Below are 51,325 nucleotides of genomic sequence, written 5' to 3' on the forward strand. Positions count from 1 at the left end.
GCGCCCGCCCGCTCGGCGAGAAGGCGGCCATCGTGGCGGCGGTGCGGGAGCACGTGTGGCCGCTGATCGAGGGCGGCGACGTACGTCCCGTCATCGACCGGGAGCTCCCGATGAGCCGGGCGGCGGAGGCCCACCGGGTGCTGGAGGAGAGCGGGCACGTCGGCAAGGTGCTGCTGGTGAGGGAGTAGGGGCTCGCGCCCCCGCGGTCGGCGCACCCGCCCCGGACGTCTCACGGCCGGCGCAGACGCAGTCCGACGACGGCGAGGCCCAGGCCGAGACCGATGAGGATCAGACCGCTGCCGAGGGGCAGCGCCCGCCCGGCGGGCTTGCCGACGGCCTTCTGGGCGGCCTGCTCGGTGGCCTCCGCGGTCGCGTCCCCGGCGGTCCCCTCGTCGGGCAGCGCGGTGTTCCGGGACGGCCGGGGCGGGTGCGCCGACCGCGGGGGCGCGGACCCGTCGGGATCCGTCTCGCCGGAGCCGCCGTCGACGTCGGCCTCGGCGGCCGCGGTGGTGCCGTCGGCTCGTCCGGGCCGCTCCCGTCCCTCCCCCGCGCGGCTGCCGGCCCGGGACGTCTCCGTGGCCGGTGACCGCCCGGCGGACGTCGGAGGGGCGGGCTGGACGGCTCCGGCCGTCAGGAAGACGGCCGCCAGGGCCAGGGCGGGCAGCTTGCGGGCCGCGCACGGCGGCCGCGGCCGCCGCGGCGGGCAGAACTCGGCGTTCACGCCGGTGCCCCTCTCCGGGACGACGGGACCGTTGGTGTTTCCAGCGGAGTCACACCAGACTCACACGCCACTGCGCACCTCGCACTCCGGGACCGTACGGCCCGCCCCGGAACCGGCCCCGGCGACGCTTGGCGAACAAACCGCGCATACGCGGTGGATCAGACCGCGCGTACGCGGTGGATCAGACCGCGCGTACGCGGTGGATCACCCACCGGCGGGGGCACCAGGGTGATGAGGTGCACACGTGCGAGAGAATGGCGGCATGGAGATGCCGAGGAACGAACGGTCGTCCGAGAACCCCCAGATCCTGGTCGTCGGCCAGGACGGTATGGCACTCGGCGGCGGTGGTGGCGGAGACGACGAATCCCGTGAGATCCCGGTGACGGAGCAGGTGGAGCAGCCCGCGAAGGTCATGCGCATCGGAAGCATGATCAAGCAGCTGCTGGAGGAGGTGCGCGTGGCGCCTCTCGACGAGGCGAGCCGCGCCCGGCTGAAGGAGATACACGCCAGCTCGGTCAAGGAGCTGGAGGACGGTCTCGCTCCCGAGCTGGTCGAGGAACTGGAGCGGCTCTCCCTGCCCTTCACGGACGAGGCGGTGCCCAGCGACGCGGAACTGCGTATCGCGCAGGCCCAGCTGGTGGGCTGGCTGGAAGGACTGTTCCACGGCATCCAGACCACGCTGTTCGCCCAGCAGATGGCTGCCCGGGCCCAGCTGGAGCAGATGCGCCGCGCCCTTCCGCCGGGTGTCGGCGGCGAGGGCCACGAGGAGCCGCACGCGGGAGGCCGTTCGGGCGGACCGTACCTGTGAGGTCCGCCGCGGCGGCACGGCCGTACTGACGGCACGCGATCGACGCGAGAGGGGGCCGGCGCCGGGAGGGCGCCGGCCCCCTCGGTCCCTCCCGGCTCAGGACGGCGGCATCCCCGTGGACACGTCCAGCACGATCTCGGGCATGTCGTCGGGGTCGGCGTCCGTGCCGGAGGAGGGCGACTGGTCCACGACCGTTCCCTCGCCCCAGGTGTTCTCGTCGACGAGCCTGGTCTCGAACTCCCAGCCGGCGGCCCGCAGGCAGTTCCGCACCGAGTCGATGTTCTTGAACTCGAAGCTCGGGATCTGGATCATGCCGGGATCGGCGTACGACTCCCTCGGCTCCGTGCACGCGGTCGTCTCGATGGTCCTCGTCGGGTCCGGGCCCTTGTACCCGGGCACGCCGGACGCCGAGGCCGACGCGTCGGCGCCCGAACCTCCCGTACCCCCTGTCTCGTCGCCGCCTCTGTTCAGCGCGACGGCGGTGATCAGACTCCCGATCGCGACGAGCGAGACGACGACCGCGCCGATGACCACGGCCCGGTTGGCCTTGCCGCCGTCGGCCGCGCCCGCGCCCGCGGCCGGTGCCGGGGCGTGCGGGGTGTGCGGACCGGCGGCGTACGGCGGCGGGGTCGGCGCGCCGTGCTGAGGCGAGTGCCGGGCTCCGTAGGCGTCGGTCCGCTGGGGCGGCTGGTAGCCACCGGGCTGCGGATAGCCGTACGGAGCCGGGGCCGGGCCGGGGAAGGGAGCGGGCGTCGAGGCCGGGGCCGGGTTCGCGAAGGGCGGCGGAGTGCCCGGGCCGTGCGGGCCCGGCTGGTGCCCGGGCGGGTACGGGGTCCGCACGGGTCCGGGCGGTCCCGCCGCCGACCCGTCCACGGGTGGGAAGACGGCGGCGCCCACGCCCGTGCCGCTCGGCGCCGGGACGCCCGGGACGATGTTCGGCGCGGCACCCGGCAGCGACGACGCCACCCGCAGGCACTCGTCCCGCATCGCCCGGGCGCCCGGGAAACGCTCGTTCGGGTTCTTCTTCAGCGCGCGGGCGATCAGCGCGTCCACCGCCGGCGGCAGGGACCGGTTGATCGAGGAGGGGACCGGGGGCTGCTCCTGGACGTGGGCGTACGCGATCGCCAGCGGTGAGTCCGCGTCGAACGGGAGCCGTCCGGTGAGCAGCTGGAACAGCATGACGCCGACCGAGTACAGGTCGGAGCGCGCGTCCACACCGCGGCCCAGCGCCTGCTCGGGCGACAGGTACTGGGGGGTGCCGACGACCATGCCGGTCTGCGTCATGGACGTGACGCCGGACTGCACGGCGCGGGCGATGCCGAAGTCCATGACCTTGACCACGCCGCGCCTGGTCACCATCACGTTGCCCGGTTTGATGTCGCGGTGGACCAGCCCCGTCTCGTGGCTGATCTCCAGCGCGGCCAGCACGTCGGCGGTGATGCGCAGCGCCTTGTCGGCCGGCATCGCGCCGTGGCCGCGGACGTCCGCGGCGAGCACCGAGCCGAGCGGCTCACCCTCGACGTACTCCATGACGATGTACGGCGTCGGTGTGCCCTCGCCCGCGGCGGACCCGCCGGACGGCGGGTCCTCTCCGGTGTCGAAGACCGAGACGATGTTCGCGTGCGTGAGCTTCGCCACGGCCTGCGCCTCGCGGCGGAACCGCTCGCGGAACGCCTGCTCGCGTCCGAGCTCGGTGTGCAGTGTCTTGATCGCGACCTGTCGGTCGAGCACCGAGTCGTGGGCCAGGTGTACCGAGGCCATGCCGCCCTCGCCGAGCAGGGCGAGCAGCCGGTAGCGGCCGCCGGCGAGCGCACGCCCTGCGTAGTGGCCCTGTGCGCCGTCCTGGCTCATGTGCTGGTGTCCCCCATCGACGCGGGCGAAGACTGCTGCTGTGGCTCCCGCGGCCGGCGATTCCGGTGTTTCCTCGTGTGATTCTCGGCCAAGTCTGCCCCAGGGCACGGACACGTCAAGCGGGGTGCCCGTTCCGTGACCGTACGCGCGGGGAACGTCGCACAAGCGTTATGGCGGCCGTGCGGCCGGCCCACGGGATTTGCGCGGGCGGGGCCGTCGGGGTTGGATTGCCGGTCCCTTCCACATCCCGTCCCGGCTCCAAGTCGGACCGGTGCGTCACGTGGAGGCTGTAGCGTGGCCCGACGAAGACCGTAACAACCACCGCGCGGACCGCGGGCAGAAACGACGGCGAGGACTGATGGCACAGCAGCAGCGCGCTCAGGGCCCGTCCGACCCCGAGGCGGCTGGCGGCGGTATGTCAGACGCGCCGGAGATGTGGGGTAACGGCGGGCTTGTCGGAGACGGCCGGTACCGGCTGACAGGCAGACTCGGCCGGGGCGGCATGGCCGAGGTGTTCGCGGCCGAGGACGTACGTCTCGGCCGCACGGTCGCGGTCAAGCTGCTGCGGTCCGACCTGGCCGAGGACCCGGTCTCCAAGGCGCGCTTCACGCGCGAGGCCCAGTCGGTGGCCGGCCTGAACCACCACGCGATCGTCGCGGTGTACGACTCCGGCGAGGACGTCGTGAACGGCACCCCGGTGCCGTACATCGTGATGGAGCTCGTCGAGGGCCGCACCATCCGCGACCTGCTGCTCAACGCCGAGGCACCCGGGCCCGAGCAGGCGCTGATCATCGTCTCGGGCGTCCTGGAGGCGCTCGCCTACTCGCACCAGCACGGCATCGTGCACCGCGACATCAAGCCGGCGAACGTGATCATCACCACTACGGGCGCCGTGAAGGTGATGGACTTCGGCATCGCGCGCGCCCTGCACGGGGCGTCCACGACGATGACGCAGACCGGCATGGTCATGGGCACCCCCCAGTACCTCTCCCCGGAGCAGGCGCTCGGCAAGGCCGTCGACCACCGCTCCGACCTGTACGCCACCGGCTGCCTGCTCTACGAACTCCTCGCGCTCCGCCCGCCGTTCGTCGGCGAGACCCCGCTGTCGGTGGTCTACCAGCACGTGCAGGACATCCCGGTGCCCCCGTCCGAGGTCTCCGACGGCGCCCCGCCGGAGCTCGACGGCCTCGCCATGCGCGCCCTCGCCAAGGAGCCGGACGACCGGTTCCAGACGGCCGAGGAGATGCGCGGCATGGTCCAGTACGGCCTGCAGATGCTGTACGACCAGGGCGGCCACACCGGTACCTGGAACACCGGCCCGGTGGGCACGCACGACGGCCGGCACACCCCGTCCGGGGGCTTCGCCCCCACGACCGCACTGCCGCACGCCGGTGAGGCCGGGACGACGCAGATCCCGCAGCCGATCCTGCCGCAGAACGGCCGCGACGACGGCGGCTTCGAGGGGCGCGGCAACGGGGGCGGCGGCCGCGGCAGGCTGTGGATCCTCGCGGTGCTCGCGGTCGTCGCCATCGCGGCGGGCGTCGCGCTGGCGGTGCAGCAGAGCCAGGACGGCGGGGGCGGCACCCCGGACACGACGAAGTCGCCGAGCGCCACCCAGTCGACCACGGAGAAGGAGTCGCCCAGTGAGTCGCCCAGCGACGAGGTGACCGAGGAGGACACCGGGGGCGGCTACGACACGGGCACCGGCGGCGACACGGAGTACAACCCCCCGTACAACCCGGAGCCGAGCTACCAGCCGTCGTACCCGACGTCCCAGCAGCCGCCGGCCCAGCCGTCGGACACGGTGACGGAGACCGAGGGGTCCACGGGCGACGAGGAGACCTCGACCGGCGGCGAGCAGTCGCCCCCGGCGGACGGCGGCAGCGGGAACACGCCCCCGGCGAACGACGTCGGCGGTACGTCGGAGGGCGGCACCGGAGGCGGCGAACAGGACGGCGGCGTCGGCGGCCTCTGATCGGCACCCTCGCGGAACACTCCGCACACTCCCCACGCGCGCGTGCGGCCCGAACGGGCTCCACGCGCGCGTGGCGTTCGGGGCCGCACCGCCTCACCCGCCTCACCCGGAGAACGCCTCGCACACCGCGTCGTACTCGCGTGTCCACCACACCACCAGCGCGGAGGACGCGGGGAACTGCCAGTCGGCGCGGGTGTCCCCGCGCTCGTAGTGCCAGCGCAGCATCCAGAAGTCGTTGAGCCGCTCCCACCACACGCGGTGCACGGCGGCCGCGAGTTCGGAGGGCGTGGCGCGGGCGGTACGGCGGTACGCGCGCGCATAGGCCCGCACCTTGGGCAGGTTGAGGGTGCCCAGCGGGCGCAGGAAGAAGATCACCGCGGCCCGCACCGCCTCCTCCGCGCGGGGCTGCACGCCGAGCCGGTCCCAGTCGACGATCGCCGCCGGGGCCGCCCCCTTGTAGAGCACGTTGAAGGGGTGGAAGTCGCCGTGCACCCAGCCCACGGAACCGCCCCGCGGGGGCCTGTGGTCCGCGTACTGTTCGAGGAGTCCGCGCCGCTCCAGGAGGCGGCGGCGGGCGAGCTCGTCGAACGTGTCGGCCGGCCGGTGGCGGCGTACCCGGCCGAGCAGGTCGTCGATGAGCGCCAGGGTGTCGGCCGGGTCGGCACTCGGGGCGGGCGCGGCCGCTGCCCTGCCCTGCTGGGGATGCGGGGGCATCACCCGCTCCAGGCTCGCGTGCACCACTCCCAGGAGCGCTCCCAGCCGTCCGCACTGCTCGGTGGTGAGCTGGCCGCCGTGGCGGTGCCGTCCCTCGACCCACGGGTGCAGGGCGTACGCGTGGCCGCCGATGACGGCGACGGTGCGGCCGTCGCGGCCGGCCAGCGGCGGGGCCACCGGGACGCCCAGGTCCGCCAGCCGCTGGGTCGCCCGGTGCTGGCGGGCGATGGCCGCCGGATCGGCGGTCTCGGGGTCGAAGTGGTGCTTGAGGAAGTAGCGGCCGTGCGTGGTGGCGAGCCGGTAGCCGCGGTTGAGCAGCCCCTGGTCGACGGGGACACAGGTCAGCGCGGACCCGGCGGCGTACCGGCGCAGCAGGTCGCGCAGCGGGGGCGTGTGAAGCTCGGGAGGTGGTACAGACGAGCGCAGCACGCGCCAGATGTTAGGGCACGTCCCGGTGTCGCTGAGCTCGCGCTTGTCACAGACAGTCGTCTTCGGTCACTTCACGTGCGGGAGCTGGCGGTCCCCGCCGTGGGCCACCCGTCCGGGGCATGTGCGGTGACGAACTGCGGCTCGACCTGCAGGTACACAGGCTCGAAGGCCGGCCCGGGCTCCGCGGCCGCGCCTCCGAGACACCGCGTCACCCTCGTCCGGCCTGCCTGCGTGCCACGTACGCGGCGGCCTGTGCGCGCCTCTGCATGCCGAGCTTGGCCAGCAGTCCCGACACGTAGTTCTTGACGGTCTTCTCGGCGAGGTGCAGCCGCTCCCCGATCGCCCGGTTCGTGAGCCCCTCACCGATCAGTTCGAGGATCCTGCGCTCCTGCTCGGTGAGCGTCGCCATCGGGTCGTCGCCGTCCCCGCGTTCCTCCGGCGGCCCTTCCGGCACGCGCGCGCGGGACACCGGGCCGAGCAGGAGGTCCCCGGCGGCGACCCGCCGGACCGCGGCGAGCAGTTCTTCACCACGGAGGTCCTTCAGGACGTACCCGGACGCGCCCGCCGCGACCGCGCCGGACAGCGCCTCGTCGTCGGCGTACGAGGTCAGCATCAGGCACTTGACGTCCCCGTCGCGCGCGCGGGTCCGCCGGCACACCTCGACGCCGCTGCCGTCCGGGAGCCGGACGTCCAGGATCGCGACGTCCGGGCGGACGGCCGGAATCCGCTCCAGCGCGTCGGCCGCCGTGCCCGCTTCGCCGACCACCTCGATGTCGGGCTCGTCCGCGAACAGCTGGTGCAGCCCACGGCGGACGATCTCGTGATCATCCAGGATGAACACGGTGATTCTTCCGGTTGCGGGCACGGAGCCAGTCTCACACAGGAGGCACGCTGCCGCGTCCCGTCCCCGGGCGTCGTGAATAGGCCACTCGAACCCTTCCCGTGCTCCGTGTGGCCGGGATAACGTGCCGGTGTTCCGGCCCCCTGCGAGGCTGTGACCAGTGCTGTGACCAGCAACAGTGCCCGGCAGGCGCGGGTTACTTGGACATCCGAGTACGCGAATACTTGGAAATCCAAGGAAATGCGCAGGTCAGGGAGGGTTTCACAGGAATGTGGAGCACTGGGTAACGTGCTTTGTTGCAGGGCGCTCGCCGGGGCACCTGTCACGCCTGTTCCCGGCCGAGGGCGCCCACCCCGTGCCCGGGTTGCGGGAGCAGGCGAGCCGCTTCCCCAGGCTCCGAAAGAGCAGGGGGGACTCCCAGCCCACCCGGCGACCCCGGGGGCCGGACCGACGGAGGAGCACACGTGACCGTGGAGAGCACTGCCGCGCGCAAGCCGCGACGCAGCGCGGGAGGCAAGGCCGGTACCACCGGCAGCAAGCGCAGCACCACCGGCACCAAGAGCACCACCCGTGCCGCTGCCGGCACGGCGCGGGGCACCGAGCCCGAACTCGTCCAATTGCTGACCCCCGAGGGCAAGAGGGTCAGGAACGCCGAGTACGACCCGTACGTCGCGGACATCGGCGACGAGGAGCTGCGCGGGCTGTACCGGGACATGGTGCTGACCCGTCGTTTCGACGCCGAGGCGACCGCTCTCCAGCGCCAGGGGGAGCTGGGCCTGTGGCCCTCGCTGCTGGGCCAGGAGGCCGCCCAGATCGGTTCCGGGCGGGCCACCCGCGAGGACGACTACGTCTTCCCGACCTACCGCGAGCACGGCATGGCCTGGTGCCGCGGGGTCGACCCGACCAACCTGCTCGGCATGTTCCGCGGCGTGAACAACGGCGGCTGGGACCCGAACGGGAACAACTTCCACCTCTACACGATCGTCATCGGCTCCCAGGCGCTGCACGCGACGGGCTACGCGATGGGCGTGGCCAAGGACGGCGCGGACGCGGCGGTGATCGCCTGCTTCGGCGACGGCGCCTCCAGCCAGGGCGACGTGGCCGAGGCGTTCAACTTCGCCGCGGTCTACAACGCGCCGGTGGTGTTCTTCTGCCAGAACAACCAGTGGGCGATCTCCGAGCCCACCGAGAAGCAGACCCGGGTGCCGCTCTACCAGCGCGCGCAGGGCTACGGCTTCCCGGGCGTCCGCGTCGACGGCAACGACGTGCTGGCCTGCCTCGCGGTCACCAAGTGGGCCCTGGAGCGGGCCCGCCGGGGCGAGGGCCCGACCCTGGTGGAGGCGTACACGTACCGCATGGGCGCCCACACCACCTCCGACGACCCGACCCGCTACCGGCTGGACGACGAGCGGGTGGCCTGGGAGGCCAAGGACCCGATCGCCCGCCTGCGCAGCCACCTGGAGTCCCGAACGGACACGATCGAGGGGTTCTTCGCGGAACTCGAGGAGGAGAGCGAGGCGTTGGGAAGGCGGGTGCGCGAAGCGGTGCGTGCCATGCCGGACCCGGACCGTTTCGCGATCTTCGAGAACGCCTACGCGGACGGTCACGCGCTCGTCGACGAGGAGCGCGCCCAGTTCGCCGCGTACCAGGCGTCGTTCGCCGACAACGCCGACGTCGAGGAGGGTGACCAGCGATGACCACGGAGAAGATGGCGCTGGCCAAGGCGATCAACGAATCGCTGCGCAAGGCCCTCGAGACCGACCCCAAGGTGCTCGTCATGGGCGAGGACGTCGGCAAGCTCGGCGGCGTGTTCCGGGTGACGGACGGTTTGCAGAAGGACTTCGGCGAGGACCGGGTGATAGACACCCCGCTCGCGGAGTCCGGCATCGTCGGCACCGCCATCGGCCTCGCCCTGCGCGGCTACCGTCCGGTGGTGGAGATCCAGTTCGACGGGTTCGTCTTCCCGGCGTACGACCAGATCGTCACCCAGCTGGCGAAGATGCACGCCCGCTCCCTGGGCAAGATCAAGCTTCCCGTCGTGGTCCGCATCCCCTACGGCGGCGGCATCGGCGCGGTGGAGCACCACTCCGAGTCCCCGGAGGCGCTGTTCGCGCACGTCGCGGGGTTGAAGGTGGTCTCGCCCTCGGACGCGAACGACGCCTACTGGATGATGCAGCAGGCCATCCAGAGCGACGACCCGGTGATCTTCTTCGAGCCGAAGCGGCGCTACTGGGACAAGGCCGAGGTCAGCTTCGAGGCGATCCCGGACCCGCTGCACGCCGCCCGCGTGGCGCGGGAGGGCACCGACTGCACGCTCGTCGCGTACGGGCCCATGGTGAAGCTGTGCCTGGAGGTCGCCGCCGCCGCGGCCGAGGAGGGCAGGTCCCTGGAGGTCCTGGACCTGCGCTCGGTCTCCCCGCTGGACTTCGACGCGATCCAGGCCTCGGTGGAGAAGACCCGCCGGCTGGTCGTGGTGCACGAGGCGCCGGTGTTCTTCGGCTCGGGCGCGGAGATCGCCGCCCGGATCACCGAGCGGTGCTTCTACCACCTGGAGGCGCCCGTCCTGCGGGTCGGCGGTTACCACGCGCCGTATCCGCCGGCCCGGCTGGAGGAGGACTACCTGCCGGACCTGGACCGGGTGCTCGACGCCGTCGACCGCTCGCTGGCGTACTGAGGGAGAGGGTCGTGACGACGATGACCGAAGCGTCCGTTCGCGAGTTCAAGATGCCGGACGTGGGCGAGGGGCTCACCGAGGCCGAGATCCTCAAGTGGTACGTACAGCCCGGGGACACGGTCACCGACGGGCAGGTCGTCTGCGAGGTCGAGACCGCGAAGGCGGCCGTCGAGCTGCCGATCCCCTACGACGGTGTCGTGACCGAGCTGCACGTTCCCGAGGGCACCACGGTCGACGTGGGCACGGCGATCATCGCGGTCGACGTGTCCGGCGGCGCACCCGCCGAGGAGGCGCCCGCGGCCGGGGCCGCCCCCGCGCCGGAGGCGGCCCCGGACGGGCCGGCCGCGCCGCAGGCCCGCGAGGCGGTCCTCGTCGGGTACGGCGTGGCCACGTCCTCGACCAGGCGCCGCCCCCGCAAGGGCGCCCGGCCCGCGGAGCCCGCCGCGACCACGCCGTTCGAGGCGGCCCCCGCGCCCCAGGGCGTGGGCGGCGAGCTGAACGGGCACGGCGGCCCGCGGCGCCCGCTGGCCAAGCCGCCGGTGCGCAAGCTGGCCAAGGACCTCGGGGTCGACCTGGCCGCGGTCACGCCGTCCGGCCCGGACGGCGTCATCACGCGCGAGGACGTGCACGCGGCGGTCGCACCCACGGCCCCGGCGGAGCCCACGGCCCCGCAGCCGGCCGCGCCGCGGACCGTCCCCGCGCAGCCCTCCCCGGCCGCGGCCCCCACGGCGCCGGCCGCCCCGGCGGCGCCCGCGGTGTCGTACGACACCGCGCGGGAGACCCGCGTCCCGGTCAAGGGGGTCCGCAAGGCGACGGCGGCGGCGATGGTCGGCTCGGCGTTCACGGCGCCGCACGTCACCGAGTTCGTGACGGTCGACGTGACCCGCACCCTGAAGCTGGTCGAGGAGCTGAAGCAGGACAAGGACATGCAGGGGCTGCGGGTGAACCCGCTGCTGCTCATCGCCAAGGCCCTGCTGGTCGCGATCAAGCGCAACCCGGAGATCAACTCCTCCTGGGACGAGGCGAACCAGGAGATCGTCCGCAAGCACTACGTGAACCTGGGCATCGCGGCGGCGACCCCCCGCGGTCTCATAGTGCCGAACATCAAGGACGCGCACGACAAGACCCTGCCGCAGCTGGCCGAGTCGCTGGGCGAGCTGGTGTCCACGGCACGCGAGGGCCGTACGTCTCCGGCGGCCATGCAGGGCGGCACGATCACCATCACGAACGTCGGCGTCTTCGGCGTCGACACGGGCACGCCGATCCTCAACCCCGGCGAGTCCGCGATCCTCGCCGTCGGTGCGATCAAGCTCCAGCCCTGGGTCCACAAGGGCAAGGTCAAGCCCCGCCAGGTCACCACGCTCGCGCTCTCCTTCGACCACCGGCTGGTCGACGGGGAGCTGGGCTCCAGGACACTGGCGGACGTGGCGGCGATCCTCGAGCAGCCCAAGCGGCTGATCACCTGGGCGTAGCCGGCCCGGCGGCACGTGCGAGGGGAGGGGCCCGCCGGAATGTCCGGCGGGCCCCTCCCGGCCGTGGTGCATCGTTCCGCCGGTGCCGTCGGCGGGCGAATCGTTCCGCTACTTCAGGGCGAAGCCGAAGTCCATCAGCTTCTTCGCGTCCGCCGTGCGGGTGGCGGCCGACGACGACGTCAGGACGGCCCCCACGACCGTCCTGCCGTTGCGGGTGGCCGCGAAGACGAGGCAGTACTTGGCCACCGTGCCGGAGCCGGTCTTCACCCCGATGGTGCCCTGGTACTCGCTGAGCAGGTTGTTGGTGTTCGACCAGTTCATGTAGCGGTAGCCGCCGCTCTTGGTCGTCACCTTCTGCTGCGTCGACTTCGTTCCCACGATCGTGCGGAAGGTGCTCGACTTCAGCGCGGTGCTCGCGAGTTTCGACAGGTCCCGCGGCGTCGAGTAGTTGGCGCCGTTGCTGATGCCGTCGAACGAGTCGAAGTTGGTGTTCGTCATGCCGAGGCTCTTGGCGGTCGTGTTCATCTTCGAGATGAACGACTGCACCCGCGCCTCCCGGGTGGAGCCGGTGCCGAACTTGTCGGCGAGCGCGTACGCCGCGTCGCAGCCCGACGGGAGCATCAGCCCGTACAGCAGCTGGCGGACGGTGACCTTGTCGCCGACGATCAACTGGGCGGAGGAGGCGCCCTTGTTGACGATGTAGTCGCTGTACGCCTTGTCGATCGTGACCTCGGCGTCGAGGTTCAGGTTCTTCTCCGACAGCACGACCTGGGCGGTCATGATTTTTGTTGTGGAGCCGGTGGCCCGCGCGGTGTCCGCGGTCTTGCTGTACAGGCTCTTGCCCGTGGCGTCGTTCATCACGAACGCGCCCGGGGCGTCGATGGTGAACTTCACGGGGGCGGCGTGCGCGGGTGCCGTGCCGAGAGCGCCCGTCGCGACCAGCGCGCCGGTGGTCATCACGACGGCGACGGCTCTGCGCGCCCGCACGCCCTGTATGCCGGAAATCAAGTCGAGTACCCCGATCACGTCGTAAGTCTGCGGAAAACAGAAAACGGAAAACAGAAAACAGTCACTTGAGCGTGGTGGAACGGTCACCCGTGGGTGGCATGGGAGGACCGCTTCTCCTGTGACATGTACGTAGCACGAATGGTTGCGTGGTTTCCGGGACGAACATCGGGTGGAGTGGTTCCTGGGCGGGACGGTCCCGGTATGTGGACGGGGGCCGACATGCGTACGTGTTGTATCTATCCTGTCGGCATGCCATCAGCACCGTCCGTGACCATCAAGCAACCACCTGCTGCCGACCGGGTGTACGCCCATGTCAAACAAGGAGTCCTGGAACGCCGCTACGAGGGCGGGACACTGCTCACCGAGGGCGAGCTCGCCGACGCGGTCGGAGTGTCCCGGACGCCGGTGCGCGAGGCGCTGCTGAGGCTGGAGGTCGAGGGCCTGATCAGGCTCTACCCGAAGAAGGGCGCCCTCGTGCTGCCGGTCTCCGCGCAGGAGATCGCGGACGTGGTGGAGACCCGCCAGCTCGTCGAGGAGCACGCGGTCCGCAAGATCGCCCCGGCCTCGCCGCAGCTGATCACGCGTCTGGAGGAACTGCTGGAGCAGCAGCGGACGCAGGCCGCGGCCGGGGACTTCGCCGCCGCGGCCGTGACCGACCGCAGCTTCCACGCCGAGATCGTCCGCAGCGGCGGCAACGAGATCCTCTCCCGCCTCTACGACCAGCTCCGCGACCGGCAGCTGCGCATGGGCGTCGCCGTGATGCACGCCCACCCCGACCGGGTCACCAAGACGCTCACCGAGCACCAGGAGATCCTGGAGGCGCTGCGGGCCGGTGACGCGGACGCCGCGGTGGACATCGTCCACCGGCACGTCAGCTGGTTCTCCAACCTCGCGCGGGGTGAGGTCCGGTGAGTTCCCCGAAGGGCTCCGCCCAGGCCGCCCGGCTGCCCGGTGACCCGCCCGGCGGCCGGCGCGCGATCGCCGTCTGGAGCGTCGGCGTCCTCGTCTACTTCGTCGCGGTCGTCTTCCGTACGTCGCTGGGGGTCGCCGGCCTCGACGCGGCCGACCGCTTCCATGTGAACGCCTCCGCGCTGTCCACCTTCTCCATCCTCCAGCTGCTGGTGTACGCGGGCATGCAGATACCCGTGGGCCTGATGGTCGACCGGCTCGGCACCAAGAAGGTGCTGACGCTGGGCGCCGCGCTCTTCACGGTCGGCCAGCTGGGCTTCGCCCTGTCGCCCACCTACGGCATGGCGCTGGCCTCGCGCGCGCTGCTGGGCTGCGGTGACGCGATGACGTTCATCAGCGTGCTGCGGCTGGGCACCCGCTGGTTCCCCGCCCGGCGCGGCCCGCTCGTCGGCCAGCTCGCGGGGCTCGCGGGCATGGCGGGCAACCTGGTGTCGACGCTGGTGATCGCGCGGCTGCTGCACGACGTGGGCTGGACGGCGGCGTTCGCGGGCAGCTCGGCCCTCGGCGCCGTGGCCCTCGTTCTCATGCTCCTCTTCCTCAAGGACCACCCCGAGGGGCACGAACCGGCGCCGGTCGCGCACCAGGGCGCGGCGTACGTGCGGCGGCAGATCGCGGCGTCCTGGCGGGAGCCGGGCACCCGGCTCGGGCTGTGGGTGCACTTCACCACGCAGTTCCCGGCGATGGTGTTCCTGCTGCTGTGGGGCCTGCCGTTCCTCGTGGAGGCCCAGGGGCTGTCCCGGGCGACGGCGGGCGAGCTGCTCACCCTGATCGTGGTGTCCAACATGGTCATCGGCCTGGTCTACGGGCAGATCATCGCCCGGCACCACGCGGCGCGGCTGCCGCTGGCGCTGGGCACGGTGCTGGCCACGGCGGCCGTCTGGGCGGCCACGCTGGCCTACCCCGCCGATCATGCGCCGATGTGGCTGCTGCTGGTGCTGTGCGTGGTCCTCGGCGCCTGCGGCCCGGCCTCGATGATCGGCTTCGACTTCGCCCGCCCCGCCAACCCGCCCGAGCGTCAGGGGACGGGCTCCGGCATCACCAACATGGGCGGTTTCGTCGCCTCGATGACGACGCTGCTGGCGGTCGGCGTCCTCCTGGACGCCACCGGCCAGAACTACGGCATCGCCTTCTCGTCCGTCTTCGTCCTCCAGACCCTCGGCCTCACCCAGATCCTGCGCCTGCGCAGGCGCGCGGCCCTGCGCGAGCGCGAGCGTCTGGTGGCGAGCCGGGTGGAGACGGTGCACGTACCGGCGTGACGGCCCGCCGGAGCGGAGGCGGGGCCGGCCGGGCGCCGCGGGAGCGGCACCGGCCGGCTACACCGTCACCGCGAACGACCGCAGGATCGCCGCGATCAGCTGGGGGTCGCCCTCGCCCTTGATGCGGTCGGCCACCGCGTCGGCGGTCACCCGGCCGCAGGCCAGCCGGACGTACGTCTCCCAGTCCAGGGCGAGGGCGGCGGCGGGACCCAGCGCGGGGCTGGTCTCCAGCGTGCCCCGCCCCTGGATGTCGACACGGACGGTGCGCAGGAACTCGATCGGGCCGTGCACGTCGAAGACGACCGCGGAGCTGCGCGGTGCCTGCGCGTCCTCCGCGACCACCTTGGGCAGCACGGAGAGCAGTTCGTCACGGACCACGTAGGCGCCCGGCGAGTCGAGGTTGCCCGGCCGGCCGAGCGCCGTGCGCAGGTCCTGCTCGTGCACCCAGACGTCGAACGCCCGGTTCCGCATGGCCTGTTCCAGGGTCAGCTCCGCGCCGAGCGGACCGCGCACCGTCGTCCCCGGGTCCCGCGACTCGTTCCGCAGCTGGCGGTTGCGGCGGATGATCGTGTACTCCAGCTCGGCGGTCATCTCCGGGCCCGTGTGGTGGCGGCGGGCGTCGACCTGCATCTCCATGTAGCGCTGGTGGTCGGTGCGCACGTGGTACAGGTCGCGCGGCAGCGTGTGGATGGGGCGCGGGTCGCCGAGCATCTCGCAGTCCATGCCGATGACATGGGAGACGATGTCCCGCACCGACCAGCCGGGGCATGGCGTCCGGCGGTTCCACTCGCCCTCCACGAGCGGTGTCACCAGTTCGGATATCGCGTCCACGGAGTGGGTCCAGGCGTCGGCGTAGGGCTGGAGGGTGGGATGCAGACTCACGGAACGGGACCCCTCGGGCGGTCGGTGCACGGGCAGGTGCAGTCGGCTGACGGGAACGGCTGACGGCGGTTTCGGTGGGGGCGGTGACGGCGCGGGCGGGTGTCGTAGTCGGGAGACCCCCAAGTTACGCCGCTGCGAGGCACCCCGGCAGTGCTTTCGTGTGACGATCGTAGGCCCGTGTGGTCGGCTCGAATGCCAGGACGGTGGTACTGTGCGCGCCGCGCTCGCTCGGGAACGGTGCATACGGGGACGTACCGGCTGATCGGCGACGACGATGGGCTGCCGTGCTCGTACGGGAACGAGCCGAAGAGGTGGGACGTCGCGGGACACGCCGGCCGCTTCACGGGCCGCACGTGGAGCAGGGGCGCCCGGCGGACACCGGACGCCCCTGCTCTTCGGCCGACGGCCCGGCGAACCGGTGCCGGCCTACCGGTAACCCGCCCGTATGTCGGCGTCCCGGTCCTCGTCGGACGAGCGGCGCGGCGCGCTCCGCACTCCCAGGTGCCCGGGACCGTCCTCCGGGTCGCGCCCGGGCTTCTCGTACGGGTCGTCGCGACAGGGGTCGTACGGATCGCGCCCGGGCGCGCCGTCCTCGTACGCGGCGCGGTCACGCGTGCCGGAACCGCCGGTCTGATCTGCCATGGAACCACTCCTCGGAGGTGTCCCCCCTGCGCGAAGAGCATCTCTCCGTCAGGGCATGAACGCATCCGGTGCGAGCTCGCACACGGTGCGTGACGAGTTGTCCACAGGCTCGGCGGCGCGTCCCGGACTAGTGGCACCCTTGAGCCATGAGCGACCTCGCACCCCGCCGCGCACGTGTCCGCGCCCCCGAGCTGATCGGCAAGGGCGGCTGGCTGAACACGGGCGGCGAGCAGTACACCCTCGCCGACCTGCGAGGACGGATCGTTGTCCTCGATTTTTGGACCTTCTGCTGCATCAACTGCCTGCACGTCCTCGACGAGCTGCGGGAGCTGGAGGAGAAGCACCGGGACACCGTGGTGATCATCGGCGTGCACTCGCCGAAGTTCGTGCACGAGGCCGAGCACCAGGCCGTCGTGGACGCCGTGGAGCGGTACCACGTCGAGCACCCGGTGCTGGACGACCCCGAGCTCGCCACCTGGAAGCAGTACGCGGTACGGGCCTGGCCCACGCTCGTCGTGATCGACCCCGAGGGGTACGTCGTCGCCCAGCACGCGGGCGAGGGCCACGCGCACGCCATCGAGAAGCTGGTCGAGGAGCTGGAGGCCGAGCACGAGGCGAAGGGCACGCTGCGGCGCGGCGACGGTCCGTACGTGGCGCCGGAGCCCGAGCCCACCGTGCTGCGCTTCCCCGGCAAGGCACTGGTGCTGCCGGGCGGAAGCTACCTGGTCAGCGACACCACCCGGCACCAGCTGGTGGAGCTGGACGCGGACGGCGAGACGGTCCTGCGGCGCATCGGCTCGGGCGCGCGCGGCTTCGCGGACGGCACGGCCGCGGCGGCGAGCTTCAACGAGCCGCAGGGCCTCGCGCTGCTGGACGACGGCGCGGTGGTCGTGGCCGACACCGTCAACCACGCGCTGCGCCGGCTCGACCTGGAGACCGGGTACGTCACCACGCTCGCCGGGACGGGCCGCCAGTGGTGGCAGGGCTCGCCGACGTCCGGCCCCGCGCGCGAGGTGGACCTGTCGTCCCCGTGGGACGTCGCGGTCTTCGGCGGACGCGTGTGGATCGCCATGGCGGGCGTCCACCAGCTGTGGACGTACGACCCGGCGGGCGACGGCGAGGGCGGCACGGTCGCCGTCGCGGCCGGGACGACGAACGAGGGGCTCGTCGACGGACCGGGCGAGCAGGCGTGGTTCGCGCAGCCGTCGGGGCTCGCGGTCTCCGCCGACGGGGAGCGGCTGTGGCTGGCCGACTCCGAGACGAGCGCCCTGCGCTGGGTGGACCGGGAGGGGGCCGTGCACACGGCCGTCGGCACCGGGCTGTTCGACTTCGGTCACCGCGACGGCGCGGCGGAACAGGCCCTGTTCCAGCACCCGTTGGGCGTGACGGCCCTGCCGGACGGCTCGGTCGCCGTCAGCGACACCTACAACCACGCGCTGCGCCGCTACGACCCGGCGACCGGCGAGGTGACCACGCTCGCCACGGATCTGCGGGAACCGTCGGACGCGGTGCTCGTCGGGGACGACATCGTGGTCGTGGAGTCCGCCCGGCACCGGCTGACCCGGCTGCGGCTCCCCGAGGAGGCCGTGAAGGTCGCCTCGGTGGCGCACCGCACCCAGCGCGCGGCCACCGACGTCGCCCCGGGCGCCTTGCGGCTGGACGTGATCTTCCAGGCTCCGGCCGGTCAGAAGCTGGACACCCGTTACGGTCCCTCGACGCGCCTGCTGGTCTCCTCGACCCCGCCGGGGCTGCTGCTGAAGGGCGAGGGCGCGGACACCGACCTGTCCCGCACGCTGGAGCTCGACCCCTCCGTCCCCGAGGGCGTGCTGCACGTCTCGGCGATGGCGGCGTCCTGCGACGACGACCCGGCGAACGAGTACCCGGCGTGCCATGTCCACCAGCAGGACTGGGGCGTCCCGGTGCGGATCACGGACGGGGGTACGGACCGGCTGCCGCTGGTGCTGGCCGGCATGGACGCCTGACCCGTCCGGCCCGGCCCCCGCGCCGGCACGTGCCGACGCGCCCGGTCCCCTCGGCCGGGCGCGCCACGGCTGTCACCGCCTCGGCTGCCGTCGCGCCGGTCAGATGCCGGTGTACCCGTCGCGGTGCTGGTGCTCCTCGGTCACCACGGGAGTCGTGGGCGGCACCACCACGCGCCTCCTCCTGGCGATGCTGCTGAACGTCGCGACACCGATCAGTCCGACGATCATGAAGATGACGCCGACCAGGTCGAGGTTGACCCCCTGCATGTCCCAGTCGGTGGCGAACGTGAGGATGGCCCCCACGGCTATCAGAATGATGCACCCGCCCAGGCCCATGAGTGCTTCCTCCCTGTCCGGTCCGGTCGTTCCGGTGAGATCCGGTCAACTCCGTGTACCCGGACGGGCTTCAGCCATGCGGTCCGTTGTGCGACGGGCGTGTGTTCAGCCTTCCAGGAAGGCGGCCAGGGCGCTCGCCAGCAGCAACGGGTCGTCGGCACCGCACAGTTCGCGGGCGCTGTGCATGGACAGGATGGCCACGCCGATGTCGACCGTCCTGATGCCGTGGCGGGCCGCCGTGATGGGACCGATGGTGGTGCCGCAGGGCATGGAGTTGTTGGAGACGAAGGACTGGAAGGGGACGCCCGCCTTCTCGCAGGCGGCGGCGAAGACCGCGCGGCCCGAACCGTCGGTGGCGTAGCGGTTGTTGACGTTGACCTTGAGGATGGGGCCGCCGTTGACGCGCGGGTGGTGCGTCGGGTCGTGCCGCTCCGCGTAGTTGGGGTGCACGGCGTGGCCGGTGTCGGAGGACAGGCAGACGGTGCCGGCGAAGGCTCTCGCCCGGTCCTCGTAGGAGCCGCCGCGCGCGAAGACCGAGCGCTCCAGGACCGATCCGAGCAGGGGGCCGTCCGCGCCCGTGTCCGACTGGGAGCCGTTCTCCTCGTGGTCGAAGGCGGCGAGCACGGGGATGTACGGCAGTGAGGCGCCCTCGCCGCCGGCGACCGCGGCCAGCGCCGCCGCGCCCGCGTGCACGGAGAGCAGGTTGTCCATGCGGGGCCCGGCGACGAGGTCCCGGTCACGGCCCAGGAGGGCGGGCGGCTCGACGGAGTGGACCATCAGGTCCCAGCCGGTGACCGAGCCGTGCTCCAGCCCCGTCTCCTCCTCCAGGAAGGCGATGAGGTCGCCGTCGCGGACGTCGTCCCCGAGACCCCAGACGGGCTGCAGGTGGCGCTGCTTGTCGAGCTTGAGCCCGTCGGAGGTGACCGAGCGGTCCAGGTGGATGGCGAGCTGCGGGACGCGGAGCAGCGGGCGGTCCACGTTCACCAGGCGGCTCGTGCCGTCCCGCAGGGAGAGCCGGCCGGCGAGCCCCAGGTCGCGGTCGAGCCAGGAGTTGAGCAGCGGGCCGCCGTACACCTCGACGGCCACCTGGCGCCAGCCGTGCGCGCCGGAGTCGGGCCGCGGCTTGACCCGCAGGTTGGGGGAGTCGGTGTGGGCGCCGACGATGCGGAACGGGGTGTGCGCCGCGGCGCCCTCGGGGACGTACCAGGCGACGATGGCGCCACCGCGCAGCACGTACTTGCCGCCGGTCGTGCCGTCCCAGACTTCCGTCTCCTCGACCTGGCGGAAGCCGGCCTTCTCCAGCCGTGCGGCGGTGTTCGCCACGGCGTGGTAGGGCGAGGGGCTCGCCGCCAGGAAGGCCATCAGCTCGTCGGTGTGTCCGCGGTCGAAGCGGAGCTGGGCGCGGGAGACGCTGGATGCGGAGGCGGTGCCCGGATCCGGGCTGGCGCTTGTGCTCATGGTGTTCACCTTAACGACGGACGAGGGCCCACTCCCGGTGCCGGGGAGCAGGCCCTCGTGAGGGGGATGTGGAGAGTCGGGCGGACGGAGGGGTTCCGTTTGCCCGGACACCCCGTCGTGCGTGCCCGTTCGAGGGCCCGCCTCGTCCGCCCCGCTCCGCGTCCTCGGCCTAGAACGCCGCCTCGTCCAGCTCCATCAGGTCCAGGTCCACGCCCTCGGCGACCTTGCGGGCCAGGGTGACGCCCGGCAGGACGGTGGCCGCGAAGAACTTCGCCGCCGCGATCTTGCCCTGGTAGAACGCCCGGTCCTTGGCCGAGGCACCGGACTCCAGCTTCTCGGCGGCGACCGCGGCGCCCTTGAGCAGCAGGTAGCCGACGACCACGTCACCGGAGGCGAGCAGCAGGCGGGTCGTGTTCAGTCCGACCTTGTAGATGTTCTTGACGTCCTGCTCGGTGGCCGCGAGGTCGGTGAGCATCAGGCCGACGACGGCCTCCAGCTCGACGGCGGCCTTGGCGAGGTGGTCCCGGGCGCCGGCCAGCTCCTCGCCGCCGGTGCCGAGCGCCAGGAACTTCTTGATCTCCTCGGCGAGCTGGTTCAGCGCGGCGCCCTGGTTGCGGACGATCTTCCGGAAGAAGAAGTCCTGGCCCTGGATCGCGGTCGTGCCCTCGTACAGGGTGTCGATCTTGGCGTCGCGGATGTACTGCTCGACCGGGTACTCCTGGAGGAAGCCGGAGCCGCCGAAGGTCTGCAGCGACTGGGCGAGCTGCTCGTAGCCCTTCTCGGAGCCGTATCCCTTGACGATCGGCAGGAGCAGGTCGTTCAGGGCCTCCAGCGCGGCCGTGTCCTCGCCGGCGGCCTCCTTGACGGCTATGTCGTCCTGGACGGAGGCCGTGTAGAGCACCAGGGCGCGCATGCCCTCCGCGTACGCCTTCTGCGTCATGAGCGAGCGGCGCACGTCCGGGTGGTGCGTGATGGTGACCTTGGGCGCCGTCTTGTCCATGAAGTTGGCCAGGTCGGGGCCCTGGACGCGTTCCTTGGCGTACTCCAGCGCGTTGAGGTAGCCGGTCGACAGGGTGGAGATCGCCTTCGTGCCGACCATCATCCGGGCGAACTCGATGATGCGGAACATCTGGCGGATGCCGTCGTGCCTGTCGCCGATCAGCCAGCCCTTGGCGGGGTGGCGGTCGCCGAAGGTCATCTCGCAGGTGTTGGAGGCCTTCAGGCCCATCTTGTGCTCGACGTTCGTGGCGTAGACGCCGTTGCGCTCGCCCAGCTCGCCGGTCTCGAAGTCGAAGAGGTACTTCGGGACGAGGAAGAGGGACAGGCCCTTGGTGCCGGGTCCGGCGCCCTCGGGACGGGCGAGGACGTAGTGGAGGATGTTCTCCTCCATGTCGTGCTCACCGGAGGTGATGAAGCGCTTCACGCCCTCGATGTGCCAGGAGCCGTCCTCCTGCTGGACGGCCTTGGCGCGCCCGGCGCCGACGTCCGAGCCGGCGTCCGGCTCGGTGAGCACCATGGTGGAGCCCCAGGTCCTCTCGACCGCGATCCGGGCGATCCTCTTCTGCTCCTCGGTGCCCTCCTCGAAGAGGATGCGGGCGAACGCCGGGCCGGAGGAGTACATCCAGACCGCCGGGTTCGCGCCGAGGATCAGCTCCGCGTAGGACCAGATCAGGGACGGCGGAGCGGTGGTGCCGCCGATCTCCTCGGGCAGTCCGAGCCGCCAGTACTCGGAGTCCATGAAGGCCTTGTAGCTCTTCTTGAAGGACGCCGGGACCGGCGCGGTGTTCGTCTCCGGGTCGAAGACCGGCGGGTTGCGGTCGGCGTCCGCGAAGGACTCGGCCAGCTCGTTCTCGGCCAGGCGGGTCAGCTCCGCGAGGACGCTCTTCGCGGTGTCCGTGTCCATCTCCGCGAACGGGCCCGTGCCGTACAGCTTGTCGCGCCCGAGGACTTCGAAGAGGTTGAACTCGATGTCGCGGAGATTCGACTTGTAGTGCCCCATGGCGACGCCTCCGTGGAGATATCGGCGAGGCACTGGATCCTCGCGCTAGTTCACGTACCAACAAGTAGCATCGATGATGCTACCCGCGAGTAATAAGGCGCAACCCCTACCGGGTGAGGTGTGACAAGGCTCTTACAGGGGTGTGACGGGGCTCTCGCGGGGGCGCCCGGGGGATTGTTGCCGGAGGAACGATGCTGCGGCACCCGGGGGTTGACTACTCTGTGCGGCATGTACGGCTACGACCAGACCGCGGGCCCCCAGCAGCAGTACGCCCCGCCGCCCCAGCAGCAGATGGGCGGCGGGTACGGCCAGCAGCCCCCGCTCTACCCCGAGCCGTCCCCGCCCTCGCTCGCGGACGCGGTGCGCGCCTTCACCACGGGCCAGATGGCCGCCGAGGACTTCCAGCAGATCTTCGCCACCTCCAAGGTCTACTGCCCGCGCGGTGACAACCCCGGCTTCCTCGCGCTGCACAACACCCAGCAGCCCGTGATCCCGATGTTCAGCTCGCTCAAGGAGCTGCGCCGCTACGCCGGCAAGGAGTCCAAGTACTTCGTGATCACCGGCGCGGAGGTCATCGACCTGCTGCCCACCGGCTACGGCTTCGTGCTCGACATGGAGGGCGAGCACCGCATGGTCTTCGACGCGAAGGCGGTCGAGCAGATGGTGGAGTTCGCGATGCGCAGGATGTACGGATAGCCGGTACGGGGGCCGGTACGTGCCCGCGGAGTCCGGGAGCCCGGAGGGAATGCCCTCCGGGCTCCCGCTGTTTCGGGTAGCAGAAAGTTCAACTCTCAACTAAACTCGGAGCACGAGGAGGTACCGACATGCCTGCGGTGACCGTGGAGAACCCGTTGACCCTGCCCCGCGTGGCCGCCCCGGCCGACGCGGTGGCCCGCCCCGTGCTGACCGTCACGCACGTACATCATCGACGGGACCTTCGACCACCAGGACAGCCACGGTGGCGGCGGCACCATCACCAACGGCGACACCCAGTGGATGACCGCGGGCGCGGGCCTGCTGCACATCGAGGCCCCGCCGGAGCAGCTCGTCATGTCCGGCGGGCTCTTCCACGGCGTCCAGCTCTGGGTGAACCTGCCGGCCAGGGACAAGATGATGGCCCCGCGCTACCAGGACATCCGCGGCGGCAGCGTCCAGCTGCTCACCTCCCCGGACGGCGGCGCGCTGCTCCGCGTCATCGCCGGTGAGCTGGACGGCCACGAGGGCCCCGGCATCACGCACACGCCGATCACGATGATCCACGCCACCCTCGCGCCGGGCGCGGAGGTCACCCTGCCGTGGCGGGAGGACTTCAACGGCCTGGCGTACGTGCTCGCCGGGCGTGGCAGCGTCGGCGTGGAGCGCCGCCCGGTCCGGCTGGGCCAGACGGCCGTCTTCGGCGCCGGGTCCTCGCTCACCGTCCGCGCGGACGAGAAGCAGGACGCGCACACCCCGGACCTGGAGGTCGTCCTGCTCGGCGGCCGTCCCATCCGGGAGCCCATGGTCCACTACGGCCCGTTCGTGATGAACACCCAGGACGAGCTCCAGCAGGCCTTCGAAGACTTCCAGAAGGGCCGTCTGGGGTCGGTCCCGGCGGTGCACGGGATGACCGGGGACGGCATCTGACGCCCCGCTGACCGCGGCTCACCCGGGCGGGCCGTCCGAACAGGACGGCCCGCCCGGTGCGTGGTCGGGTGGACGGTGTGCAGCTGCTTCCCGAGCCCGTACGCCGTCTGGCGGCCTGGTGCGCCGTCGTCCTGCTGGTGTCCGGGGTGGTGTACGTCGCCGTCCGGCTGTGCGCCGCGTTCCGGACCGCCGTCATCCCGGTCCTGCTCGCCCTGCTCGGCACCGCGCTGCTGAGGCCGCTGTACCGGCAGCTCGTCCGGGCGAAGGTCAACCGCTCGATCGCCGCGGGCGTCACCTGTGCCGCGGTCGTGGCGGTGGCCGGCGGCGCCGTCTACATCGTGGTGGCCGCCCTCGTCGACAGCGGCGACCAGATCGTCGCCTCGCTCCGGCAGGCCGCCGAGTCGATCACCGAGCACTTCGGAGCCGCGGGCACCTCCCTGGACGACCTGGCCGCGAACTCCCGCGACCTGCTCTCCCGGTTCGGCGGCACCGCCGCGTCCAACGTCATCCACGGGGTCAGCGTCGTCGGCGAGGCCATCGCCATGGCCGTCCTCGCGCTGCTGCTCGTCTTCTTCTTCCTGCGGGACTCGCGACGGGCCGCCGACACCCTGCGCGCCCTCTCCCCGGGCGGCGCGGGCGACACCGTCGAGGCCATGGCCCGGCGCGCCTTCGAGGCCGTCGAGGGGTTCATGCGCGGCACCACCCTCATCGCGCTCATCGACGCCGTCTGCATCACGGTCGGGCTGCTGGTCCTCGGCGTCCCGGGAGCCGTGGGGCTCGGCGCGCTCGTCTTCGTCGGCGCGTACATCCCCTACCTGGGCGCCTTCATCTCCGGGGCGGTCGCCGTGCTCGTCGCCCTCGCCGACCGCGGGTTCGTCATCGCCCTGTGGGCCCTCGGCATCGTCCTCGCCGTGCAGCTCCTGGAGGGGCACGTCCTGCAGCCGGTGATCCAGAGCCGTACGGTCCAGATGCACCCGGCGGTCGTCATGGTGGCCCTGACCGGGGGCGCGGCCGTCGCCGGGATCCTCGGCATGCTGCTGGCCGTACCGCTGACCGCGGCGGTCTTCGGGGGCGTGCACGAGATGCGGGCGCGGTACACCATCCGGGAACCGTCCGGCTGACCTCCCGGCCCACCGGACGTCAGGGCGCGCCCTCCGCCGTCACCGCCTCCTCGAACTCGAACCAGATGCTCTTGCCCTCGCCCCGCGGGTCCACCCCCCAGGCGTCGGCCAGCAGCTCCATCAGCACCAGTCCCCGGCCGGAGGACGCCAGCTCGCCGGGCTGCCGCCGGTGCGGCAGGTCGTCGCTCGCGTCCGTGACCTCGACCCGCATCCGGCGGGCGGCCGGACCGGTCCCGTCGGCGGGCGCGGCCCCCGTGGCTCCGGTGACCTCCGCGACCAGCAGGGCGTCCGCGTCCGTGTGCACCAGCACGTTGGTGAGCATCTCCGAGACGAGCAGCACCGCCGAGTCGACCTGGTCCTCGTCGCGCCAGTCGTGCAGCAGCTCTCGCAGGTGGCGGCGGGCTCCGGCGATCCGCTCGGGTTCCGTCTGGGCGACGGTGAGCGCCGTACGTCGGACCGGCGGCCGTCCCGGTCCGGTGCCGCCGCGGCCGCCCGCCCCCTCGCCCTGCCGGCTCAGCAGCAGTACCGCTATGTCGTCCTCGCGGCGGTCGGCCAGCGGACCGGTGGTGTGGTGGGAGGAGGGTCCGTGCACGGCCTGCACCAGGGCGTCGGCCAGCGCCTCCACCCCGCCGTCGGACCCGCCGTCATGGGCTTCGAGGATCCGGCGGATCCGGCTCCACCCGGTGTCCAGGTCGTGGCCGCCGGTCTCGATCAGGCCGTCCGTGCAGATCAGCATGGTCTCGCCGGGCTCCAGGACGAGCCGGGTCGTCGGGTAGTCCGCGTCCGGGTCGATGCCGAGGGGCAGCCCGCCCGCGGTCGACCGCATCAGCACCGTGCCGTCGGGCATGCGCACCGCGGGCTCCGGGTGCCCGGCGCGGGCGATCTCCAGCGTGCCCGTCCCGGGGTCGACCTCGACGTACAGGCAGGTCGCGAAGCGCAGGTCGGCGTACTCCTCGTCGTAGGTGATGCCGTGCAGGAAACGGGAGGCGCGGGAGAGGACCGCGTCCGGGCGGTGGCCCTCGGAGGCGTAGGCGCGCAGCGCGATGCGCAGCTGGCCCATCAGGCCGGCGGCCCGCACGTCGTGGCCCTGGACGTCGCCGATGACGAGGGCGAACCGTCCCGATCCGGACTTCGTCCGGGAGGTTCCGGACGGCAGCGGGATCATGTCGTACCAGTCACCGCCGACCTGGAGCCCGCCACCGGTGGGGACGTACCGGGCGGCGACGCTCATGCCGGGCATCTGCGGGCCCAGGGTGGGCAGCATCGAGCGCTGCAGCCCGTCGGTCAGCTCACGCTCGGTCTCCGCCGCCCCGGCCCGGGACAGCGCCTGGGCGAGCATGCGCGCCACCGTGGTGAGGACGGACCGCTCGTCGGGCGTGAAGGACACCGGGTACGTGAACGCGGCCATCCACGCGCCCATCGTCCGCCCGGCGACGACGAGCGGCAGGAACGCCCAGGACTGGCGACCGAAGCGCTCGGCGAGCGGCCAGGACGCGGGGTAGCGGGCCTTGTAGTCCTCCGGGGAGGACACGTAGACGGCACGGCCGGTACGGGCCACCTCGGCGGCCGGGTAGTCCGTGTCCAGCGTCATGTGGGTGAACGGCTTCTCGTCCCCCGACTGGTGGCCGTGGTGCCCGATGACCGTGAGCCGGTCGCCGTCCAGGCCGAACACGGCCAGCCCGTCCGGCGAGAACCCCGGCATCGACAGCCCCGCCGCGACCCGCAGCACCTCCTCCGTGGAGCGCGCCTCGGCCAGCGCCCGCCCCGCGTCCAGCAGGAACGCCTCGCGCGAGCGGCGCCAGTCACCGGTGACGGGGGTGTGCGCGGCGCCCGGCGGCGGCTCCGTGACCTCCTGGAGTGTGCCCACCAGCTCGAACGCCCCGGTGGCGGGGTCGACGGACGGCTTGGAACGGCTGCGTACGATGCGGACCACCCGGCCGCTCGCGTCCATGACCCGCATCCGGACCTCGGCGATGGTGCTCTCGGCGACGGCGAGCTGGATGACTCCCGCGGCCTCGTTCCAGTCGACCGGGTGGAAGCGGGAGCGCATCGCCGCCTCGGTGAGGGTCACCGGCTCCGACGGCAGCCCGAGGAGACGCGCGGCCTCGCCGTCCAGGGTGACGAGCCCGGCTTCGTCGTCCGCACGCCACAGCCCGGTCGCGAGGGCGGAGAGGACCTCCCCCACGGCGGGCAGGGGCTGATCAGTGAGCATTGCCCCACTTTAAGAACAGTTGATCGGGCCTTGCCACCGAAGGTGTACGGGGCACCCGGATGGCCCACTTACCGCGAGGCCCCGGATGCCCGTGGGGCGACGGGCGGGAAGCGGGCCGTGAGGCGACGGTCGGAAACGGAGGGGAGGCGATGAGGGACCGGCCGGTACCCTGGGATGGCCCGGGCCGTTCCCGGCCGGGCGTTCCCCGATCCGCGAAGGCTGGATGAACGACGATGCACCGGTACAGGTCCCACACCTGCGGCGAGCTCCGCGCCTCTGACGTCGGCACCGACGTCCGGCTGAGCGGCTGGCTGCACAATCGGCGCGACCTGGGCGGCATCCTCTTCATCGATCTGCGCGATCACTACGGCATCACGCAGCTCGTGGCCCGTCCCGGCACGGCCGCGTACGAGGCGCTGGACAAGCTCTCCAAGGAGTCCACGGTCCGTGTGGACGGCGCCGTTGTTTCACGTGGAACCGAGAACGTGAACGCCGACCTGCCGACCGGCGAGATCGAGGTCGAGGTCAGCGAGGTCGAGCTGCTCGGTGCGGCGGCTCCGCTCCCCTTCACGATCAACACCGAGGACGGGGTGAACGAGGAGCGGCGCCTGGAGTACCGCTTCCTGGACCTGCGCCGCGAGCGCATGCACCGCAACATCATGCTGCGCACGGCGGTCATCTCCGCCATCCGCCACAAGATGGTCGCGCTCGGCTTCAACGAGATGGCGACGCCCATCCTCACCGCCACCTCCCCCGAGGGCGCCCGCGACTTCGTGGTCCCCTCCCGCCTGCACGCGGGCCGGTTCTACGCCCTCCCGCAGGCCCCGCAGCAGTTCAAGCAGCTGCTGATGATCTCCGGCTTCGACCGCTACTTCCAGATCGCACCCTGCTTCCGCGACGAGGACGCCCGCGCCGACCGTTCGCCGGGCGAGTTCTACCAGCTCGACGTGGAGATGTCCTTCGTCGAGCAGGAGGACGTCTTCCAGCCCATCGAGAAGCTGATGACGGAGCTCTTCACGGAGTTCGGCGGCGGCCGCGAGGTCACCTCCCCGTTCCCGCGCATCCCGTTCCGCGAGGCGATGCTGAAGTACGGCTCCGACAAGCCGGACCTGCGCGCCCAGCTCGAACTCGTCGACATCACCGACGTCTTCGAGGGCTCGGAGTTCAAGGCCTTCGCCGGCAAGCACGTGCGCGCCCTCCCGGTGCCGGACGTCTCCGCCCAGCCCCGCAAGTTCTTCGACCAGCTCGGTGAGTACGCGGTGGAGCAGGGCGCGAAGGGCCTGGCCTGGGTGCGCGTGGGCGAGGACGGCTCGCTGACGGGCCCGATCGCCAAGTTCCTGACCGAGGAGAACGTCGCGGAGCTGACGAAGCGGCTGGGGCTGGCCGCCGGTCACGCCGTCTTCTTCGGCGCGGGCGAGTTCGACGAGGTCTCGAAGATCATGGGCGCCGTGCGCGTCGAGGCCGCCAAGCGGGCCGGCCACTTCGAGGAGAACGTCTTCCGGTTCTGCTGGATCGTCGACTTCCCGATGTACGAGAAGGACGAGGAGACCGGGAAGATCGACTTCTCGCACAACCCGTTCTCGATGCCCCAGGGCGGCATGGAGGCCCTGGAGAACCAGGACCCGCTGTCCATCCTGGCCTGGCAGTACGACATCGTCTGCAACGGCGTGGAGCTGTCCTCGGGCGCCATCCGGAACCACGAGCCGGACATCATGCTCAAGGCGTTCAACATCGCCGGCTACGACAACGAGACGGTCGAGCGCGAGTTCGCGGGCATGCTCCGCGCCCTCCGCTTCGGCGCCCCGCCGCACGGTGGCATCGCCCCGGGCGTCGACCGCATCGTCATGCTGCTGGCCGACGAGCCCAACATCCGCGAGACCATCGCCTTCCCGCTCAACGGCAACGCCCAGGACCTGATGATGGGCGCGCCGACGGAGCTGGAGGAGACGCGGCTGAGGGAGCTGCACCTCTCGGTGCGGAAGCCGCAGCCGAAGTAGGTCTGTGCCGGGCTCGCCCCCGGACGCACGACGGCCCGGAACCGGAAGCGGTTCCGGGCCGTCGTGCGTAAGCGGCTACCTGGCGCGTTGGAGGATCAGCGTGCGCAGAACGTCTCCGGGGGCCGTCTCCTCGCGTACGACCCGGAGCCCCGCGGTCCGGCACTGCTGCACGACCCAGTCGTGGGCGAGGCGGAGCTTCCGGTAGCTGTGGGCGTCGAGCGTCCAGCCGGAGTCCGAGCCGGCATCCCGGACGTGGATCAGATCGTGCACGACGACCGTGTAGTCGTCGAAGTCGTCCGGGTACTCCAGGAAACACGTCATGATCCGGTCCTCGGCGGCCCGCACCGGCAGGAAGCGGTCGGTGCCGGTGAGGGGGACGGCCAGGTCGCGGTAGGTGAGCACGGCCGTGCCGTCGGGTGCGAGCGCGTTCGCGATGTCGTTGAGCAGCGCGGCCACGTCGCCCCTGGTCGGCAGGTGGGTGAGGGTGTCGCCCAGACAGACGACGGCGTCCGCCGAGCCCGGGCGGACGAGCTCCGGCAGCGCGGTGCGCAGATCGGACCGTACCGGGCGTACGGCGGGCGCGTCGGCGGCGTGCGCGGAGAGCTCGTCCAGCAGGGACCGGCTCAGGTCGACGGCGAGGACCTGGTCGAAGCCCAGATCGGCCAGGGCCAGACTGGTGTGGCCGGGGCCGCAGCCGAGGTCCACCGCGAGCGTCCCGGCAGGGTGCGCCTCGGGTACCACTCCCCACTCCCGCAGCTGCTCGCGCTGGGTCGCGGCGAGGGAGACGAGGTCGCCGCCGAGCATCCAGGTGTAGTGCTCCGCGAGGAACCGGTCGTAGTGGTCGACGGCGGCGGTTGTCATGGAGGCGGGTTCCTTCCCATCTGGCTCCGGTGGCCGACCGGCGCCCGGTGACCGGTGAATGGGGAGGAATCTAGGGTGTGGGGCGGGGAGATGGAGGGCTCACCGAACCTCGTTCGGATCACCGCCCACAATGGCGGCCATGGACGGCATTGATTCGGAGATCCTGGGCCATCTGCAGCGTGACGCACGGCTCACCAACCGTGAGCTGGCCCGGCTGGTCGGCATCGCGCCCTCCACCTGCCTGGAGCGCGTACGGGCGCTGCGGTCGCGTGGTGTGATCACCGGCTATCACGCCGCGGTGCAGCCGCGCGCACTCGGCCGTGCGCTCCAGGCGCTGGTCTTCGCGCGGCTGCGCCCGCTGAGCCGGGACGTGATCGCCTCCTTCGAGGCGTATCTGGCCCAGCTCCCCGAAGTGGTCTCCGTGTTCGTCGTCTCGGGCGACGACGACTTCGTCGTCCACGTGGCCGTGCCGGACATCGAGCACCTGCACGCGTTCCTCATGGACCGTTTCAGCGCCCGCCGGGAGGTCGTGAGCTTTCGCAGCTCGGTGATCTACCAGCAGACCAGTACGCGGGTGCTGACGTCCATGGAGGACGTGGAGTGAGCGGCGTGGAGTGGGCGGCGTCGACTGAGAGCAGAGGTGCCCGCTACCGCGCCACGAACTGCGTGAGTATCGCCTGCACCTCGTAGATGTCCACGCCCTTGGTGAACGTCTTCTGGATCGGCATGGACGCGCCGGAGAGCCAGATCTTGAGCTCGGCGTCGAGGTCGAAGGTGCCGGCGGTCTCCACCGCGAAGTGGGTGATGCTGCGGTAGGGGATGGAGTGGTACTCGGTCTTCTTGCCGGTGATGCCCTGCTTGTCGACGAGGATGAGGCGGCGGTCGGTGAACAGGATGGTGTCGCGGATCAGCAGGTACGCGGCGTGGATCTGCTCGCCGTGCCCCAGCAGCCGCGCGTAGTCCTGCTGCGCCGAGGCCGGGTCGATGCTGTGCGCGTTGCCGAACAGTGCCATGGATGGTCCCCCCTGTGCGGTTGGTCTCTTGTCTCACGTGACGGCCGGAATGGCCGTCACGTGCATGATCTTCATCTTCGCGGCGGGTTGTCCATCGTGAGGGCGTAGCGGGCGGGTAACAGGGCTGCTACTCGGGCTCGGACTCCTCCGGGATGTGACCTCGACGCACGAGTCGCAAAGACTTGACGCTCGCCACACTGAGCACTGCACGACGCTCCCGTCCCCGGGACCGTGCCCGTCGTGACGGCGAAAAGACGGACGGCCCGCACCCCGCGCTCGCGCGCGATGCGTGGGCCGCCTTCCTGACGTGTGCCGTTACGCCGTCGGCTCGCCGCCGAAGCGCTCCTTGTACGTCTCCAGGTCCTCGTCCGTGATCTTGGCGAAGAGGACCGGAGGCACCGTGAAGGAGGTGCCCGCGGTGACCGTGGTCAGGGACTTCGCCTCGTCCGCCGTCACCCACGTCGCCGTGTCGTCCGGCAGGGCGAACGCCGCGCGCATGGCCCTGGCGGAGGACGGGACGAACGGTTCCGAGACCACCGAGTAGAGGTGGATCAGGTTCATCGCCGTACGGAGGGTCTGGGCGGCACCCTCGGGGTTGGTCTTGATCTCCAGCCAGGGGGCCTTCTCCTCCAGGTAGGAGTTGCCGGCCGACCACAGGGCGCGCAGCGCGGACGCCGCCTTGCGGAACTGGAGGGCCTCCATCTGGGTCTCGTACTCGGCGAGGAGGCCGGCGATCTGCTCACCGAGCCGCGCCTCCGCCTCGCCCGCCTCGCCGCCGGCGGGGACGTCGTCGCCGAAGCGCTTGCGGGAGAAGGACAGGACGCGGTTGACGAAGTTGCCGAGGGTGTCGGCGAGGTCCTTGTTCACCGTGGCCGTGAAGTGCTCCCACGTGAAGGACGCGTCGTCCGACTCGGGGGCGTTGGCCATCAGGAAGTAGCGCCAGTAGTCGGCCGGGAGGATGTCCAGGGCCTGGTCCGTGAAGACGCCCCGCTTCTGCGAGGTGGAGAACTTCCCGCCGTAGTACGTGAGCCAGTTGAAGGCCTTGAGGAAGTCGACCTTCTTCCACGGCTCCCGTACGCCCATCTCCGTGGCCGGGAACATCACGCTGTGGAAGGGGACGTTGTCCTTCGCCATGAACTCGGTGTAGCGGACGTCGTCGGCGCCGTCCGGGCCGTACCACCAGGACTTCCAGTCGCGGGCACCCGTCGGGTCCTGGTCGGCCCACTCCTTCGTCGCGCCGATGTACTCGATCGGCGCGTCGAACCAGACGTAGAAGACCTTGCCCTCGGCGGCCAGCTCGGGCCAGGTGTCGGCGGGGACCGGCACGCCCCAGTCCAGGTCACGGGTGATCGCGCGGTCGTGCAGGCCCTCGGTGAGCCACTTGCGGGCGATGGAGGAGGCGAGCTGCGGCCACTCGTCCGCGACCTCGTCGATCCACGCCTCGACCTCGCCCTGGAGCTTGGACTGGAGGAGGAAGAGGTGCTTGGTCTCGCGGACCTCCAGCTCCGTCGAGCCCGAGATGGCGCTGCGCGGGTCGATCAGGTCGGTCGGGTCGAGGACGCGCGTGCAGTTCTCGCACTGGTCGCCGCGGGCCTTGTCGTAACCGCAGTGGGGGCAGGTGCCCTCGACGTAGCGGTCCGGGAGGAAGCGGCCGTCCGCAGGCGAGTACACCTGGCGGATCGCGCGCTCCTCGATGAAGCCGTTCTCGTTCAGCTTGCGGGCGAAGTGCTGCGTCAGCTCCGCGTTCTGCGGGGAGGAGCTGCGGCCGAAGTGGTCGAAGGCCAGCCCGAAGCCGTCGTAGATCGCCTTCTGGGCGTCGTGCGCCTGGGCGCAGAACGCGTCGACCGGGAGGCCCTGCTCCTTCGCGGCGAGCTCGGCAGGGGTGCCGTGCTCGTCGGTCGCGCAGATGTAGAGGACGTCGTGGCCGCGCTGGCGGAGGTAGCGGGAGTACACGTCCGCCGGGAGCATGGACCCCACCATGTTGCCCAGGTGCTTGATTCCGTTGATGTACGGAAGGGCGCTGGTGATGAGGTGTCGAGCCATCGCGGGCTGCTCCCAAGTCGGATTCGTCTACGAACCTTGAAATCCTAGCCGACATGGCCTAGGCCGCCCGCGTCCATTTTGAATGGCGGAAGCGGGCGGCCCGGGAGCAGCTGGTGCGTGTGTGCTGTTGTGATCCGGGTCCTACGGTGCGTTACGGGCGCCAGTCCGCCAGTACGCCCTCGTAGAGCTCGTCGTCCGTCAGCTCGCGCGGGGTCTCGCCGGCCAGGAAGTGCGCGGTGTTGCCCGTCTTGAGCTTGCGGAGGTAGTCGAACGCCTTGTTCTCCGGGTCACCGAAGGCGATGAAGGAGAAGAAGAGGGAGGGGTGCGTCTCCGCGGCCTTCGTGAGGGACTGGGTGGCGGGGGTCTTGGCGTCCGGGGCGCCGTCCGTCTGGAAGAGGACGAGGGCGGGGGTGGTGGTGCCGGTCGAGTCGTAGTGGCTGACGATCTCCTCGACGGCCGCGTGGTAGCTCGTACGGCCCATGCGGCCGAGGCCCGCGTGCAGCTCGTCGATCTTGTTCTCGTGGTCGGTGAGGGTGAGCTCGCCGGTGCCGTCCAGTTCCGTGGAGAAGAAGACGACGTGGACCTTGGCCTCGGGGTCCAGGTGGGCGGCGAGGGCGAGGGCCTGCTCGCCGAGGGCCTGCGCGGAGCCGTCCTTGTAGTACGGGCGCATGGACGCGGAGCGGTCGAGGACGAGGTAGACGCGGGCGCGGGTGCCGGTCAGTCCGCGCTTCCCGAGCTCCGCACCGGCGGCGTCGTAGGCGGTGAGGAGGCTGGGGGCGATGGCGCCGCGCTCGGCGGGGAGCGGTGCCTCGGTCTCGGTCACGGTCGTGGCCTCAGGAGCCGCTGTGGCGGGAGCGGGCTGCGGCTGCTCCGGTGCCGCGTCCGCCTCGGCCTGCGGCTCGGCGGCCTGACCAGGGGTGGAGTCCGCCTCGGGCTCGGGCTCGGTCTCGTCGGCGGAGGTGGGCGCAGCGTTCGGTACGGCGGTTTCCTCGGCAGCGGCCGCCGGTTCCGCGGTGGTTTCGGTCGTGGGTTCGGCCTCGGGTGCCGGGACGTCAGCCGGTTCGGGTTCGGGCGTCGGCTCCGGCTCAGGTGAGGCGTCGGCCTCGGACGCGGGCTGTGCGGCGGGCGTGGGCTCGGTCCCGGCCACCGGTTCGGGTGCGGACTGCGGGTCGGTGGTGGGAGTGGGGGCCGATGCCGGCGGTTCGGTTTCCGCGGCGGGCTCGGGCGTCGGCTCCGGTGAGGGTCCGTCGGTAGCTGACGCGTCGGTCTCGACCACAGGCTCGGGCGTGGTCTCCGGCGTTGCCTCGGAGGTCTCCGAAGCGGTGGGCTCGGGAGCCGTCTCGGTGGTGGGCTCGCGCTGGGGCTCGGCGGCGGTCGACGGGGCCTCGGCCTGTGCGGCCTGCGGTTCCGTGTCGGCCTTCGGCTCGGGCTCAGGGGTCGCGTCGGTCTTCGGCCGGGCGTCGGTCTCGGTCTCGGTCTCGGGTGCCGTGTCGGCCTTCGGCTCGGCGTCGGTCTCCGGTTCGGGCGTGGTGGCGGTCTGCGGCTGCTCGGTCTGCACCTTGGGCTCGGCCTCGGTCTGCACCCTGGGCTCGGCCTCGGTCTGCACCTTGGGCTCGGCCTCGGGCGCCGTGTCGGCCTTCGGCTCGGTCTTCGGCTCCGCGTCGGGCTTCGGCGTGGGCTCCGCGGCGGTCGGCTGCTTCTCGGCCGGACGATCCGTCGTGCCCGGCTGCTCCTCGGCCTCCGGCTGGGGCTCCGTCGCGGTCGGCTGCTTCTCGGCCTCCATGTCGGCCGACGCTTCCTCCGTCTTCGGCTCGGTGGCCGTGGACGCCGGTGCCTTCGCTGCCTCCGGCTCCGGCTCCGGCTCCGGCTCCGGTTCCGTGGCCGGCTTCGGGTGCTCCCGCCGGGGCTCCTCGTTCTGCTGCTCCGCCGGAGGCGTGGGGCGGGGCTTGGGGACCGTGATGTTGTCGAAGGCCGCCGAGACCAGTTCGTCGGCCACGGACGGGGTCGGCTTGGCCACGGGCTCCGGTTCCGGGGTGGGTTCCGGGGACGGGGACGGGACCTCCGCCGCGGTGTCGGGGGCGGCGTCCGGGCGGGGCCGGGGCTCCGGCGGGGTCTGCGAAGCCTCCTGCGTCGGTTCCACGTCCGCCGCGTCGCGCCCCTTGCGCGAGCGGCCGAACGCGTTCCGCAGAAGAGAGAGAATGCCCATGTGCGCGACCCTTCGCGTAAGTTGTGGCCCGTTCGATCCCTGGCCAGGACGGACACGTAAGGTTAGCGGCCGACGTGGGCCGCCTTCCGTATGGGGAGGGGTATGCCGCATACCTCTGCACCACCCCACTGTCAAGGCCGGTCGACACGCCCCAGGTTCACCCCCCGTTCACCCGACGTGCGCACGCACGCATGCATCTCCCCCTAGCGTCACGCTGACACCAGGGACATATGGGGAGAGAAAAGTGCGCAAACTGCTGCCGATCATCGGGACGAACGGGGCGTCGCATCCCGGCGGCCGGTCTGCTCTGACCTGCCGGTTCCGTTGCGGCGACGCCTGCTTCCACGAGGTGCCGAACACCACCGGCAACGAGTACGTCGGCGATGTCATCGCCGGTGCCCTCAGCCGCCGGTCGATGATGCGGGCCGCCGCCGTCGTCACCGTGGCGGGTGCCGCCGGGACGGCCGCCCTGACCGCCGGTGCCCCGGAGGCCCAGGCCGCCCCGGCCACGCACGGCAAGGGCGGGAAGGGCCGGCCCGGAGGGGGGAAGAAGGGGAAGGCCGCGCGCGGGCTCCGCTTCACCCCGGTCGCGCCCAACACCGACGACAAGGTCACCGTCCCCGACGGCTACCGGCAGAACGTCGTCGTCAAGTGGGGCGACCCCATCCTGCGCGGCGCCCCCGCCTTCGACCCGGACAACCAGACCGCCGAGGCCCAGGCCGGCCAGTTCGGGTACAACAACGACTTCCTCGCGCTGCTGCCGATCCCCGGTGAGCGCAACCGCCAGCTCCTCGTCGCCAACCACGAGTACACCGACGAGGTGCTCATGTTCCGCGACTACGACGCGGACAACCCCACCCGTGAGCAGGTGGAGATCGGCTGGGCGGCCCACGGTCTCGGTGTCGTCGTGGTGGAGGAGGACCGGAAGACGGGCCGGCTCACCGCCGTCCCCCGGCACCACCTCAACCGCCGTGTCACCGCCACCACCCGGTTCCGGCTCACCGGCCCGGCCGCCGGCTCCGATCTGCTGAAGACCTCCGCCGACCGGTCCGGCACCACGGTGTACGGCACGCTCAACAACTGCGCGGGCGGTGTCACCCCCTGGGGCACGACGCTGCACGGCGAGGAGAACTTCAACCAGTACTTCGCCCACGGCTCCCGGACCACCGACACCCGGTACGGCATCGGCACCGGTGAGACCGAGCGCAAGTGGGAGCGGTTCGACAAGCGGTTCGACATCGCGCAGGAGCCGAACGAGAGCCACCGCTTCGGCTACGTCGTCGAGCTCGACCCGTTCGACCCCGACTCCACGCCCCGCAAGCACACCGCGCTCGGCCGCTTCAAGCACGAGGGCGCGACCGTGCGGCTCACCTCGGACGGCCGTCCCGTCGTCTACAGCGGTGACGACGAGCGCTTCGACTACTTCTACAAGTTCGTCGGCAGCAAGCGGATGAAGAAGGGCAGCTCGCGGGCGGTCCGCGAGCACAACCTCTCGCTCCTCGACGAGGGCACGCTGTACGTCGCCAAGCTGACCGGCGACTCGCCCGCCATCGAGATCGACGGCTCCGGCACGCTGCCGGACGACGGCGAGTTCGACGGCAGCGGCGAGTGGATCCCGCTGGCCACGGCGACCGCCCGGGGCGCCGTCTCGCACGTCGAGGGCATGACGGCGGAGGAGGTCTTCGTCTTCACGCGCCTCGCCGGCGACAAGGTGGGCGCCACGAAGATGGACCGCCCCGAGGACGTCGAGCCCAACCCGGTCACCGGCAAGGTCTACGTCGCCCTGACGAACAACTCCAACCGCGGTGTCGGATCGAACGCCAAGGCGGACGAGGCCAATCCGCGCAACGCGAACAAGCACGGCCACGTCCTGGAGCTCACCGAGCAGTGGAACCGGGCCGACAGCAAGAAGTTCGCCTGGTCGCTGTTCCTGGTCGCGGGTGACCCGGAGGACCCGGCCACGTACTTCGCGGGCTTCCCGAAGGACGAGGTCAGCCCGATCTCCTGCCCGGACAACGTCGCCTTCGACACGTACGGCAACCTGTGGATCTCCACCGACGGCAACGCCCTCGGCACGCACGACGGCCTGTTCGGCGTCGCCACGCGCGGCGACCGGCGCGGCGAGCTCAAGCAGTTCCTGACGGTGCCGAAGGGCGCGGAGACCTGCGGCCCGGTCATCCAGGACCGGCGCGTGCTGGTGGCCGTGCAGCATCCGGGCGAGCTCGACGGCGCCTCCGCCGGGAACCCGCTGAGCGCGTGGCCCGACGGACCCGGCAGGATCAACCGCCCGGCCGTCGTCGCGGTGTGGCGCGCGGACGGCGACGACATCGGCGAGTGACCGGCCGACGGCACCGAGGGCCTGCGGGGCAGCCGGGCACGACGCGTGCGGACCGTACGTTCGCGCCGGGCGGCTGACGGTCAGGTCCGCCGTACGACGGTGGGGGGCGCCCCTCGGGGGAGGGGCGCCCCCTTCGCCGTCAGCCACTCGCGGTACGCCGGAGCCTGTTCCGCCGTCTCCCAGTACGCGTCCTGGAGCGCCGGGAACACGGCGTCCAGGTACTCCTCCGTGCGGGCCGCGAGCAGCAGCCGTACCCCCAGCGGGTCGCCGTGCAGACGGCGTACGGCCGTCTCGGGGCGGGAGGGCGACGTCGGCTGGCAGACGGTGACGACCTCGCCGCTGGCCACCAGGAACGCGGCCGTCTGGTAGTCGCCGTGCAGGATGCGGGGGCTGAGACCGGCGGCACGCAGCACGCGGTGGACCGCGTCCCACTCGCCGTCGACGGTGGGGTCCAGCATCCAGCGGTCCGCGGCCAGGTCGGCCAGCCGCACCACCGGGCGGGCCGCGGCCGGATGGTCCGCCGGCAGGGACACGAACTGTGGTTCCCGCTCGACCAGGACGCGCAGGCGCAGCTCGTCCGGTATGCGCAGCGGACACCCCTCGACCTCGTGCACGAACGCGATGTCGAGCTGCCCCTCCGCGACCATGCGGAGCAGGGCGTTCGCGGAGACGTCCATCTGCAGCAGGGGCTCCTGCGGGCGTTCCCGCAGCCGGCGCAGCCAGCCCGCCAGGGCGCGGCTCGCGGTGGAGCCGATGCGCAGCTGGGGCCCGGTCACGGCGGCGGCCGCCCGCGCCTCGGCGACCAGGGAGCGCATTTCGGCCACGAGCGGGCGGGCCCGGCCGACGACCACGCGGCCCAGCGGGGTGGGCCGGCAGCCGGTGCGTTCGCGGAAGAACAGCGCGCCGCCCAGCTCCTGTTCTATGCGGCGCAGCTGGGTGCTCAACGAGGGCTGGGCCACGCCGAGCAGGCGTGCGGCCCGGTGCAGGCTGCCCGTGTCGGCGATGGCGCACAACGCGCGCAGGTGCCTGACCTCGACCTCCATGCCTTCGGACACTAAAGCGGAAGCAGCCGTTTCACCAGACGCATAAATCACATGCAAAAGGGGCGAGTTATCCGTTCGCTTCCGGCCGGAGGACGAGCCGATAGCCCCGTGCTATCACCGGTTGCCATCATCACAGCCGTCGCACAGGCGCCCACACTCAGCGATGACGACTTCACCCCCACACACCCCACACCCCCCATGAGGAGTCATCGCATGCGCATGCCCCTGTCCGCTCTCGCGGCTCTCGGTGTCACGGCCCTCGGACTGGCCACGGCGGCGCCCGCCGCGGCGGCACCCGCACCGGAGGCGCGGTCGCAGTCGTCCGCGCAGGCGCAGTGGGCGGCTTACGACGGTTCCAGCGAGGAGGCGGCGGCCAACGAGGCGTTCTTCGAGGCGGTCGTCCGCTCCGTCGCCGAGAAGCGTGCCGCGAGCCCCTTCGGCGCGCAGGCCGTCACCGTCGTCTACGACGCCTCCCGCGCCCCGTCGTTCGCCTCCCAGATAGCCAGAAGCACCCAGATCTGGAACAGCTCGGTGTCCAACGTCAAGCTTGCGGCCGGGTCGGCGTCGAACGCCGACTTCAGCTACCGGGAGGGCAACGACGCGCGCGGCTCGTACGCCTACACCGACGGGCACGGCGGCGGCTACATATTCCTCGACTACGCGCAGAACCGGACCTACGACTCCACGCGCGTCACCGCCCACGAGACCGGCCACGTGCTCGGTCTCCCCGACCGTTACTCCGGCCCGTGCAGCGAGCTGATGTCCGGCGGCGGCCCCGGCCCGTCCTGCACGAACGCCTACCCGAACGCGACCGAGCGCGCCCGCGTCAACCAGCTCTGGGCCAACGGGTTCGCCCCGGCGCTCGACAAGGCGCTCGCCAAGGCCGGGCAGAGCCTCGAGTGACCGGGCAGAACCCCGAGTAAGGCGCCACTTGCCGCCACCCCCCACACGGACGGGCCGCCCTCCCCACAGGGCGGCCCGTTGGTGTGCGCGGACGGCGGCGCGGCGCGGTCCGCTACCGCCGGGCGTGCAGCGTGAGGTCCACGACCAGGGCGCGGTGGTCGGTGCCGGCCAGGTCGAGGAAGCGGGCCCGGTGCGCGGCGAAGTCGCGGGACACGAGGACGTGGTCGATCTGCGAGCCCAGCGCCAGGACGGTGCGGGCGGTGGGCGCGGGCCAGGTGGGGGTGCGGGACCTCCCGGCGAGCCGGGCGGCGTCGCTCATGCCGGTGTCGAGAAGGCGGCGGAAGGCCGCGTGGTCCTGGGAGGCGTTGAAGTCACCGGCGAGGATCGTGGGTGTGGCGGTGTCGGCCGCGGCGTACGCGCGCAGGGCGCCGAGCTCGCGGCGCCAGGTGTCCAGCTGCCCCGGCAGCGGCGGCATCGGGTGGGCGAGCTGGAGCCGTACCCGGTGGCCCGCGACGTCGGCGGTGGCGCCGGGCATGCCCAGGGTGCCGGGGACACCGGCGGCCGGGGTGAGCCGGTGCCGGCTGAGGAGGAGGGAGCCCTCGGAGCCGTACGACTCGACGGCCCGCCGGTACGGGTAGGAGACGGTGTCGGCGGCGCCGGTGTCACCGGCGCCGCCGAAGGCCTCGCCGAGCCTCGTCACGCACGTGTACTCGCACTCCGGCACGAACACGATGTCGGGCCGGTGGCGGCGGATCGCGTCGGCCAGGGCGTCGGCCGCCTGCCCGAACTGCACGTTGGCCGTCAGGACCCGGAGCTCGGCGACGGGGCCGCCGACCGGGTCGCCGGTCTCCCCGTACGGCGCGGTGAACCACGCGAGCGCCCCGAGGACGACGACGCCCCAGACCGCCCCGGTCCGCCAGCGGGCGAGCGCGGCGAGCAGCAGGGCGGCGCCCGCGGGGGCGAGGAGCCACGGCAGGAAGGCGAGGAGCTGGGGCACCGGGGTGATGCCGTCGGTGCCGGCGGCGCGGCATCCGACGAGGACGCTCAGGCCCACGAGCAGCGCTCCCGCGCACCGGGCGGCGACCCGCCGCCCGCGCGTCCGCTTCCGTTCCCCTTCGGCCACCGCCCGCTCGGCCGTCACCGTGTCCACGCCCCGGCCTCCGCCCGCTCGGCCACCGGCCGCCCGCCAAGGGCGTCCCTGTCGAGGACGAGGATCACACGGAGAAGGTTGCGACGGCGCCGGACGGGGCCGGGCGGGGGCCGCGGTCTCACTTGGTCGCGTACGTGTCCCGGGTCGTCAGCAGGGACCAGATGACGAACACGCCGATGGCGATGGAGACCACCGACCAGACGGGGGCGTACGGCAGGAACAGGAAGTACTCGACGACGTACAGCGCCGCCAGGACGACGCCCACCACGCGCGCCCAGGACGCGCCCTTGAGCAGGCCGAGGCCGGTCGCGGCGACCAGCACGCCCAGGACCAGGTGGATCCAGCCCCAGGCGGTGAGGCTGAACTCGTACACGTAGTCGCCGATGAACGCGTACACGGTGTCGCTGGCGATGCCCGCGATGCCGTTCAGGACGCTCAGCACGCCGCTGATCAGCATCAGGACCCCGGCGAACGCGGTGCCGCCGGTCGCCAGGGCCGAGCCCTTCGAGCGGGCCTGGTGCGGCGGGGCCGAACTCGGTGACGGTGCGGTGGGTTGCTGGGCCATCAGGGCCTCCTCGGCTTCGACGGCTCGTCCGCACGCCCGTGCCGGGGCGGGACCGCACCCGGCGCGAGTCGGTCGGACGAGTCGCGATACGGTCCGAACCGCCTCAGATTACTCGCGGGGGGACGAAACCGCGCTGCCCTCTTTCGGCCGGACCGCCCGGTTCAGATCCGGGCCCGGTCCGGTTCCTCGGGCGGGGCCGGTACGGGCGCCGCGGGCGCGCGCCGGGACCGTCCGCCGCGGCCCGTGAGCCACGCGCCCAGCGCCACCGCCGCACCGACCACCACCAGCAGCCACGTCACCACGCGCAGCGTCACCGTGAGGGCGTCGTAGACCGCGGCCACCGCCGCGCGGGACACGTCCGGCGGCAGATCGGTGAGCGTGAGCCGGCGCCCCACGGCCACCGCCAGGCCCAGCGCGGCGCCGCCCAGCGCCGTACCGACACCCGTCGCGAACAGCGCGCGGCGGCGCCGGGCGGCCGCCAGGACGCCCGCCACGGCCAGCGCGGCGGCCAGCGACGGGAGCCAGAACGCGGTGAGCTCCAGCACGCGGTACCCCTTCCGGAGCCGGTCCAGGTCGCCCGCCGACAGGACGGTCACCCTGGTGTGCCCGACCGGGATGCGGTGGGCGAACGGCACGCCGTCGCGCACGAGCTGCCGTTTGACGCGTTCGGCCACGGGCGCGACGTCGAGCGTCACGGCGCCCCCGCCGTCGCCGCGCACCGCCCGCATCACCGCGGCGTGCGTGGCCCGGTTCGCCTCGCCCCAGGCCGTGCGGAACGCCTCGGTGCGGGTGAAGGACCGTACGGCCTCGTGCGTGAACGAGCGCACGGGCGCGTGGAGTGCCGGGGCCACCCGGATCTCCCGCATGATCCCGCTGGTGACCGCTTCCGCGACCGCCTCCCGCACGGCCGGGTCGGCGGCCAGCGGAGCCGTCGCCGCCGCGTACCGGGCCGGGTCCCCGATGCCGTACGTGGCCCAGCCGGCCAGCGCGCCCAGCGGCGCGAACAGACAGGCGAGGGCGATCAGGACCGGCGACAGCAGGCCGGGGACACGTCGGCGCACCCCTTCAGGCAAGACGCGCGGGCCGCGGCGGGCGAGCGGCCGGACCGCGGGTGACTGCAAATGGGCGCGGAGGACAAGCCGAACGGGGCGCGGCGGGCGTGGTCAGGTGGTGCGGCGGCCCTCCGCGTTGTCGTGCAGGGTGTACCGGTACCACGCCACGAGGAACACCCCGACCCCGATCAGCACCGACTGGAGCGAGGCCCGCAGGACGGTGCCGCCGTTCTGGCTGTAGACGAAGCCGTACGCGAGGGCCGCGAACACCGCCCAGGTCACGGCGTGCGGCTCGCGCCGCAGCCGCCGGGCGAGGGTGCGCGCGGCGGCGTACAGGACCACGAACGCGACGGCGCTGACGAAGCCGAGGAGCCAGTTCCCGGCGGTGATCGGTCCGGCGTCGCGGTCGAGGGCCGCCACCCAGTAGCCGTAGACGAGACCGAGCACCACGGGCCACGCCCAGCGCATGACCGTGTGGACGCGCTCACCGAAGACGTCCGGCGTCGACGGGGTCCCGGCCGGAAGGCCGCGGCGCGTCCCCGTCGCGTGTGTCGCGTGCGCCATGGGAGCACTCCTCTCTGTCGTCCCCCGACGTCGCCCCCCGACCTCCAGGGCACACCGGGCGCGAACGGCTGGCAAGTCGGGAAGGTCCGGTTCGCCCGGGAGGGGTGCCTCACGGTCCCTCCCCGGACATCGCCTGTTCGCACCTGCACCGGTTACCGTGCTGCCGTACGTGATCGATGGGGGAGGAACGATGCCCGGAACCGTCCTGCTGCTCGCGGCCTCGCCCGCGGGCAAGGGATGCCTGGTGGACGCGGCGTCCGTGCTCCCGGTGCTCGCGGCCGTCGCCCCGCCGGTGCTGGCCGGTGCGGACACCGCGAACGTCGTGGAGCTGGCCGACCCGCTGGACCCGCAGGCGGTCCTCACGCGGCTGCGGGCCGCCGCGGGCGCGCCCGGCCCGCTGACCGTCTTCCTCACCGGGCAGCTCCAGCTCGACCGCCGCCAGCACCTGCCCCACCTCGCGCTCGCCCGCACCACCCCGGCCACCGTCCGCTACACGGGTTTCCCCTGGCACTGGCTCCGCGAGGAGCTGCGCCTGCGACCGCCGGGCACCACCACGGTCTTCGCCGACCTGCACGCGGACGCCGAGGCGTGGCAGCGCCTGCGCTCCCTGTCCCTGGACGCGGGGCCCGCCGTCGCCGTGCACGGGCGTGTCGCCCCGCCCCCGGCGCGCCGCACGGTCGCGCAGCCCTCGTACATGAAGACGGTCGCGACGATCCTGCGCAGCGGCCACCGCCCGCCGCCCGCGGAGCTCCACCAGCAGGCGCTGACCCGCATCGCGAGCAAGGACCCGAGCACGTACGGAGACGTGGTGCTGTCCTGGGACGCGACGGCGCCCGCGGGCGGGCCCGGCGTGTTCGGCGGTACGGTGCCCGTGGGCGCCGCGCCCGATCCCACGACACCTCCGGCCCCCGCTGCGGCGCCTCCCGCGGCCCCGGTCCCCGAGTCCTCGTACGGTTCCGCCGGTCCCCTCCCGCCCCGGCCGGCCCAGCCCCCCGAGCCGGCCGGGACGCCCGGGGACACCGATCCCGAACCGGACGGCGACCCGCACGCCGCCATCACCGCCGCCGTCCAGGCGGAGCGTCACGACGAGGCCGACGCGCTCGCCGCACGGTGCGAGCGGGCCGCGCGGAAGGCGCACGGGCCCGCGTCCGAGGAGGCGCTGCACTGGGCGGAGGTCCGCGCGGACCTCGCGATGCTCGCGGGCGACGCCGTGCGCAGCTGCCGTACCTGGCTGACGGTCGCCGCCGCGCGGCTGGCCGCGGGGGAGGCCCCGGACGCGGCCGCCGTCGAGACCGCCGTGGACCGGGCCCACCACCAGTGGGGTCGGGTCGAGGACGTGATGCAGGCCAGCGAACTGGGGGCCGTACTGCTGGAGCTGCGGCGGAAGGTGCCGGGCAAGCGGTCGGGAGCGGTGCGGCACGTGGAGCGGCGCCTGACGACGTTCGAGGTCGAGACGCAGCTGCTGAGGGCGCTCTCCTGAGTCGTCGGCCGCCGCGACTACTGCGGCCGTACCGCGTTCGCCGCGGTGACCAGGGCGGCCACCGCGAGCAGCGCGGCGCCGAGCGGGCGGGCGTGGCGGGTCAGCAGTTGGCGGAGCACGGTCACCTCGCAACGGGAAGCGGGGACAACGGCGTATTAAACGGGCTTAATGCGCTGCTTAACGTAGGGGCTCCGCGCGTCAACAGCAAGGGCTCTTACAAGAGTTGGAAGAAAGCACTGGCACAACCCTGCTTACTGGCATGCTTGAGCCATGCCCGAGCGCGACGACCCGGAGACCATCGGGCGCAGAGTGCAGCAGCTGCGCGCCCAGCGCGGTCTCACCCAGCGTCAGCTGGCCGAACCGGCCTACACACCCGCCTACATCTCCACCGTCGAGGCCGGGCGGGTGCGCGCCTCCGACGAGGCGCTGCGGCACATCGCGGGGCGGCTCGGCGTCGCGTACGAGGAACTGACCACCGGCCGGCCCGCCCACCTCGCCACCGACCTGCGGCTGCGCCTGACCGACGCCCAGCGCACGCTCGCCACCGGCGAGGCCCGGATCGCGGCCGAGACCTACGCCACGCTCCTGAAGGAGGCCGAGGAGTACGGGCTCGTCGCCGAGCAGGCCGCGGCCCTCCTCGGACTCGGCGAGTGCGGCCTGGACACGGGCGACCTGACGGCGGCCCTGCGGTACTTCGAACGCGCGGAACGGGCGCTCGGCGACGCACCGCTGCCCGCCCGCGTCCCCGCGCTGCGCGGCCGGGTGGTCGCCCACTACCTGGCCGGTGAACTCCGGTACGCCTGCTACCTGCTGGAGTCCACGCTCGACGAGCTCAACCGCGGCGGACTGCACGACCCCGACGCGCTCCTGCTGCTCTACTCCAGCGCGATCGCCCCGTACATGGACCTGGGCGCCCACGCGCGCGCGGCGCAGGCGGCCGAGCTCGCCCTGGCGCTCGCGCCCCAGGTACAGGACCCGGCGCTGGTGGCCCGCATGCACCGCCAGGTGGCCCGGACGCTGATCGCCGAGGGCCGGACCGCCGAGGCGGACGCCTCCCTGGCCAAGGCGGCCGAGCTGTACCGCCAGCTCCAGATCCGCACCGAACTCGCCAACTGCCACTGGATGCGCGGCTACCTGTACGCGCAGAACGGCGACCTCGCGCGCGCGGAGAGCGAGCTGCGCGAGGCGCGCACCATGCTGGCGGCCAGGCGCGCCGCGCTCTACAACAGCCAGGTGACGGTGGAGCTCGCCGACGTGCTGCACCGGCGCGGCAGGTCGGAGGAGGCCACCGCACTGCTCCACGAGGTGCTCGGCGACCTCTCGCCCGAACGCGGCGCCGTCCACGCCGCCGCCGCGCACCGCCTGCTCGGCATCATCGCCGAGGACGCCAAGGACACGGAGACCGCCGAGGAGCACTACGTCCGCGCGATGAGCCTGCTGGAGCGGGCCGGTGCCGCCGGTGACCTGGCCGACCTGTGCCGGCTCCTCGGCGACCTGCTGCGCCGCACCGGCCGGGTGGAGGCGGCGCTGGACGCGTACCGGACGGGCCTGGGCCACCGCACGGCACCGGGCACCACGACACTGGGCCCGGCCCCGGCCCAGCCGCCGCTGTGAGCCGGACCCTGGACGCCGGGCGTGCGGGTCCTGTGCGGGGCCACAGGGCCGGCGGCCGGCCTCCGGCACGGACGCGGAGCAGGGACGGCGGACCGCACGCGGTGGGGAGGCACATCCCCACGGCCCCCGGTCGCACCGGTCACGGGCCGCTGTCCGGCTCCGCGAGCACTTCGCCTCGTGCGCCGTACACAGTGACCGTCGGGGTCGGGCCCCGAGGACGGCCGGCAGCGTCGGCACCGCGTCCGTAGGACACCCGCGCCGGACTCCTTTCGCTGTCTCCGCGCGTCATTCTCCGCGCGTCGTTCTCCGCGGGCCGTTCTCCGCGGGCCGTACGCCGTGCCTCCTACGCCGGCCGTGGGAGTCCCTCACTCGTTGGCAGCTCCTTGGCTGGTCGGGGACGGCCGGTGGTGCTGCGGTGGACGAAACGTCACGTCCTCGAAAGGCCCCGGCATGCGACGCTCGTACCGTGTTCTCGCCTCGGCGCTCACCGCCGCGGTGCTCCTGGGGGCGGCGGCCTGTGCGCAGCGCGGGGGCGGCGGCGCGGCCGGGCACCGCACCTCCCCGGCGGACAGGGTGAGCCCCGCCGACCCGCCGTCGGCCGCCTCGACCGTCCCCGCCCTGACGGACGCGGGGGCCGCGTCCGCGCTGCTCCGCGCGGGCGATCTCGGAGGCTCCTGGGCCGGTACGGAGGGCGCGGCCACCTGGCGGGACGGGCTGCTCAAGGGGAAGGCGGACCGCCCGGAGTGCCAGGAGCTGCTCGACGGCGTGTACGCCGAGGACCTGCTGGGCGAGCCCAGCGGCGGCTCGGCGGTCGCGGGCTTCGACGACGGCGAGTACGGGGCCCAGCTCCGCCACCACGTGGGCCAGTACAAGGAGACCGCCGTGGACGCGAAACTCGGCCAGGTGCGGGAACTGACCGACGAGTGCGCGGCGTTCGGCGTCGCCGTCGCGGGCGGGCGGACGACACACGCCGTCGAGGTCGCCCCGTTCGACCTGCCCGGCGCGGGCGACGCGCGCCAGGGTCTCCGGATGACCGTGGAGGGCGGCGTCGAGGGCGAGGAGGGTCCGCTGACGCTGGACGTCGCCGCCGTGCGCGTCGGGGACGGTGCCGCGTTCCTGACCCACGGCGGCCTGTACGGCGTCGACGGCGATACCACCCGCCGGGCCGTCGAACGGGGCGCCCAGCGCCTGAAGGAGGCCCAGGAGGCCCGGCGGACGGGGAGGTCCCCGGAGGCGGAGGAGGGCGAGAGCCCGGGAGACCAGGAGGGCCCGAGGGAACCGGAGAGCCCGGCGGCCGGGGAGAGCACGGGCGACCAGGAGCGGAACGAGCAGGAGCAGGAGCAGCAGCAGGGCGGGCAGGACCGGCAGGACGAGCAGCCGGCCGATCAGTTCGACGCCCAGGAGGGCGACGACTGGCAGGACGACTGGCAGGACGGCTGGCGGAGCGGGCTGCAGGGCGGGCAGGACGAGTAGCCGGCGTGACGGGCAGCCGGCCGGACCAGTGCGGGGCCTGCCGGCGCGCGGCCGTCGGATCAGTCCTCCGGCGCCGCCCTCCGCAGGCTCGTGATGCAGGTCGTGAGGGCCTGCTGGAGGGCTTCGAGGCGGTCGAGCATGTCGTCCTCGTAGATGTCGCCGAGGTCGGCCGCATCCTCGAACGTCAGCTCCTCGAAGACCTTCGTGGCCCGCTGGAGGCTGCTGTAGAACTTCGTGCGGCGCTCCTGGACGCGCAGCCCGGGGTCGTCCTCCACGGTCCGCGCGACGAGGGACCTGACGGTGTCGTACGCCTCCGTCACCCACTCGCCGGGGTCCTCGCCGTCGTCCAGCTCGTCCAGCAGGGACAGCCGGCGCTCCGCCTCGGCCCGCAGCTCGGCCGGCGCGTCGATCGTCCGGCCGGCGGGAGTGCGCACCTGGCCGCTGTCCACGATCTGCCGGACGTACCCGACGCGGTCGGCGGAGCGGCTCTCCGTGGCGACCGCCTTCCTCAGCCCGTCGGTGCGCACCACGTCACGGGCCAGCTCCGCCTGGAGGGACGGGTCCTCCCGCATCCGGTCGAGCAGCGCGGCCCGCGCCGCCTGCGCGGTCGAGGGGTCGGCGAGGATCGCGGCCCGCAGCGCCGTCGGGTTCTCGGCGACCTCCAGGGCCTTCGTCGGACGGATGCCCTCCGCCTCGGCGGACGCCGTGATCGCGGCGCCCCGGCCGGAGGACGCGCTGGAGCGGGAGGAGTAGTACGACAGCCAGGCGTCCGCGTCCGGCAGGTCGGTCTCCGCGCCCACGGCGAGCGCCTCGAACTGCGGGACCAGCCCGTCGTCGGCCGCCCTGTCCCACGCCCTGTAGTAGCGCATGACCCGCTCCGGGGAGCAGTCGGCGAGCTCCGCGAACTCCTTCGCCGACACCTTCGGCGTCTCCCCGGCCGCCTGCCCGCCGGGCCGGACGCTGCGGGCCACCTTCAGCGCGAACGCCCAGCCGCCCGTACGCGCGTACACGCCGAACTCCCGGGCGTCCCGCGCCACCGCCTCGTGCACGGTGCCGGGGGCCGTCTCCGCGGCGGGCTCGATCCAGTAGCCCTCGTCGGGGACCGTTGCGGTCAAAGGACACTCTCCCTGGAGGTACGTACGGCACGGCGACAAGCAGGACGTGCATGCTAGCGGTCCGGCTCAGGGCTCGATGAGCCCCACCCGGATCGCGTACCGGGTGAGCTCCAGCCGGTCGCGCAGACCGAGCTTGTGCAGGACGTTCGCCCGGTGCCGCTGCACGGTCTTGGCGCTGATGACCAGGATCTCGGCGATCTCCTTGGAGGAGTGTCCCTCGGCGACGAGCTTGAGCACCTCCTCCTCGCGGGACGTCAGGACGTGCTCGGGTGACTCCTCGCCCCGGCGGACGCGGTCGAGGTAGTGGCGGATGAGGGCGGTGACGGCGCCGGGGTGGAGGAACGGCTCGTCGTTCATCGCGGCCCGGCAGGCGGCGACCAGGTCGCGGTCGGCCACCGACTTCAGGACGTAACCGCAGGCCCCGGCCTTGAGCGCCTGGAAGAAGTACTGCTCGTTGTCGTGCATCGTCAGCATGAGGATGCGCAGGCCGGGTCTGGTGGCGGCGAGTTCGCGTGCGGCCTGGAGACCGGTCAGCCGGGGCATCGCGACGTCCAGGACGGCCAGGTCGACGTCGTGGGCGCGGGCCATGGCGACGGCCTCCGCGCCGTCCCCGGCCTCGGCGGTCACCTCCAGGTCCGGCTCGCGGTCCAGGATGAGCCGCACACCGCGGCGCACCAGCGCGTGGTCGTCGGCGAGGAGGATGCGGACCGGGGGTGGGCCGGGCGGGCCGGTCGTACCGGAGGTGCCGGACGTGTGGGCCATGGTCACGGGTGCTTCCTGGTGACGCCCGGCACGGGCGCGGGGTCGGGCGCGGGGGCGGGTTCGGGGACCGCGGCGACGGTGGAGTCCGGGGCCGGTACGGGGGCGGGGGCCGGCACGGGAGCGGTCAGCCGGATCCGGGTGCCGCTCCGCCGGGCGGACGAGGCGGACGAGGCGGCGGCCGGAGCGGACGGGGCGGAGGCGGCGGGCCAGCCGGACGGGGCGGAGGCGGCGGACAGGGCGGACGGGGTGGAGGCGGCGGACCAGCCGGACGGGGTGGAGGCGGCGGACCAGCCGGACGGGGTGGAGGCGGCGGACCAGCCGGACGGGGTGGAGGCGGCGGACAGAGCGGACGGGGCGGAGGCGGCGGACAGGGCGGACGGGGCGGAGACGATGTCCAGCGTGGCGCCGATGAGCAGGGCCCGTTCGCGCATGCCGCGGATTCCGGCGCCCTCGGGGGCGCCCCCGGTGCCGCGGCCGTCGTCGCCGACGTCGAGCACCACCGAGCCGTCGCCGCCGCGGCGCAGACTCACCTCGACGGTGGCCGCGCCGGCGTGGCGGGCCGCGTTGGTCAGGCTCTCCTGGGCGACGCGGTAGAGGACCAGCTCGGTCTCGTGGTCCAGCGCGGGCAGCCCCGGGTCGAAGCGGCGCAGTACGCGCAGCCCGGTGTGGCCGGCGAACTCGGTGGTGAGCGAGGTCAGCGCGCTGACCAGGCCCAGGTCGTCCAGCACGCCCGGGCGGAGCCGGTGCACCAGCCGGCGGACCTCGTCCAGGCTCTCCCGGGTGGTCTCCTGGGCCTGCCGCAGATCACCGCGCAGCGGCTCGGGCGCCTCGTCCGCCGCCCGTTTGAGGCCGAGCAGGACGGCGGTCATCGTCTGCCCTATCTCGTCGTGCAGTTCCTGGGCGATACGGCTGCGCTCGGACTCCTGGGCCTGGAGCGCGCGGGCGCTGCTCGCGGCCCGCTCGCCCTCCAGACGCTCCAGCATCGCGTTGAACGTACGGATCAGCTCGGCGATCTCGCGATGGCCGTGCACCGGGAGCCGCATGCCGGGGCGGAGCAGGTCGACGGTGGTCATCAGCCGGGTCAGCCGGTCGAGCGGGGACAGTCCGATGCGCAGCAGGGCCGCGTTGGCGACCAGCAGGAGCGCCAGACCGATCACCAGGATGACCGCCTCGGTGAGCAGGACGGGCACGGAGACGGTCACCGGGGCCAGCAGCAGCAGTGCCGTGGCCGTCACCATCACCACGGCGTTGAGGCCGAAGATCCGCCAGAACAGGGACACCGGGATCGCGCCTCCTCTTCCTCGGCTCCCTCGGCCGGCCTTCACTGTGTCCCGCGGCGGCGCACGGAGTCGATGGGTGCCCGCCCCCATTTCCCCGTTTCCCCGGCCTCCCGGCTCCCCGTCCGCCCGTCCGGGGCCGGATGGGTGTCACCGCCGATGGGCAACGGGCGCCGGTTCGGCCAGAGTGGAGGCATGGCCGAACGCAACGGCGGGCGGACGCGAGTGCGAGCCGTCACCGTCCTGTCCCCCGAGGACCTCGCCGCGCTCCGGAGGGACCTGCACGAACAGCGGACGTTCCGCCGGGAGCAGCTCGGGGAGATCGGTGGGGTCTCCCCGGCCCGTGCGGAGGACGCGCGGGGACGGCAGACCGCCGCGCAGCTCGCGGTCCACGTCCAGCTGGCCGCCTCCGCGCGCATGGTGCTGGCCGACGTGGAGGCCGCGCTGGAGCGCATGGACCAGGGCCGCTACGGCGCCTGCCACCTGTGCCTGCGGCCCATCGCCCGCGACCGGCTGATGATCGTGCCGCAGGCGCGCTACTGCGCCCGCTGCCAGCAGGTGAAGGAAGCCGGCCACTAGCACTCTCCCGCACGCTGCTCCTCCCGGAGCGCTTGACGCGCTTTTTAGTTGTGCACAACTTAATTGCGCGCTAAGTTTCTGGTGTGCCGCCGGCCCCGGCGAACACCGTCGGACTGGTCCGACCACGGCACCCGAACCGAGGAGACAGCCATGACCGGGAACACGCCGACCCGCCCCGTCCTCGAGCCCGCAGCCCAGAAGTTCGTCGAGGACACCGCCAATCCGCCGTACCTGTTCGACCTGGGTCCGGTGGAGGGCCGGAAGACGGTCGACGAGGTGCAGTCGGGCGCGATCGCGAAGCCGGCCGTGGACGAGGA

At 72.6% G+C, this 51,325-nt stretch carries 41 protein-coding genes and 3 pseudogenes (1 of these 44 only partly in view); 21 read left to right on the plus strand and 23 right to left on the minus strand.

Translation table 11 applies throughout. From position 1 onward, the window contains the following. Positions 1-188: the 3' end of an NAD(P)H-quinone oxidoreductase gene (locus tag IEZ04_RS30860; RefSeq protein WP_189220276.1), read on the plus strand. 793 nt of this gene lie to the left of the window's left edge; 188 of the gene's 981 nt are visible here — the last part of the coding sequence; its start codon lies off the left edge, out of view; the stop codon is at positions 186-188. A 41-nt stretch (positions 189-229) separates the two neighbouring features. On the opposite strand, the gene IEZ04_RS30865 is transcribed toward IEZ04_RS30860, so the two are convergent. Then, the gene (locus IEZ04_RS30865; protein WP_189220277.1) at positions 230-721 is read right to left on the minus strand and encodes a hypothetical protein; all 492 of its coding nucleotides are present in this window, start codon (positions 719-721) and stop codon (positions 230-232) included. Between the two features lie 262 nt (positions 722-983). On the opposite strand from IEZ04_RS30865, the gene IEZ04_RS30870 reads away from it, so the two are divergent. After that, the gene (locus tag IEZ04_RS30870) at positions 984-1,529 is read left to right on the plus strand and encodes a bacterial proteasome activator family protein (RefSeq protein ID WP_189220278.1); all 546 of its coding nucleotides are present in this window, start codon (positions 984-986) and stop codon (positions 1,527-1,529) included. 96 nt (positions 1,530-1,625) lie between these two features. Here the strand turns inward: IEZ04_RS30870 and IEZ04_RS30875 are convergent, their stop codons facing one another. Continuing rightward, the gene (locus IEZ04_RS30875; protein ID WP_189220279.1) at positions 1,626-3,380 is read right to left on the minus strand and encodes a Stk1 family PASTA domain-containing Ser/Thr kinase; all 1,755 of its coding nucleotides are present in this window, start codon (positions 3,378-3,380) and stop codon (positions 1,626-1,628) included. A gap of 358 nt (positions 3,381-3,738) precedes the next feature. Between IEZ04_RS30875 and IEZ04_RS30880 the strand changes: the two genes are divergently transcribed. After that, complete coding sequence (locus IEZ04_RS30880) at positions 3,739-5,355, plus strand: protein kinase domain-containing protein (RefSeq protein WP_189220280.1); 1,617 nt, start codon at positions 3,739-3,741, stop codon at positions 5,353-5,355. A 102-nt stretch (positions 5,356-5,457) separates the two neighbouring features. On the opposite strand, the gene IEZ04_RS30885 is transcribed toward IEZ04_RS30880, so the two are convergent. Further along, positions 5,458-6,498: a phosphotransferase gene (locus tag IEZ04_RS30885; RefSeq protein ID WP_189220281.1), complete on the minus strand. Its 1,041-nt coding sequence runs from the start codon at positions 6,496-6,498 to the stop codon at positions 5,458-5,460. Between the two features lie 208 nt (positions 6,499-6,706). Next, positions 6,707-7,363 carry a response regulator gene (locus tag IEZ04_RS30890; RefSeq protein WP_189220282.1) on the minus strand — a complete coding sequence of 219 codons (657 nt, stop codon included), beginning with the start codon at positions 7,361-7,363 and terminating at the stop codon, positions 6,707-6,709. 440 nt (positions 7,364-7,803) lie between these two features. On the opposite strand from IEZ04_RS30890, the gene pdhA reads away from it, so the two are divergent. From pdhA to IEZ04_RS30905, 3 genes are read left to right on the plus strand one after another with little or no spacing between them, the layout of a single operon-like run. Next, positions 7,804-9,036, plus strand: a complete 1,233-nt coding sequence (gene pdhA, locus IEZ04_RS30895; RefSeq protein WP_189220283.1) for a pyruvate dehydrogenase (acetyl-transferring) E1 component subunit alpha — start codon at positions 7,804-7,806, stop codon at positions 9,034-9,036. Then, the gene (locus IEZ04_RS30900) at positions 9,033-10,013 is read left to right on the plus strand and encodes an alpha-ketoacid dehydrogenase subunit beta (RefSeq protein ID WP_229821401.1); all 981 of its coding nucleotides are present in this window, start codon (positions 9,033-9,035) and stop codon (positions 10,011-10,013) included. Before pdhA ends, IEZ04_RS30900 begins: the two co-directional genes overlap by 4 nt. Positions 10,014-10,024: 11 nt before the next feature. Continuing rightward, positions 10,025-11,485: a dihydrolipoamide acetyltransferase family protein gene (locus IEZ04_RS30905; RefSeq protein WP_189220284.1), complete on the plus strand. Its 1,461-nt coding sequence runs from the start codon at positions 10,025-10,027 to the stop codon at positions 11,483-11,485. A gap of 108 nt (positions 11,486-11,593) precedes the next feature. Here IEZ04_RS30905 and IEZ04_RS30910 read toward each other — a convergent pair whose 3' ends face one another. Beyond that, the gene (locus tag IEZ04_RS30910; RefSeq protein ID WP_189220316.1) at positions 11,594-12,442 is read right to left on the minus strand and encodes a D-alanyl-D-alanine carboxypeptidase family protein; all 849 of its coding nucleotides are present in this window, start codon (positions 12,440-12,442) and stop codon (positions 11,594-11,596) included. A gap of 300 nt (positions 12,443-12,742) precedes the next feature. Here IEZ04_RS30910 and IEZ04_RS30915 point away from each other — a divergent pair, with 300 nt between their 5' ends. Further along, positions 12,743-13,405, plus strand: a complete 663-nt coding sequence (locus tag IEZ04_RS30915; protein WP_189220285.1) for a GntR family transcriptional regulator — start codon at positions 12,743-12,745, stop codon at positions 13,403-13,405. Further along, complete coding sequence (locus tag IEZ04_RS30920; RefSeq protein ID WP_189220286.1) at positions 13,402-14,718, plus strand: MFS transporter; 1,317 nt, start codon at positions 13,402-13,404, stop codon at positions 14,716-14,718. Before IEZ04_RS30915 ends, IEZ04_RS30920 begins: the two co-directional genes overlap by 4 nt. A gap of 57 nt (positions 14,719-14,775) precedes the next feature. Here IEZ04_RS30920 and IEZ04_RS30925 read toward each other — a convergent pair whose 3' ends face one another. Then, positions 14,776-15,600, minus strand: coding sequence for a maleylpyruvate isomerase family mycothiol-dependent enzyme (locus IEZ04_RS30925; RefSeq protein WP_189220287.1), 825 nt, complete (start codon positions 15,598-15,600; stop codon positions 14,776-14,778). Positions 15,601-16,026: 426 nt separating this feature from the next. Then, the gene (locus IEZ04_RS30930; protein WP_189220288.1) at positions 16,027-16,242 is read right to left on the minus strand and encodes a hypothetical protein; all 216 of its coding nucleotides are present in this window, start codon (positions 16,240-16,242) and stop codon (positions 16,027-16,029) included. A gap of 146 nt (positions 16,243-16,388) precedes the next feature. On the opposite strand from IEZ04_RS30930, the gene IEZ04_RS30935 reads away from it, so the two are divergent. Beyond that, positions 16,389-18,224 (plus strand): NHL domain-containing thioredoxin family protein, encoded by a 1,836-nt coding sequence (locus IEZ04_RS30935; protein ID WP_189220289.1) that lies wholly within the window; start codon positions 16,389-16,391, stop codon positions 18,222-18,224. A 99-nt stretch (positions 18,225-18,323) separates the two neighbouring features. Here IEZ04_RS30935 and IEZ04_RS30940 read toward each other — a convergent pair whose 3' ends face one another. The 3 genes from IEZ04_RS30940 to IEZ04_RS30950 all read right to left on the minus strand — a co-directional run bounded on the left by IEZ04_RS30940 (position 18,324) and on the right by IEZ04_RS30950 (position 22,017). Continuing rightward, entirely contained in the window at positions 18,324-18,560 is a 237-nt protein-coding gene (locus IEZ04_RS30940; RefSeq protein WP_189220290.1) for a DUF6458 family protein, read from the minus strand. 105 nt (positions 18,561-18,665) lie between these two features. Next, the gene (locus IEZ04_RS30945; protein ID WP_229821404.1) at positions 18,666-19,922 is read right to left on the minus strand and encodes a M18 family aminopeptidase; all 1,257 of its coding nucleotides are present in this window, start codon (positions 19,920-19,922) and stop codon (positions 18,666-18,668) included. Between the two features lie 265 nt (positions 19,923-20,187). Further along, positions 20,188-22,017, minus strand: a complete 1,830-nt coding sequence (locus IEZ04_RS30950; RefSeq protein WP_189220291.1) for an acyl-CoA dehydrogenase — start codon at positions 22,015-22,017, stop codon at positions 20,188-20,190. 228 nt (positions 22,018-22,245) lie between these two features. Between IEZ04_RS30950 and IEZ04_RS30955 the strand changes: the two genes are divergently transcribed. The 3 genes and pseudogenes from IEZ04_RS30955 to IEZ04_RS30965 all read left to right on the plus strand — a co-directional run bounded on the left by IEZ04_RS30955 (position 22,246) and on the right by IEZ04_RS30965 (position 24,761). Continuing rightward, positions 22,246-22,713 carry an SseB family protein gene (locus IEZ04_RS30955; protein ID WP_189220292.1) on the plus strand — a complete coding sequence of 156 codons (468 nt, stop codon included), beginning with the start codon at positions 22,246-22,248 and terminating at the stop codon, positions 22,711-22,713. A gap of 128 nt (positions 22,714-22,841) precedes the next feature. Next, positions 22,842-23,640, plus strand: a pseudogene (locus IEZ04_RS30960) (pirin family protein). 77 nt (positions 23,641-23,717) lie between these two features. Beyond that, the gene (locus tag IEZ04_RS30965) at positions 23,718-24,761 is read left to right on the plus strand and encodes an AI-2E family transporter (protein WP_189220293.1); all 1,044 of its coding nucleotides are present in this window, start codon (positions 23,718-23,720) and stop codon (positions 24,759-24,761) included. A 19-nt stretch (positions 24,762-24,780) separates the two neighbouring features. On the opposite strand, the gene IEZ04_RS30970 is transcribed toward IEZ04_RS30965, so the two are convergent. Continuing rightward, on the minus strand, positions 24,781-26,973 hold the full coding sequence (locus IEZ04_RS30970; protein WP_189220294.1) for a SpoIIE family protein phosphatase: 2,193 nt from the start codon (positions 26,971-26,973) through the stop codon (positions 24,781-24,783). A 233-nt stretch (positions 26,974-27,206) separates the two neighbouring features. On the opposite strand from IEZ04_RS30970, the gene aspS reads away from it, so the two are divergent. Continuing rightward, positions 27,207-28,970 (plus strand): aspartate--tRNA ligase, encoded by a 1,764-nt coding sequence (gene aspS / locus IEZ04_RS30975; RefSeq protein WP_189220295.1) that lies wholly within the window; start codon positions 27,207-27,209, stop codon positions 28,968-28,970. Between the two features lie 75 nt (positions 28,971-29,045). On the opposite strand, the gene IEZ04_RS30980 is transcribed toward aspS, so the two are convergent. Beyond that, entirely contained in the window at positions 29,046-29,831 is a 786-nt protein-coding gene (locus IEZ04_RS30980) for a class I SAM-dependent methyltransferase (protein WP_189220296.1), read from the minus strand. A 139-nt stretch (positions 29,832-29,970) separates the two neighbouring features. Here IEZ04_RS30980 and IEZ04_RS30985 point away from each other — a divergent pair, with 139 nt between their 5' ends. After that, complete coding sequence (locus tag IEZ04_RS30985; RefSeq protein ID WP_189220297.1) at positions 29,971-30,435, plus strand: Lrp/AsnC family transcriptional regulator; 465 nt, start codon at positions 29,971-29,973, stop codon at positions 30,433-30,435. 43 nt (positions 30,436-30,478) lie between these two features. On the opposite strand, the gene IEZ04_RS30990 is transcribed toward IEZ04_RS30985, so the two are convergent. From IEZ04_RS30990 to IEZ04_RS31000, 3 genes are all read right to left on the minus strand, one after another. Next, positions 30,479-30,844, minus strand: a complete 366-nt coding sequence (locus IEZ04_RS30990; protein ID WP_189220298.1) for a PH domain-containing protein — start codon at positions 30,842-30,844, stop codon at positions 30,479-30,481. Positions 30,845-31,159: 315 nt separating this feature from the next. Next, positions 31,160-32,887: a methionine--tRNA ligase gene (gene metG / locus IEZ04_RS30995; protein WP_189220299.1), complete on the minus strand. Its 1,728-nt coding sequence runs from the start codon at positions 32,885-32,887 to the stop codon at positions 31,160-31,162. Between the two features lie 151 nt (positions 32,888-33,038). After that, on the minus strand, positions 33,039-35,093 hold the full coding sequence (locus IEZ04_RS31000) for a VWA domain-containing protein (protein WP_189220300.1): 2,055 nt from the start codon (positions 35,091-35,093) through the stop codon (positions 33,039-33,041). Positions 35,094-35,337: 244 nt separating this feature from the next. Here IEZ04_RS31000 and IEZ04_RS31005 point away from each other — a divergent pair, with 244 nt between their 5' ends. Further along, positions 35,338-37,431, plus strand: coding sequence for a PhoX family protein (locus tag IEZ04_RS31005; protein WP_189220301.1), 2,094 nt, complete (start codon positions 35,338-35,340; stop codon positions 37,429-37,431). Positions 37,432-37,511: 80 nt separating this feature from the next. On the opposite strand, the gene IEZ04_RS31010 is transcribed toward IEZ04_RS31005, so the two are convergent. Then, positions 37,512-38,474, minus strand: a complete 963-nt coding sequence (locus IEZ04_RS31010) for a LysR family transcriptional regulator (protein ID WP_189220302.1) — start codon at positions 38,472-38,474, stop codon at positions 37,512-37,514. Between the two features lie 213 nt (positions 38,475-38,687). Between IEZ04_RS31010 and snpA the strand changes: the two genes are divergently transcribed. Next, positions 38,688-39,377: a snapalysin gene (gene snpA / locus IEZ04_RS31015; protein WP_189220303.1), complete on the plus strand. Its 690-nt coding sequence runs from the start codon at positions 38,688-38,690 to the stop codon at positions 39,375-39,377. Positions 39,378-39,489: 112 nt separating this feature from the next. Here snpA and IEZ04_RS31020 read toward each other — a convergent pair whose 3' ends face one another. The 4 genes from IEZ04_RS31020 to IEZ04_RS31035 form a co-directional block, all read right to left on the minus strand. Continuing rightward, on the minus strand, positions 39,490-40,527 hold the full coding sequence (locus tag IEZ04_RS31020) for an endonuclease/exonuclease/phosphatase family protein (protein ID WP_189220304.1): 1,038 nt from the start codon (positions 40,525-40,527) through the stop codon (positions 39,490-39,492). Positions 40,528-40,645: 118 nt separating this feature from the next. Then, the gene (locus IEZ04_RS31025; RefSeq protein WP_189220305.1) at positions 40,646-41,092 is read right to left on the minus strand and encodes a DUF7144 family membrane protein; all 447 of its coding nucleotides are present in this window, start codon (positions 41,090-41,092) and stop codon (positions 40,646-40,648) included. Between the two features lie 161 nt (positions 41,093-41,253). Further along, on the minus strand, positions 41,254-42,153 hold the full coding sequence (locus IEZ04_RS31030; protein WP_189220306.1) for a hypothetical protein: 900 nt from the start codon (positions 42,151-42,153) through the stop codon (positions 41,254-41,256). Between the two features lie 102 nt (positions 42,154-42,255). Next, on the minus strand, positions 42,256-42,708 hold the full coding sequence (locus IEZ04_RS31035; protein WP_189220307.1) for a hypothetical protein: 453 nt from the start codon (positions 42,706-42,708) through the stop codon (positions 42,256-42,258). Between the two features lie 190 nt (positions 42,709-42,898). On the opposite strand from IEZ04_RS31035, the gene IEZ04_RS31040 reads away from it, so the two are divergent. The 3 genes from IEZ04_RS31040 to IEZ04_RS31050 all read left to right on the plus strand — a co-directional run bounded on the left by IEZ04_RS31040 (position 42,899) and on the right by IEZ04_RS31050 (position 47,275). Beyond that, positions 42,899-44,188: a hypothetical protein gene (locus IEZ04_RS31040; RefSeq protein WP_189220308.1), complete on the plus strand. Its 1,290-nt coding sequence runs from the start codon at positions 42,899-42,901 to the stop codon at positions 44,186-44,188. Positions 44,189-44,458: 270 nt separating this feature from the next. Then, complete coding sequence (locus IEZ04_RS31045) at positions 44,459-45,802, plus strand: helix-turn-helix domain-containing protein (protein WP_189220309.1); 1,344 nt, start codon at positions 44,459-44,461, stop codon at positions 45,800-45,802. Positions 45,803-46,252: 450 nt separating this feature from the next. Further along, positions 46,253-47,275, plus strand: a complete 1,023-nt coding sequence (locus IEZ04_RS31050) for a hypothetical protein (RefSeq protein ID WP_189220310.1) — start codon at positions 46,253-46,255, stop codon at positions 47,273-47,275. A gap of 59 nt (positions 47,276-47,334) precedes the next feature. Here the strand turns inward: IEZ04_RS31050 and IEZ04_RS31055 are convergent, their stop codons facing one another. The 3 genes and pseudogenes from IEZ04_RS31055 to IEZ04_RS31065 form a co-directional block, all read right to left on the minus strand. Continuing rightward, complete coding sequence (locus IEZ04_RS31055) at positions 47,335-48,357, minus strand: hypothetical protein (protein ID WP_189220318.1); 1,023 nt, start codon at positions 48,355-48,357, stop codon at positions 47,335-47,337. 99 nt (positions 48,358-48,456) lie between these two features. Next, positions 48,457-49,152 (minus strand): response regulator, encoded by a 696-nt coding sequence (locus tag IEZ04_RS31060; protein WP_189220319.1) that lies wholly within the window; start codon positions 49,150-49,152, stop codon positions 48,457-48,459. 371 nt (positions 49,153-49,523) lie between these two features. Then, positions 49,524-50,432, minus strand: a pseudogene (locus IEZ04_RS31065) (HAMP domain-containing sensor histidine kinase); the annotation flags it as partial. Between the two features lie 192 nt (positions 50,433-50,624). Between IEZ04_RS31065 and IEZ04_RS31070 the strand changes: the two are divergent. Beyond that, on the plus strand, positions 50,625-51,008 hold the full coding sequence (locus IEZ04_RS31070; RefSeq protein WP_189220312.1) for a TraR/DksA family transcriptional regulator: 384 nt from the start codon (positions 50,625-50,627) through the stop codon (positions 51,006-51,008). Positions 51,009-51,158: 150 nt separating this feature from the next. Then, positions 51,159-51,325: pseudogene (locus IEZ04_RS31075) on the plus strand (esterase); the annotation flags it as partial.

The sequence above is a fragment of the Streptomyces ruber genome, assembly GCF_014648075.1.
GTDB classification, from domain to species: domain Bacteria; phylum Actinomycetota; class Actinomycetes; order Streptomycetales; family Streptomycetaceae; genus Streptomyces; species Streptomyces ruber.

Bases quoted from the DNA above. Each gene is read 5' to 3' on its own strand.
- IEZ04_RS30870 (WP_189220278.1), top strand. From the start codon at position 984: ATGGAGATGCCGAGGAACGAACGGTCGTCCGAGAACCCCCAGATCCTG.
- IEZ04_RS31010 (WP_189220302.1), bottom strand. From the start codon at position 38,474: ATGGAGGTCGAGGTCAGGCACCTGCGCGCGTTGTGCGCCATCGCCGAC.
- IEZ04_RS30910 (WP_189220316.1), bottom strand. From the start codon at position 12,442: ATGACCACCGGCGCGCTGGTCGCGACGGGCGCTCTCGGCACGGCACCC.
- IEZ04_RS30990 (WP_189220298.1), bottom strand. From the start codon at position 30,844: ATGGCACTGTTCGGCAACGCGCACAGCATCGACCCGGCCTCGGCGCAG.
- IEZ04_RS30985 (WP_189220297.1), top strand. From the start codon at position 29,971: ATGGACGGCATTGATTCGGAGATCCTGGGCCATCTGCAGCGTGACGCA.
- IEZ04_RS30955 (WP_189220292.1), top strand. From the start codon at position 22,246: ATGTACGGCTACGACCAGACCGCGGGCCCCCAGCAGCAGTACGCCCCG.
- IEZ04_RS30950 (WP_189220291.1), bottom strand. From the start codon at position 22,017: ATGGGGCACTACAAGTCGAATCTCCGCGACATCGAGTTCAACCTCTTC.
- aspS (WP_189220295.1), top strand. From the start codon at position 27,207: ATGCACCGGTACAGGTCCCACACCTGCGGCGAGCTCCGCGCCTCTGAC.
- IEZ04_RS31035 (WP_189220307.1), bottom strand. From the start codon at position 42,708: ATGGCGCACGCGACACACGCGACGGGGACGCGCCGCGGCCTTCCGGCC.
- IEZ04_RS30930 (WP_189220288.1), bottom strand. From the start codon at position 16,242: ATGGCAGATCAGACCGGCGGTTCCGGCACGCGTGACCGCGCCGCGTAC.
- IEZ04_RS30915 (WP_189220285.1), top strand. From the start codon at position 12,743: ATGCCATCAGCACCGTCCGTGACCATCAAGCAACCACCTGCTGCCGAC.
- IEZ04_RS31025 (WP_189220305.1), bottom strand. From the start codon at position 41,092: ATGGCCCAGCAACCCACCGCACCGTCACCGAGTTCGGCCCCGCCGCAC.
- IEZ04_RS31040 (WP_189220308.1), top strand. From the start codon at position 42,899: ATGCCCGGAACCGTCCTGCTGCTCGCGGCCTCGCCCGCGGGCAAGGGA.
- IEZ04_RS30900 (WP_229821401.1), top strand. From the start codon at position 9,033: ATGACCACGGAGAAGATGGCGCTGGCCAAGGCGATCAACGAATCGCTG.
- IEZ04_RS31000 (WP_189220300.1), bottom strand. From the start codon at position 35,093: ATGGGCATTCTCTCTCTTCTGCGGAACGCGTTCGGCCGCTCGCGCAAG.
- IEZ04_RS30940 (WP_189220290.1), bottom strand. From the start codon at position 18,560: ATGGGCCTGGGCGGGTGCATCATTCTGATAGCCGTGGGGGCCATCCTC.
- IEZ04_RS31045 (WP_189220309.1), top strand. From the start codon at position 44,459: ATGCCCGAGCGCGACGACCCGGAGACCATCGGGCGCAGAGTGCAGCAG.
- IEZ04_RS31060 (WP_189220319.1), bottom strand. From the start codon at position 49,152: ATGGCCCACACGTCCGGCACCTCCGGTACGACCGGCCCGCCCGGCCCA.
- IEZ04_RS31070 (WP_189220312.1), top strand. From the start codon at position 50,625: ATGGCCGAACGCAACGGCGGGCGGACGCGAGTGCGAGCCGTCACCGTC.
- IEZ04_RS30980 (WP_189220296.1), bottom strand. From the start codon at position 29,831: ATGACAACCGCCGCCGTCGACCACTACGACCGGTTCCTCGCGGAGCAC.
- snpA (WP_189220303.1), top strand. From the start codon at position 38,688: ATGCGCATGCCCCTGTCCGCTCTCGCGGCTCTCGGTGTCACGGCCCTC.
- IEZ04_RS30935 (WP_189220289.1), top strand. From the start codon at position 16,389: ATGAGCGACCTCGCACCCCGCCGCGCACGTGTCCGCGCCCCCGAGCTG.
- IEZ04_RS31050 (WP_189220310.1), top strand. From the start codon at position 46,253: ATGCGACGCTCGTACCGTGTTCTCGCCTCGGCGCTCACCGCCGCGGTG.
- IEZ04_RS30945 (WP_229821404.1), bottom strand. From the start codon at position 19,922: ATGGCCTTCCTGGCGGCGAGCCCCTCGCCCTACCACGCCGTGGCGAAC.
- IEZ04_RS30970 (WP_189220294.1), bottom strand. From the start codon at position 26,973: ATGCTCACTGATCAGCCCCTGCCCGCCGTGGGGGAGGTCCTCTCCGCC.
- IEZ04_RS30875 (WP_189220279.1), bottom strand. From the start codon at position 3,380: ATGAGCCAGGACGGCGCACAGGGCCACTACGCAGGGCGTGCGCTCGCC.
- metG (WP_189220299.1), bottom strand. From the start codon at position 32,887: ATGGCTCGACACCTCATCACCAGCGCCCTTCCGTACATCAACGGAATC.
- IEZ04_RS30880 (WP_189220280.1), top strand. From the start codon at position 3,739: ATGGCACAGCAGCAGCGCGCTCAGGGCCCGTCCGACCCCGAGGCGGCT.